The following is a 55,545-nucleotide window of genomic DNA, read 5'->3' as shown; positions in this document are numbered from 1 at the left end:
GAGTGACTGGAACAATGCAAGGGCCAGCGCACCGTAACGGGTGTACTGGGTGATCTTGCGACGGCCGGCTTCGCCCTCTTTCTTCATCTGCTCGAATGTCGGGACGACATAAGTCATCAATTGCATGATGATCGATGCCGAGATGTACGGCATGATCCCCAGTGCAAACACGGTGAAGCGCGAGAGCGCTCCGCCCGAGAACATGTTGAACAGATTGAGAATGCCACCCTGTTGGCTATTGAACAGCTGCTGCAACTGGTTTGGATCGATACCAGGCACCGGAATATGAGCCCCGATGCGGTAGACGATCAGCGCCAGCAACAGAAAAACCAAACGACGACGCAAATCGCCGTACTTACCGGTCTTTGCAATGGTTGCGGTGTTCGTAGCCACTGATGATTTCTTTCAGAAAAGGTTAGGCGATGCTGCCGCCAGCGGCTTCGATCGCAGCCTTGGCACCAGCGGTGGCACCGATGCCATTGAGCTTCACGGCCTTGGTGAGTTCACCAGCCTTGATCACCTTCACGACCTTGGCCAGCTGACCAACCAGGCCAGCTTGCTTCAGCACTGCCAGATCCACTTCTGCGGCGCCCAGGCGCTCCAGAGCAGCCAGCGACACTTCGGCGTTGAACTTCAGCGTGGTCGACTTGAAACCGCGCTTTGGCAAACGACGCTGCAGAGGCATTTGACCGCCTTCGAAGCCTACCTTGTGGTAGCCACCCGAACGCGACTTCTGACCCTTGTGGCCACGGCCGGCGGTCTTACCCAGACCCGAACCGATACCACGGCCCACGCGACGCTTGGCGTGCTTGGCACCTGCTGCAGGCTTGATGCTATTGAGTTCCATCATCAATCCTTTCAGAGAACCTTCACCAGGTAGGCGATCTTGTTAATCATGCCGCGCACTTCGGGGGTGTCCTTCAGTTCGCTGATGCTGTTCAGCTTGCGCAGACCCAGACCACGCACGGTGGCGCGGTGGTCTTGCTTGGTACCAATCGGGCTACGCACCAGTTGGACCTTCACAGTTTGTTGCGTTGTCATAGTGACGACTCCGATCAGGCGAACAGGTCTTCAACCGACTTGCCACGCTTTGCTGCCACTTCCGAAGGGGTCGTGGAATTGTTCAAAGCGTCGAAAGTGGCGCGAACCATGTTGTAGGGATTCGACGAACCGTGGCTCTTGGCCACGATATCGGTGATGCCCAGGACTTCGAAAACGGCGCGCATTGGGCCGCCGGCAATGATACCGGTACCCTTGGGAGCAGGAGCCAACATCACGTTGGCAGCGCCATGGTGACCCATCACGGTGTGATGCAGGGTGCCGTTCTTGAGCGACACCTTGATCATGTTGCGACGAGCTTCTTCCATAGCCTTCTGCACGGCAGCAGGCACTTCCTTGGACTTGCCCTTGCCCATGCCAACGCGGCCGTCACCGTCGCCAACCACGGTCAGTGCAGCGAAGCCGAGAATACGACCACCCTTCACAACCTTGGTGACGCGGTTCACCGCGATCATTTTTTCGCGCAAACCGTCGTCACGACCTTCGTCTTGCACTTTGGGGGAAAATTTAGCCATTTCTATCCACTCCGCTTAGAACTGCAGGCCGGCTTCGCGGGCTGCATCAGCCAGAGCCTTCACGCGGCCGTGGTATGCAAAACCTGCACGGTCGAAAGCAACCTTTTCAACGCCAGCTGCCTTCGCCTTTTCAGCGATGCGCTTGCCGATGAGAGTCGCTGCTGCGGTGTTGCCACCCTTGCCGGAAGCGCCCAGGTTGCTGCGCACTTCGGCTTCGGCCGTCGATGCAGTAGCGATTACCTTGGTGCCGTCGCCGGAAATGATCGTGGCATAGATATGGAGGTTCGTACGGTTCACCGTCAAACGCGCAACGCCTTGGTTGGCAATGCGGATGCGGGTCTGCAGGGAACGACGAAGACGCTGCTCTTTCTTGTTGAACATCATGCAGCTCCTTATTTCTTCTTAGTCTCTTTGATCGTGACCTTCTCATCCGAATAACGGATGCCCTTGCCCTTGTAAGGCTCGGGAGGACGAACGGCACGAATCTCTGCTGCCAGCTGACCAACACGTTGGCGGTCAGCACCCTTGATCACCACTTCCGTAGGGGTAGGGGTGGCAACGGTGATGCCAGCAGGCATTTCAAAGTTGACTGGGTGGGAGAAACCAACGCTCAGGTTCAGCTTGCTGCCAGAGGCTGCAGCCTTGTAACCCACGCCGACGAGAGACAGCTTCTTTTCGAAGCCCTTGCTCACACCAACCACCATGTTGTTCACCAGCTGACGCATGGTGCCGCTCATGGCGTTGGCTTCGCGGGAGTCGTTCACTGGCTCGAAAGCCAGCTTACCTTCGTTATTGGTCACCTTGACCAGGGCGTTAGGGGCCAGAGCCAGCGTACCGCCGGCGCCCTTCACGCTGATTTGGTCTTCCTTGATGGAGACATCCACACCTTGGGGGATGCTCACAGGCATTTTTGCTACGCGGGACATTTCAGTATTTCTCCTTCAATGCCACGGGTTAAGCCACATAGCAAAGCACTTCGCCGCCGACACCGGTAGCGCGCGCCTTGCGATCCGTCATCACGCCCTTGGGAGTGGTAACGATAGCAACGCCCAAGCCGTTTTGGACTTGAGGAATTGCATTGCGGCCCTTGTACACACGCAGGCCAGGACGGCTCACGCGCTCGATACGCTCGATCACTGGGCGACCGGCGTAGTACTTCAAGGTAATTGCGAGTTCAGACTTGCCATCTTCGGTCTTCACTTCGAAGCCGTCGATGTAACCCTCTTCCTTCAGCACCTGGGCGATGGCAACCTTCACTTTGGAAGATGGCACCGACACGGTGGCCTTGGACACCATTTGGGCGTTGCGGATACGGGTCAGCAAGTCAGCGATTGGATCACTCATGCTCATGTTTAATCTCCTGACTGCTTACCAGCTGGCCTTGGTCACGCCGGGGATGGCGCCGACAAATGCCAGTTCACGAATCTTGGCGCGGCCCAGACCGAATTGACGGAAGGTGCCACGGGGACGACCCGTGATTTCGCAACGTGCACGTTGACGATTGGGGTTTGCATTGCGAGGCAGCTTCTGCAGGCCCAGACGGGCTGCTTCACGCTCTTCGTCGGTGCGCTTGCTGTCACCGGCGATTGCCTTCAGTTCTGCATACTTGGCTGCGTACTTTGCAGCCAGCTTTTCACGCTTCAGTTCGCGTTGGATCAGTGCTTGTTTAGCCATGCATCACCTCAGTTCTTGAACGGGAAGCGGAAAGCCTGCAACAAAGCCTTGGCTTCGTCGTCATTCTTCGCAGTCGTCGTAATGCTGATGTTGAGACCACGCAGTGCGTCGACTTTGTCGTACTCAATTTCAGGGAAGATGATCTGTTCTTTGACGCCGATGTTGTAGTTACCACGGCCATCAAAAGCGCGGCCAGAGATACCACGGAAGTCACGCACGCGAGGCAGTGCCACGGTCACGAAACGGTCCAGGAACTCATACATCTGAACGCCACGCAGGGTCACCATGCAGCCGATAGCCTGGCCTTCGCGGATCTTGAAACCAGCGATAGCCTTCTTGGCCTTGGTCACCACAGGCTTCTGACCAGCAATCTTGGTCAGGTCAGCCACAGCGTTGTCCATCACCTTCTTGTCGGAAACGGCTTCGCTCACACCCATGTTCAGGGTGATCTTGGTCAGGCGAGGCACTTCCATTGGGGAGGTGTAGCCGAACTTCTTCATCAGTTCGGGAGCGATTTGCTCACGGTATTGTTTTTGCAGTCGTGCAACGTTTGCCATGTCTTACTCCTTAGGCTGCCTTGATTTCAGCGCCATTGGACTTGAACACGCGAACACGTGCGCCGTCGGCGTTCACCTTGATGCCCACGCGGTCACCCTTGCCGGTCGCCGCATTGAAGATCGCCACGTTCGATTGGTGGATAGGCATGGCCTTTTCCACGATACCGCCGTTGGTGCCCTTCATGGGGTTTGGCTTGACGTGCTTCTTCACCAGGTTGATGCCTTCGATCACCAGGTGGGAGTCATCAGCGCGCAGCGTCACAACGCCGCGCTTGCCCTTGTCGCGCCCAGTCAGCACGACCACTTCGTCGCCCTTGCGAATCTTGTTCATGGTGCTGTCCTTAGAGAACTTCAGGGGCCAGGGACACGATCTTCATGAAGCGCTCGGTACGCAGTTCACGCGTCACGGGGCCAAAGATACGGGTGCCGATAGGCTCCAGCTTTGCATTGAGCAACACTGCAGCGTTGCCATCGAATTTGACGAGCGAACCGTCAGCACGGCGAATACCCTTAGCGGTACGCACCACCACAGCACTGTAGACCTCGCCTTTTTTGACGCGGCCACGTGGAGCAGCTTCTTTCACGCTCACCTTGATAATGTCGCCAACGCTCGCATAGCGACGGTGCGAACCACCCAGCACTTTGATGCACTGGACAGACTTCGCGCCGGTATTGTCGGCAACCTCGAGTCGAGATTCTGTCTGGATCATTTCAATATTCCCAACTTGCACCAGCAGACCGGACAGCCCAATAAGAATTAATCCTCATGGACAGCCAAGCAGCCAGTCAGTCTTGGGCCCGTCGTCCACACCGCAACCATTTACGATGCTTCTCCTGGGCAGAAACCTCACGCGTGAATTCAGTCAAACCAAGAAATGGTCGCCAAATTACGCGCGAAGCTGATTATTCTGACAGAGCGCCTCCCCTCTGTCAATAGCGCAACCACCGTCCGGTTCCGCTTTGGCGGTTTTACGCCCGTTTTTTGCCTGTGTACTGTTGCGCCAATGCCAAAAAAGACTCCAGCGCAGGATCTGCCCCCAATTCCTCACGCAGGATTTCGGCCACCCGAGGGGCCAGCTTGGCAGCCAGACGCGCATCCAGAAACAGCATCCGGTTGCGGCGGGCCAGCACATCTTCCACAGTGCGAGCGTACTCATGGCGCGCGGCAAAGCGCACCATGGCTTCGCTCAGGCCATCAGCCAGCCAGACGGATGCACCCGGCAGGGCTTCGATGACCGCTGCCTCGCTCCCATAAGAGTGCATGCCCTGCCCCATGTGCATGCTGTGCTGCGAGCGGCCCGAGGCGGGCGAGCCCACCAGCGGCAGGTTCACCGTCACCCCGCCAGGCTTGCGCGGCAGCTCCCCCGCATTGAAGCAGGCCTCGAGCACGTCTTCCGCCATGGCGCGGTAGGTGGTCCACTTGCCACCTGTCACGGTCACCATGCCCGATTTGCTGGTGAGCACAGTGTGCTCACGGCTGATGCCCTTGGTGTTTTCGCCGTCGTCATCCTGCGGCTTGGCGAGGGGACGCAGGCCTGCCCACATGCTGCGCACGTCGGCCAGCGTAGGCTGGCGGCTGAGGTATTTGCCCGCTTCACTGAGGATGAAGTTCACTTCTTCGTCAAACGGCACCGGCTCGCGCGCCAGGTCATGGCGCGGGGTGTCAGTGGTACCCAGGATCACCTTGCCCAGCCACGGCACGGCGAAAAGCACCCGACCGTCGGCGGTCTTGGGCACCAAAAGCGCGTGGTCGCTGGGCAGGAATTCACGGTCGACCACCAGGTGCACACCCTGGCTGGGGGCGACCATGGCTTTGACTGGCTTGCCAAGCATCTGCGCGTCTTCCTGGCGCAGTTGATCCACCCAGGGGCCGGTGGCGTTGACCACGCAACGTGCACGCACCGTATATGCCTGGCCGGTCTCCGCGTCCTTGCATTCCAGGCCGACGACACGGCCACCTTCCTGCACCAGCCCGGTCACCGGACAGTAATTGATCAGCAACGCGCCCTTGGCCGCAGCCGTGCGCGCCAGCGCCAGTGCCAGGCGGGCATCGTCGAACTGACCGTCCCAGTATTTGACGCCCCCCTTGAGGCCCTTGCCCTGTACCGTTGGCAGCAGGCCACGGGTAGCGCCAGCCGACAGGAACTGGGTCGAGCCCAGCCCCGCCTTGCCCGCCAGTGCGTCATACATCTTGAGGCCGATGCCGTAGAAAGGCGTGTCCAGCAGCCGGTACGAAGGCATGACGAAGGCAAGCGGCTGTGCAATGTGCGGCGCATTGTGCAGCAAGGTAGTGCGCTCATGCAGCGCCTCACGCACCAGTGCGATATTGCCTTGCGCCAGGTAGCGCACACCGCCGTGCACCAGTTTGGTGGCACGCGAGGATGTGCCCTTGGCAAAGTCCATGGCCTCCAGCAGTACCACCTTGAAACCGCGCGCCGCTGCATCCAGCGCCACGCCCAGGCCGGTTGCGCCTCCGCCTACCACGGCCAGGTCAAAAGAAGGCGTCTGCGCCAGCTGCTGGAGTAGCTCAGCGCGAACCGTTGCTTGGGGAGAGGTCGAGGTATTCATGAACAGGAAAACTGGTGATCAGACGGCGGCATGCCCGCGTTGCGTTTCCTAAATTTTCGCTCTTTTTCGTTTTTGATGCAATCTAGCCGGAAACAATGATTCGTTTTTGATAAATTTTGATCAAACGTAACAAAACCATCCTCAAACAAGCATTCAAGGACAGATGTCGCGGTTGATAAAAAGAAGAGCTGTCTGCGCTTGTTTTTATGGAGTTTTAGATATTTTTATAGCCCAAAATGTGTACTACCTTGCGCTGACAGCTATCGTTTTTGAGTTTCTAACATTGCGCCGTCAGTGCCGCACGGTCACCAGCCAGCGGTAAGGATCGCCTTGCCCCGCCTCGCTGCCGCGCGGCCCAAGCGCCACCAACACCCCCTGCGCCCCGGGACCTGGGCGTTAAGTCTTGCCTCTGCAGCCAGTCTGCAGTTGCCGGTTTGCAGGGTGATGTCAGCAGCAGCTCATGTCAGCGCACCTTGCCTTCCTTCCAGGCGCTCAGCAGCTTGTTGTAGTCAATGGTTTCACCCTTGGGCTTTTCGTTGGCCAGTTTCTTCCAGGGCGCATGCGCATCGCTCAGCCACTTGTTGGGATCTCCCTTGGGGTTGAGCTTGGGCGCGCAATGGGCCATGCCGGCGCGTTGCAGGCGGGCCATCACGTTGTCCATTTCATCCGCCAGGTTGTCCATGGCCTTCTGCGGCGTCTTTTCACCGGTCACAGCCTCGGCCACGTTCTTCCACCACAGCTGCGCGAGCTTGGGGTAATCGGGCACGTTGGTGCCAGTCGGCGTCCACGCCACGCGGGCCGGGCTGCGGTAAAACTCCACCAGGCCACCGAGCTTGGGCGCCATGTCGGTCAGCGCCTTGGACTGGATGTCCGACTCGCGGATCGGCGTGAGGCCGACAATGGTCTTCTTGAGCGATACGGTTTTGGAGGTGACGAACTGCGCGTACAGCCAGGCAGCGGCGGTCTTGTTGGCGTCGTGGCCGTTGAAGAAGGACCACGAGCCCACATCCTGGTAGCCGTTCTGCATGCCCTGCTTCCAATAGGGTCCGTTCGGACCGGGGGCCATGCGCCACTTGGGGGTGCCGTCGGCATTCACCACGGGCAGGCCGGGCTTGGTCATGTCGGCGGTAAAGGCGGTGTACCAGAAGATCTGCTGCGCAATCTGTCCCTGAGCGGGCACGGGACCGGCCTCGCCAAAGGTCATGCCCATGGCTTCCTTGGGCGCGTATTTCTTCATCCAGTCGATGTACTTGGTGAGCGCATAGACGGCCGCAGGCGAGTTGGTGGCGCCGCCGCGCGACACCGATGCGCCAACCGGCGTGCATTTGTCATCGGCCACGCGGATGCCCCATTCGTCCACCGGCATGCCGTTGGGGTTGCCGATATCGGCCGAGCCCGCCATCGACAGCCAGGCATCGGTAAAGCGCCAGCCGAGCGATGGGTCCTTCTTGCCATAGTCCATATGGCCATAGATGGGCTTGCCATCGATCTGCTTGACATCGTTGGTAAAGAACTCGGCAATGTCTTCGTAGGCGCTCCAGTTCAGCGGCACGCCCAGGTCATAGCCGTATTTGGCCTTGAACTTGTCCTTCAGGTCCTTGCGCTCGAACAGGTCGGCGCGGAACCAGTACAGGTTGGCAAACTGCTGGTCGGGCAGCTGGTAGAGCTTGCCGTCGGGCGCGGTGGTGAACTTGGTGCCGATGAAGTCCTTGATGTCCAGGCCCGGATTGGTCCACTCCTTGCCCGCGCCTGCCATGTAGTCGGTCAGGTTCATCATCTTGCCGTAGCGGTAGTGCGTGCCGATCAGGTCGGAATCACTGATCCAGCCGTCGTAGATCGACTTGCCCGACTGCATCGAGGTCTGCAGCTTCTCGACCACATCGCCTTCCTGGATCAGGTCGTGCTTGACCTTGATGCCGGTGATCTCTTCGAAAGCCTTGGCCAGCGTCTTGGATTCGTATTCGTGGGTGGTGATGGTTTCGGACACCACGGCAATCTCCTTCACCCCCTTGCCCTGCAGCTTCTTGGCGGCATCGATGAACCACTTCATCTCGGCCGCCTGCTGGTCCTTGCTCAAGGTCGAGGGCTGAAACTCACCGTCAATCCACTTCTTGGCATCGGCCTCTGCGGCCCACGCGCCGTGCATGGCGAGCATCGCCGCTGCCGCCGCCAATGCTGTGTATCGCATCTTCATGAATGTCTCCTAGGTGGCGCTTCCCCGGGGTGTCCGATCGCGGCTCCGGGGAGGCGGAGAGCCGGATACGTTGAAAAATACCGTTCGATCTCTCTCTGCCTGCGACTAGCCCTTGCGCATGATCAATGCGAGCAGCAGCATCGACAGGACAAAGCTGATCCACACCGAAGGCTCTGCCTCCAGCGACATCCACTCCTGCAGCTTGCCTGCAATGCCAACAAAGATCAGATTGAAGTAGGCGGCTGCCAGAAGCCCGATGAAGAGCCGGTCCCCGCGCGTGGTGGCAATGGGCAGCCAGCCCCGCCGCAGCGTGGTGGGTGACTTCAGCTCCCATACAGTCATGCCGATCAACATCAGCACGATGCAGGTGAAAAATACCGCCACCGGGGTGGTCCAGACCATCCAGTCAAACATGGCGCTTCTCCTCTTTCATTCCGATGCCCATGGCGTCCGCATCGCCCTGCCTCACACCCGACCCATCGCAAAGCCCTTGGCGATGTAGTGGCGCACAAACCAGATCACGATGGCGCCAGGCACGATGGTGAGCACACCCGCAGCCGCCAGCGTGGCCCAGTCCATGCCCGAGGCGCTCACGGTGCGTGTCATGGTTGCCACGATGGGCTTGGCGTTCACGCTGGTCAGCGTGCGCGCCAGCAGCAGCTCCACCCAGCTGAACATGAAACAGAAAAACGCCGCCACGCCCACACCTGCCTTGATGAGCGGCAAGAAAATGGTCAGAAAGAAGCGCGGGAAGGAGTAGCCATCGATATAGGCGGTTTCATCGATCTCGCGCGGAATGCCGCTCATGAAGCCTTCCAGAATCCAGACCGCCAGCGGCACGTTGAACAACAGGTGCGCCAGCGCCACGCCCAGGTGCGTATCCATCAGGCCCACGGTGCTGTAGAGCTGAAAAAACGGCAGCAGAAACACGGCCGGCGGCGTCATGCGATTGGTCAGCAGCCAGAAGAACACATGCTTGTCGCCCAGAAACTGGTAGCGCGAGAAGGCATAGGCCGCAGGCAGAGCCACGGTGAGCGAGATGACCGTGTTGATGGCCACATAGATCAGGCTGTTGATATAGCCCGAATACCACGACTCATCGGTAAAGATGCGCACGTAGTTGGACCAGGTGAACTGCTGCGGGAAAAACGAGAAGCTCGAAAGAATCTCCTCGTTCGTCTTGAAGCTCATGTTCACCATCCAGTAGATGGGCAGCAGTGCGAACACGATGTAGAGCACCAGGAAGATGCTGCGCTTGTGAAACCGCTTGTCGTTCATGTCAGCTCCCGCGCTCATTGCTCCACCTCTGCTTCCTGCGTGCCTACGCGCTGCATCCAGTTGTAGAGCACAAAGCAGAACAAGAGGATGATGAGGAAGTAGATCAGCGAGAACGCCGCCGCAGGCCCCAGGTCGAACTGGCCCACAGCCTTCTGCGTGAGGTACTGGCTCAGAAAGGTGGTGGCATTGCCCGGCCCGCCGCCGGTCAGCACAAAGGGCTCGGTGTAGATCATAAAGCTGTCCATGAAGCGCAGCAGCACGGCAATCATCAGCACGCCCCGCATCTTGGGCAGCTGGATGTAGCGGAACACGGCAAACTTGCTCGCGCCATCGATGCGCGCCGCCTGGTAATAGGCGTCGGGAATGGAGCGCAGCCCGGCGTAGCACAGCAGCGCCACCAGGGGTGTCCAGTGCCACACATCCATCACCAGTACCGTGAGCCACGCATCCGAGGCGCTGCCGGTGTAGTTGTAGTCAATACCCAGCTTCTGCAGAGTGTGGCCAAGCAGGCCGATATCGGCACGGCCATAGATCTGCCAGATGGTGCCCACCACGTTCCAGGGGATCAGCAGCGACAGTGCCACCACCACCAGCACGGCAGACGACTTCCAGCCCTTGGCCGGCATGGCCAGCGCCAGCGCAATACCCAGTGGAATCTCCACCGCCAGTACTGCCAGCGAGAACGTGATCTGCCGCCACAGCGCCGAATGCAGCTCTTCATCGCGCATCACCGCCGCAAACCATTCGGTGCCGACGAACACCCGCCGCTCGGGGTCGATGATGTCCTGCACCGAGTAGTTCACCACCGTCATCAGCGGTAGGATGGCGGAGAAGGCCACGCACAGGATCACCGGCAGGATCAGCCACCAGGCCTTCTGGTTGACCGGCTTGTTGGAGGGGTTCATGCCATCAGCTCCTCATTGCGGTAGTAGCAGGTGTGCGGGTTCACCACCTCCAGCCAGACCGTGGCGCCAGGCGCGGGCAGCGCCGTGTCGGCCATGAACCGGGCCTTCAGGGCCTTGCCGTCCACGGCAGCGGTCAGCAGCATATGGGTGCCCACATCCTGCACGCGCTGGACCTGCGCGGGCACGGCACCGGCGGAGCCTGCGGGCGCGAGGCGCATGTATTCAGGCCGTATACCCAGATGCAGGGCTTGCTGCGCGGCGGCAGCACCCTCCAGCCCTGCAGGCACGGCCATGCGCTGGCCTGCCACCCATATGGCGCCATCCCGGCACTGCAGGGGCAGGAAATTCATGCCCGGCGAGCCAATGAAGTGCCCGACGAAGGTATGGCTCGGGCGCTCGAACAGGGCCTCGGGCGCGCCCACCTGCATCACCCGCCCGCGCGACATCACCACCACCTGCTCGGCAAAGGTCAGCGCCTCCACCTGGTCATGGGTCACATAGATCAGCGTGAGCTTGAACTCCTGGTGAATCTGCTTGAGCTTGCGGCGCAACTGCCACTTCAGGTGCGGATCGATCACCGTCAGCGGCTCATCGAACAGCACCGCCGCAACATCGGGCCGCACCAGCCCCCGGCCCAGCGATATCTTCTGCTTGGCATCGGCCGACAGGCCGGCTGCGCGCTGGTTCAGCTGCCCGCTCATCTCCAGCATCTCGGCGATGGCGCCCACGCGCTTGCGGATCTCGGCCTCCGGCACCTTGCGGTTGCGCAGCGGAAAGGCCAGGTTCTGCTCCACCGTCATGGTGTCGTAGATCACCGGAAACTGGAACACCTGGGCAATATTGCGCTGCTGCGGGCTCTCCTGCGTCACATCGCGCCCGTCAAACAGCACCTTGCCGTGCGATGGCGTCAGCAGGCCCGACATGATGTTGAGCAAGGTCGTCTTGCCACAGCCCGACGGGCCCAGCAGCGCATAGGCGCCGCCGTCGGCAAACTCCATCTGCAGCGGCAGCAGGGCGTAATCGCTGTCCTGCTGCGGGTGGGGACGGTAGGCGTGCGCCAGATCCAGGGAAATACGAGCCATGGCTTACACCTCTTGCGCCGCACCGGGCCACTGTGACGACGATGACCGCTGTGGCTGTTGCTGCTGTTGCGGCAGCTGCAGCAGGGCACCGCCCTGGTTGCCTGCACGCTCCGTCTCAAAAACATAGCAGTCAGCGGTCGCCAGATAAAGGCTGACCTGCTCATTGGCTGCCAATTTGTGCACACCCGTCAGTTGCGCCACCCAACCACCCCAGGGCAGCTGCACATGCACGAAGGTGTCCGAGCCGGAGATTTCCACCAGGTACACCTGGCCATGCAGATGGATGTCGCCCGGGCGCTCCTGCAGGCGCAGCGCACTCGCGCGAACGCCCACCACCACCTCGCCGGTGGTGGCGGTTGCGGGCAATGGCTGCTGCAGCGGCAGCGTGGCGCCTTGCGGTAAGGCAAGCTGCGCGCCGCCAGCCTGCACCTGGGCCGTCACCAGGTTCATGGGCGGATCGCTGAAAGCCCGCGCCACTCGCAGCGAGCGCGGTGCATGGAAAACCTGGGCCGTCGGCCCGTACTGCAGCAGCTCGCCCGCGTCCAGAACAGCGGTGTAGCCACCCAGGAGCAAGGCCTCGCCCGGCTCGGTGGTGGCGTAGACCACGGTGGATCGGCCTGCCTCGAACAACTGGCTCAGTTCATCGCGCAGGCCTTCGCGCAGCTTGTAATCGAGGTTGACGAGTGGTTCGTCAAGCAGCATCAGCGGCGCGTCCTTGGCCAGGGCGCGCGCCAGGGCGACGCGCTGCTGCTGGCCGCCTGAGAGCTCGGCAGGCAGGCGATCCAGAAACATATCGATATGCAGGCGCTCAGCCAGGCTGCGCACCTTGCTATCAATTTCAGAGTCACCACGCAGCCGCAAGGGAGACGCAATGTTCTGCGCCACGGTCATTGAAGGGTAGTTGATGAACTGCTGGTACACCATGGCCACATCGCGCTGGCGCACCGATACGCCGGTCACATCCTGGCCATCGACCAGCACCCGGCCGCCAGCGGGTTTGTCCAAACCCGCCATGATGCGCATCAAGCTGGTTTTGCCCGCCTGCGTTGCGCCCAGCAGCACCGTCACAGCATTGCTCTGCAGCGATAAATCCAGCGGATAGAGCCATGTCTGCCCTCCGACCCGTTGGACCACATTCTCCAACACCAGCTGCATCATCGCCTCTCTGCTCCGAATGAAAGAGCAAGCCTGCAAATCTGTGAAAATGAAAGCCTCGTGCTTTCGAATTCGTTCATTTTTGTTCTTTTGAACGCGCCTCCAATAGAAAGTTACCCTAGTAAGGGTTCGTTTTAATTCGATCTACAGTGTTTGGGAGCAAACTGCCGCAGACGGCTCCTGCTGCACCCACGCCCTCCTCACTGCCCCTATCAACACCTCCTGCGCTGTGAACACCAATCCACGACAACTCCAATTGATAGACGAGGTGCGCCGCCGCCAATCTGCCACGGTCGAGCAGTTGGCAGAGATCCTGGGCGTCACCTTGCAAACCGTGCGGCGCGACATCCAGAAGCTCGCAGACACGGGGCTGCTGGTGCGCTTTCACGGTGGCGTGCGCGTGCCCAGTTCCACCACCGAGAACCTGGCCCACACCCAGCGCGAATCACTCAATGCCGACGGCAAATCGCGCATCGCCAAGGCGGTGGCTGCCCAGGTGCCCAACAACTGCTCGCTGATCCTGAACATCGGCACCACCACCGAGGCCATTGCCCGCGCTCTGATGCAGCACCGCGGCCTGCGCGTCATCACCAACAACCTCAACGTGGCCGCCACGCTCAGCAGCAATGCCGATTGCGAAGTGATCGTCGCCGGCGGCGTGGTGCGCGGGCGTGATCGCGGCATCATCGGCGAGGCGGCGGTGGATTTCATCCGCCAGTTCCGCGTCGATATTGCGCTGATCGGCATCTCGGGCATCGAATCAGACGGCAGTCTGCGCGACTTTGATTTCAGAGAAGTGAAAGTGGCCCAGACCATCATGGAGCAGGCCCGCGAAGTGTGGATGGCCGCCGACCAGAGCAAATTCGGCCGCCCGGCCATGGTGGAGGTGGGGCCGCTCTCGCGCATTGACCGCCTCTTCACCGATGCGCCGCCGCCCGAGCCCTTTCCGCGCCTGCTGCAGGACGCCAATGTGCGCTGCACCGTGGCCTGAAATATGAACACCCGCCTGAGCCGCTGCGGGACGGCCCTTGCCTGGCTGCGCTGGCCGGGCCGCTCCAGCGCCATCGACGTGCGTAGCACGCAATGAATCACGGAAAACCTATGACCTACTTGCTTGCCCTCGACCAGGGCACCTCCAGCTCCCGCTCCATCGTGTTTGACGTGCGCGGCAACATCGTCGCCCTGGCCCAGCAGGAGCTGCCACAGATCTACCCCAGCCCCGGCCATGTGGAACACGACCCACTGCAGATCTGGGGCACGCAGCTCGCCACCGCGCGCGAGGCCCTCAAGAAAAGCGGCATCAGTGCCAGCCAGATCACGGCGCTTGGCATCACCAACCAACGCGAAACCACCGTGGTGTGGAACCGCAAGACCGGCCAGCCCATCCACAATGCCCTGGTCTGGCAGGACCGGCGGGCAGAGCCCGTATGCGCCCAGCTGCGCGAAGACGGTCATGCTGGTCTGATCCAGCAGAAGACCGGCTTGCTCGTCGACGCCTATTTTTCCGCCACCAAGCTGCAGTGGCTGCTGGACCACGTACCCGGCGCGCGTGCCGCCGCCGAGCGCGGCGAGCTCGCCTTTGGCACCGTGGATACCTGGCTCGTCTGGCAGCTGACTGGCGGCCAACGCCATGTAACCGACGTGAGCAACGCCAGCCGCACCATGCTCTTCAATGTGCACAGCAACCAGTGGGACGACGAACTGCTGGCACTCCTGCGCATTCCGCGCTCGCTGATGCCGGAGGTCCAACCCTCGACCAGCCACTTTGGCGATACCACGGACGATTTTCTGGGCGCGCCCATCCACATCGGCGGCATGGCGGGCGACCAGCAAAGCGCCCTCTTCGGCCAGGCCTGCTTCTCTGCAGGCATGGCCAAGAACACCTATGGCACCGGCTGCTTCATGCTGATGCACACCGGAGGCACCTTCCAGACCTCGCGCAATGGCCTGCTGACCACCAGCGCCGCGCAGGTATCCTCAGCACCCCAGTTCGCACTGGAAGGCAGCGTCTTCGTCGGTGGCGCCGTGGTGCAATGGCTGCGCGACGGCCTGCGCGCCATCGAGCACAGCGGCCAGGTGCAGCAGCTGGCCGAAAGCGTGCCTGACAGCGGCGGCGTCATGATGGTGCCCGCCTTCACCGGCCTGGGCGCGCCGTACTGGAATGCCGATGCACGCGGCACCATCACCGGCCTCACCCGTGGCACCACCTTGGCCCACATCGCCCGCGCCGCGCTCGAATCCATCGCCTACCAGAGCGCCGCCCTGCTGCAGGCCATGAGCCGCGACGCCGTGGCCAACGGCGGCCAGCCCGTGACCGAGTTGCGCGTGGACGGCGGCGCCTGCGTCAACAACCTGCTGATGCAGTTCCAGGCCGACCTGCTGGGCATTCCCGTGGTGCGCCCCGCCTGCGTGGAAACCACCGCACTGGGCGCCGCCTACCTCGCGGGCCTGTCCACCGGCGTCTATCAGAGCACCGACGAGCTGTCGGCGCTGTGGAAGGCTGAACGCCGCTTCGTCCCCACCCAGGACAAGGCCCGCGCCGACGCCCTGATGGCCCGCTGGGAACAGGCCGTGCGCCAAACCACGGCGCAATAAACCTCATTACTATCAATTTGATAGCTATTTGCGCTTTATAGGTAAGCGCCAGCGAGCAAAATAACCCATAAAAAAAGGGATGCATCAGCATCCCTTTTGCATTGAGCCTGACCCGTCCTGAATTGGGTTGACACCTTTCTGAAGAACAGAAAGGAAAGTCAAATGGAACAGTGGGTTAAGAGAACGCAACGGGACTACACGCTGGCTTTTAAACTCGCAGTAGTCGATCAAGTAGAAAGAGGTGAGCTGACCTACCGGCAGGCCCATGAGCGGTACGGAATCCAGGGCGCCTCAACTGTACTGGTGTGGCTTCGCAAGCACGGACGGCAGGACTGGAAAGCTGCATCATCAAGGGGCAAAGGATTACAGAAGATGCCTGAATCGCCCAAGCTGCTGACTCCAGAGCAGCGCATCAAGGAGCTGGAAGTGCAGCTGAAAGAAGCCCGCGAGAAAGCGGCCTTCTTTGAAGCGGTAGTGAACGTGCTCAAGCGCGACTACGGAGTCCAAGTCAAAAAAAAAGCCTGCGGGCAAGTCCTCACGCAAAAGCTCGTCAAAGGGTTAAGCGTCACGAGGGCTTGCCGCTACATGGGAATCAGCCGCCAAGCGCACTACAAGCGCCTGGTCTGCCAGCGTGCACGCAGCGAGCGGGACAAGGCGGTGGTGGAGTTGGCCAGTGAAGAGAGGCGCCATCAGCCACGCATTGGCACGCGCAAACTGCTGCACTTGCTCAAGCCGCCGCTTGAACAGGCGGGAATCCAGATCGGGCGCGATGCACTGTTCGTTGTCCTGCGCCAAGCACGCATGCTGGTGCTGCCACGGCATGCGTACCACAAGACCACCAATAGCCATCATCACTACCGCAGGCACCCCAATCTACTCAAGGAGGGCCCGACCAAAACAGTGGCAAGTGGTTGTGAGCAGCTATGGGTCGCTGACATCACGTATCTACCCACCAAGGAGAAGACTGCCTATCTGAGCCTGGTGACCGATGCCTACTCGCGCAAGATCGTGGGCTGGCACGTGCACGATAGTCTGGAGACCAAGCAGGTCAGCCAAGCGTTGAAGATGGCACTGCGTCAGCGGCGAACAGATCAGCCGCTCGTACACCACTCTGATAGAGGTGTTCAGTACTGCTCGGCTCAATACCAGCGCATCCATGCACGCCACCGCATCACCTGCTCCATGACCGATGGCTACGATTGCTACCAAAACGCTCTGGCTGAGCGGGTCAATGGAATCCTCAAGATGGAATACTTGTTGCAACGACCTGCCGATCTCTCGCAGGCCCGCACCATGGTGGGCGAATCGGTACGGCTGTACAACGAGCGCCGGCCGCACCTGTCCCTAAAATACAAAACGCCCGATGCAGTACATCGGGCGTCTCTCGCCAACCAGCTTGGGCTGGAGATTAGTCGCGAATAGGTGTCAACCTATGACAGGACGAGTCAGCCGTTTGCCTGCTCAGTCTTCCTGACCTGCCAGCAGTGCCTTGTGGATCAGCGCGCCGATGACAGCGCCCACGATCGGTGCCAGCCAGAAGAGCCACAGCTGCTCCAGCGCGATCGATGGGCCGAACAATGCAGGGCCGGTGCTGCGTGCGGGGTTGACCGAGGTGTTGGTCACGGGGATCGAGATCAGGTGGATCAAGGTCAGGCACAGGCCGATGCTCATGCCTGCAAAGCCCGCTGCAGCCTTCTTCGCGGTGGAGCCCAGAATCACCAGCAGGAAGACTGCTGTCAGTACCACTTCGGTCACCAGTGCAGCCGCCATCGAGAACTTACCGGGCGAATGCTCGCCAAAGCCATTGGTTGCCAGGTCGGTGACCGTGGCGCCAGCCTTGCCGGAAGCAATCAGGTACAGCACAGCGGCGGCGGCAATCGCGCCCAGCACCTGGGCAATGATGTAGCCTGGCAGCTCAGACGCCTTGAAGCGGCCAGCCACTGTCAGTCCCACCGACACCGCTGGGTTGAAGTGCCCGCCCGAGACCGGGCCGAAGGCATAGGCGCCGGTCAGCACCGTGAGGCCAAAGGCCAGCGACACGCCCAGGAGGCCAATACCAACCTGTGGAAACGCGGCGGCCAATACAGCGCTGCCGCAGCCTCCGAAAGTCAACCAGAAGGTTCCTAAAAATTCCGCCGACCACTTTTGTGCTTGGGTTGCCATTACATCACTCCTCTTATTTACGGGCGCAGCCACCTCATGGCTGTCACCTCCAGCCGCGATGATAGGAACCCCTGTACCCTCGCAACACCGAGAAAATGTGAACAATTGCCGGGTAGTACCGTGGCGTCCCCGAGAATTTATACGCCAGCAACAGATGCAGCACAACCCTCATATTTTTACTACAAGCCGTCGCCGGTTTGCCATTGCCATGGTGGCAAGCGCCCTGGCCGGTTGCGGCCATGCGCCGTTTCACGCGCCGGATACCGGCCAGAAGACCCAGGCCGATGCCTCGCCACCCGCATTGCCATGCACCGATCCAGCCTCCTTCCGCCTGCTGGGTGAAACGCGCTGGGGCCTGGATGTGCAGTTTGCCGGGGTACCGGTGGGCGGCCTCTCGTCCATCGACTACAACACCGCCGACGACCGCTACTACCTGGTTAGCGATGACCGCTCGGCGCATGACAGCGCGCGCTTCTACACCGCCCGTATCCACTACGATGCAGGCGGCCTGCACAGCGTGCAGTTGGACGAAGCCCGCTACCTGGGCGCGCCCGATGGCCAGCCTTACGCCTCCAGGCGCACTGCACGCGCAGGCATTGCCGTGCCCGACCCCGAAGCGCTGCGCGTGCTGCCCGGTAGCCAGCGCCTCGCCTGGAGCAGCGAAGGCGATTTTGCGCGAGGCTTTGGGCCGGAGGTGAACGAAGCCACGCTCGATGGCCGCTGGCAGCAGGCCTGGCCGCTGCCGCCACAACTGCAGTTGCCCGCCAACAAGGGCTCCAGCACCGGCCCGCGCAACAACATGACGCTGGAAGGCATGGCCATCGGTGACGACCAGAAAACGCTGTGGCTGGCCATGGAAGGCGCCCTGAAGCAGGATGGCCCGCTGCCCGCACGCGGCCTGCCGGGCGGCCCCTTGCGCATCACGCAGTACGACTTGGCAACGCGCCAGCCGCAGCGCCAGATCGCCTATGTGCCCGACGCCCTGCCTCTGGACAACCTGACACTGCCCCTGGTGGCGGTCAATGGTGTGAGCGAAATCCTGGCCGATGGGCCGAAACACCTGCTGGTGCTGGAGCGCTCCTACGTGCTGGGCACGGGCTTTTCGGTGCGGCTCTACCGCATTTCTACCGAAACCACCGACACCCTGGCCATGGATGCACTGGTGCCCGGCCAGTTCGAGCCAGCCGCCAAGACACTGCTGCTGGACTTTGCCCAGGCAGGCCTGCAGACCGTGGACAACATCGAGGGCATGACCTGGGGCCCGCGCCTTGCCAGCGGCGAACGCGTATTGCTACTGGTGAGCGACAACAACTTCAACCCTGCCGAAGTGACCCAGTTCGTCGCCCTGGCCGAAACCCCATCCTGCTCGCGCTGAATGGCTCCTTGCTATCAGTCAAGCAGCCATGGCGCGCGATGGGTCGCCATGAGGCCCCAGGCCGATCACCCGCTTCTCTGCCGTCAGCATGCTCATCTCGACAAACTTCGAGCCCATGTGGCTGCGCGGCGTGAAGGTGACATCAAAGCCGCCAAAGGACTGGCGATCCAGCGTCTCCAGGCCAGCTATCAAACCCTCGCGCGTTGGCGACTTGGCGCGCTTCAAGCCCTCCACCAGCACCTTGGCAGCCAGAAACCCTTCCATGCTGGCATAGGTGCCTGCCGCGCCCCCGCCACCTTTGCGCATGGCCTCCTGGTACTCGCGCGCCAGGGCCGACGAACCGCTTGAGGGAGAAGGCACGACCTGCGACACCACGACGCCCGAGCCCTCCTTGCCCAGCTCATTGGCCAGGGCCTCTGCCCCGACAAAGGACACGTTGTAGAAGGTGCCGCTGAAACCGGCCTTGCGCGCTGCACGGATGAAGGCAGCGCAGGATTTGTAGGTGCTGATCAGCACCACGGCATGGGGCTGCGCAGCCACGATGGTGCGCACGGCAGCGCCGACATCGACCGAATTGCGCTCCACAACACCAGTGGCAACAGGCCGCAGCTTGAGCTGCGCCAGCGCCAGCGTCACGCCATCCAATCCCGCATGGCCATAGGCATCGTTCTGATGGAACACCGCAATCTGGTTGTTGCCAATGGTGGTCAGGTGGCGCACGATCTGTGCCGTCTCGTCGTTGTACGAGGCGCGCACATGGAACACATTGCGCCGGAATGGGTTGCGCAATGACATGGCTCCGCTGAACGGGGCAAAGAAAGGAATGTTATCGCCGGCCGTCAGAGGCAGTGCGGCCAGGCTCGTGGGCGTGCCTATGTAGCCGAACAGCGCAAACACCTGCTCCTGAATCAGCTGGCGCGTGTTGGCAGCCGTACGCTCGGGGTCATAGCCATCATCCAGATGGCGAATCGTCACCGGACGCTGGCCGCTTTGCGCGTTGTACTGCTCCAGAAACAGGTTCGCACCCTGGTTGAACTGGATACCCAGTTGCGCAGCTGGCCCGGTAAATGGCGCCGACTGGCCCAGCACCAGCGGCGCATCTGTCGCATGCGCGCGAAGCGAGCCCAGGCCCGCCAAAGCGGCAGATCCGGCCAGCAGCGAAAAATGCCTGCGATTCAAACTCGTCATCTCTTCTCCTCCAAGTGGGGCGTGGCAGCTTGGGCGCCATCGGATTGCAATAATTTACTAAAAAGGTGTTTACGATCTCTGCTTAATTGTTATTTCAATCGCTACCGAGCGCTATCCCAGGTGTGGCGAGCTTGCTGCATGTCAAACAAACACGCACTGAACTCACCCGTGGCGAAGGAAGACAGGCAAATCAGCTTCCAGCGCACGACAGGTGAGCGCAAAACAGTCAAATTGCATAGCAAAAACCCGCCCGCCGACTTGGGGGTTGCACGAAGCGCTTGGGCCGTGCCGCTGCCGCCGCTATAGTCAACGACAGAAGCGCTGGCCCATGCCAGCCCCACCCTCTTTTCGGCCCATCGGCCTTCATTCATGAGCACCACAGACTTTTCCCAATTCCCTCCCATTGCCTTCATCGGCGGCGGCAATATGGCCAGTGCCATCATCGGCGGCCTGATCCGCCAGGGCGTGCCCGCAGAACGCATCATGGTGGTGGAGCCCTATGAGCCCCAGCGCGCCGTGCTGCTGCAGCAGTTTGGCATTACTGCGCTGCCGGCGGCGGGCGGCGCGCTGGCCAGTGCACAGGTCGTGGTCTGGGCTGTCAAACCACAAACCTTCAAGGATGCGGCCGCTTCAGTCGCATCCTTCACCAGCCACGCCCTCCACCTGAGCGTGGCTGCCGGCATCCGCAGCAGCTCCATCGCCCAGTGGGCCGCCAACGAACACATCGTGCGCGCCATGCCCAACACTCCCGCCCTGGTGGGCCAGGGCATGACAGCACTGTTTGCACGGCAGGGCGTGACGCCCGCGCAGCAGGCGCTGGTCGAGCAGATCATCGGCACCACCGGGCAATTCATCTGGGTGCAGCAGGAGTCGCAGCTCGATGCGGTAACGGCGCTCTCGGGCTCCGGCCCCGCCTATGTGTTCTATTTTCTGGAAGCCATGCAGCAAGCCGGCGTCGAAATGGGCCTGCCTGCCGAACAGGCGCTGCAACTGGCGATCGGAACTTTCACCGGCGCATCGCAACTGGCCGCGCAATCGAGCGAGCCGCCTGCCGTGCTGCGCGAGCGGGTCACCAGCAAGGGCGGTACCACCTTTGCCGCGCTGGAGAGCATGCGCGCCAGCCACATGGGTGCCCATTTCATCGCCGCCATGAAGGCTGCCGAAAAGCGCGCCGTGGAGCTGGGCGACGAATTCGGCGCCTGAGCCCCCTCTCGCGTGGGCCGTCCAACACGAAAGGCTGCTCGCGCCACCTCGGATCAAGGTTTTGCAGGCATTGGCAACGCCATGAAACGCAAAGCGTATATTTTCACCAAAACACAAACGCAAAGCGTATAATTCTGCCCGTTCGCCATTTACCGGAGCCCACACATGGACAGCCAGCAGGATTTCCTCCGCGACGCAATGCGCCGTTTGAACTTGACGCGCGATGCATTTGCCGAGCGCCTGGGCGTGCGCCGCCGCACGCTGGACACATGGCTGCTGCCTGAGGCTTCGGGCGAAGCCCGCGCCATGCCTGACATGGCGCAGAAGTTTGTCTCCGAAATCCTCTCGCGCGAAGCCGCAGGCACCGACACGCAAAAGCACAACCGCCCGCTGGCCGAGCGCATGTCGGCAGATGGCCGTCCGCAGCTGCTGTCCGTTGCGCAACTCGAGCGCGAAAGCCTCGAAGAGCTGTTTCGCATTACCGATGTGATGCAGCCGATTGCACGCCGCCACAAGGTGTGCCGCGTGCTGGAAGGCGCTGTCATGGGCAGCCTTTTCTTCGAGGCCAGCACCCGCACCCGCGTGAGCTTTGGCGCCGCCTTCAGCCGCCTGGGTGGCTCGGTCTGCGATACGACGGGTTTCACCTTCTCGTCGATGGCCAAGGGCGAATCGATCTATGACACCAGCCGCGTGATGGCCGGCTACGTGGACGCCCTGGTCATTCGCCACCCCGAACAAGGCTCGGTTGCCGAATTCGCCCGCGCCACCAACATCCCGGTCATCAATGCCGGCGACGGCCCGGGCGAGCACCCCAGCCAGGCGATTCTCGACATGTACACCATCCAGCGCGAGTTCTCGCGCCTGGGCAAACTGATGGACGGCGCGCACATCGCCATGGTGGGCGACCTGAAGTACGGCCGCACCGTGCACTCGCTGATCCGCCTGCTGTCGCTGTACAAGGGCATGAAATTCACCCTGATCTCGCCCGCCTCGCTGGAAATGCCCGCCTACCTGGTGGAGCTGGCCTCCACCAACGGCCATGTGGTGGAAATCTCCACCTCGTTGCAGGACCTCAAGGGCGCCGACGTGGTGTACGCCACCCGCATCCAGAAAGAGCGTTTTGCCGGCGAAAACATCGAAGGTTACACACCCGAGTTCCAGGTGCAGAAGTCGCTGGTCGATGCAGTCTGCAAGCCCGACACCATCATCATGCACCCGCTGCCGCGTGATGCGCGCCCCGGCGCCAACGATCTGTCGACCGATCTGAACCTCGATCCGCGCCTGGCCATCTTCCGCCAGACTGATAATGGCATACCAGTTCGTATGGCTTTATTCGCGGTTCTGATGGGCGTGGAGAACCAGATTACACGTAATTTGCGTGATGTCACCTGGCGTTCTCCGGCTTTTGTTGGCCCTGACGATGCAGTGTTTGATACTTTGGATTAAACTCTGCCTTACACAACACCATGATTTGAGACATTTTTTCTAAACATGTCCTCAAGCAACTACCACATCTAACGGTTTTTTCCTGCGACTCCAGTGTTAGCGGCCATCAATTGATGGCCGCTTTTTTCTGTGCTTTGCCTATGAATTTACAGGGAAAAATCGCAAAAATGCACAACTCCCGCCATTGGTATTTGCCGCAATAGCGGCCTGCCGGGCAATCAGCGAATGGCGTACGCCAGCACCACCCCGGCAAACAGCGCCACACCGATCCAGTGGCTTTTGCTGAAGGCCGTAAAGCAGCCTTCGCGCGTACGCGTGCGGATCAGGCGGTAGTGCCACGCCATCTGACCCCCAGCCACGGCCACGCCTGCCCACCAGGGCCAGCCCAGGTGCTGAGGGGCGATGGCCACAATGGTGAGCACCAGGCACAGCCCAAAGAAACCCATGATGGCGGCCACATCGAAACGGCCCAGGGTGATGGCCGAGGTCTTCATGCCGATCTTGAGGTCGTCGTCGCGGTCCACCATGGCGTATTCGGTGTCGTAGGCCAGCACCATGCACATGTTGGCCAGCCACAGCAGCCACGCCGTGAGCGGCACCGCGCCCTGAACGGCAGCAAACGCAATCAGCACGCCAAAGTTGAAGGCAATGCCCAAGAATGCCTGCGGCATGGAAAAAAAGCGCTTGGTGAAGGGGTAAAGGATGGTGAACAGCACCGCAGGCACCGACCAGGCAACCGCTTCCCCGCGCGTGGTGAGCACGAGCCCCAGCGAGACCAGCGCCAGCACCACGCCCACCATGGCCGCCTCGAACACCGAGATCTTGCCCGTGGTGATGGGCCGGTTCGCCGTGCGTTTGACGTGCCTGTCAAACTTGCGGTCGGCAATATCGTTGATACAGCAGCCTGCGCTGCGCATCAGGAAGGTGCCCAGCACAAACACGATGAGCAGATGCCAGCCCGGAAAGCCGCCCGACGCCACCCACAACGCTACCAGGGTGGGCCACACCAGCACCAGCCAGCCCGCAGGGCGGTTGAAGCGGATCAGATCGAGGTAGAGCGAAAACCGCTCGGACAGGGAAACGGAGGGGCGGGGTGCGGCTGACATAGGCGCCCAGCATAGCGCGCAAGCGGTATCCCAGGCAGGCTCTCGATTCTTCAGGACTGCGCCCGGGCCCGCTCCAGCGCGCCTGTCGCCAGGCCCAGGATGGCCAGGCCCAGCAAGCCCCCTGCCACCACATCACTGGCAAAGTGCGCCTCCAGCCAGATGCGGCTGGCGGCAATCAGCGCCACCAGCACCGCCAGCCCGGCGCCCAGCACCGTGCGGAAGCGGCGTGGCACGCGCCCCCGCAGCAGCCACCACAGCAGGCCATACACCACGACGGAGCCCGCCGTGTGGCCGCTCGGAAAGCTGGCGCCCGAGGTCACCAGTTCGTGCAGCGCCTCGGGCCGCGCCCGGTCAAAGGCATTTTTCAACACCCGGGTGGACAGGCCATTCAAGCCGATGGCAAATACCCAGACCTGCAAGAGCAGCCAGCGCCGCCGCAACGCCAGAAGCGCCGCCACCAACACCGACAGCGTCCCCAGCCACAGCACATCGCCCACATCCGTCACATGCCGCAGATAGGCGCGCACCGACACACTGACATGCTGCTGCGACCACCGTTGCGCCGCTTCGTCCCAACCCACCAGGAGCGCATGCAGCGCGTGGGCCGGGTTGGCCAGCGCCTGCCCCAGCAACAGCACCGCCGCCACGCACAGCGCAGCACCCGCCAGGGGCCATGGCGACAGCGGCGGCGCCACGGGCGCACCGGCCCCCAGTTGCGCGCGCAGCCGCCGCTGCGCACGCAGAGGCCGTGTGGCCCGCATCCAACAATACGCACCCAGCAGCAGCCACAGCGACAGCAAGGCCGGTATCCAGGGATCGATGCGCGCCAGCCCCGCGGCCACCTGCTGCGCAGCCTGCGCCGGCACCATGGCCTGCACCGAGCCCGCATGCAGCAGCGACAGGCACAGCCACCAGGGTGCCGCACGGGCAGGGGTGCGCCCCATAGCCCGCAAGAGCAATGGAGAGAAGGCATGCGGGAAGGTGAGGTGGTAGCGCATGCCCGCCATCATAGGCAAGGATGCAATTCCTCCAGTAAAAATCGCCTTTGGCGCTTGACTGGAAAGCACCAAACGCTATGGTATTGAGAGTAGACAGGCAAAAACAAACCCCATGCAGGCGGGCCTGGCATGGGGTGGTGTGGAAGCCGGGTAGGAACCGAAGCCGAAGCGCAGAGGCTCAGGACTGCAGCATCTCCACGCCGGGCAGATTGCAGGCGAAGATGGCGTTGCGCAATGCGGCAATCGCTTCGTAGCGGGTGAAGCTGCGGCGCCACACCAGCACCACGCGACGCTTGGGCGCTTCGCCCTGGGAGTCATCGGTCAGCGGAATGTAGCGGATGTGGGTTTCGTCCGATTTACGGCGGCGAACGCCCTTTTCCAGCGCATCCTTGGGCACCGACAGGCGCGGCACCAGGGTCACGCCCATGCCGGCAGCCACCATGTGCTTGATGGTTTCCAGCGAAGAGCCTTCGAACGTGCGGCGAATGCCTTCGGTATTGCTGGAGTAACGGGCAAACTCGGGGCAGACTTCCAGCACATGGTCGCGGAAGCAGTGGCCCGCGCCCAGCAGCAGCATGGTTTCGTTCTTGAGTTCGTTCGACGAAATGCTGTCGCGCGTGGCCAGCGGGTGTACGCTGGGCACGGCGGCGAAGAAGGGCTCGTCGTACAGGGGTGCCATGGCCAGACCGGTATCCGGGAACGGCTCGGCCACGATGGCGCAGTCGATTTCACCGGTACGCAGCATCTCCAGCAGCTTGGCCGTCATGTTCTCATTGATCATGAGCGGCATCTGCGGAGTGCGTTCGATCGACTGGCGCACCAGCTCGGGCAGCAGGTAGGGGCCGATGGTGTAGATCACGCCCAGCGTCAGGACGCCGGCGAGCGGGTCCTTGCCACGCTTGGCAATTTCCTTGATCGCCGCAGCCTGGTCCAGCACGATCTGCGCCTGACGCACGATCTGGTCGCCCAAGGTGGTAACGGAGACTTCCGAGGCGCTGCGTTCAAACAGCTTGACCTCAAGTTCCTCTTCCAGCTTTTTGATCGCAACCGACAAAGTGGGTTGGGACACGTAACACGCGTCAGCAGCACGGCCAAAATGCCTCTCACGTGCCACGGCAACAATATATTTGAGCTCTGTAAGTGTCATGTCGGTTTTTTATAAGAATCGCTGAATAGTACATGCGTTCGGTTCCGGAGAACAGAGCGCTGCGCTGAGATTCTGAAAGACGCAAGCGTACAGTTGTACCCTATTCTGGCCGAAACCGGTTTGGGAATGTCCTACGGACAAAATAGGAATTCTCTATTGTAAATGTTTACGAGCGTTTGCTTATAAGAAAAACAAATAGCTATGACAAAAAGCAACGGCATCACAGGGGGCTGAAATCAGGCCTTGAGGTACTCCGCCTTGCCCCCCAGCCAGCGTGACACATGGGTGACTGCCAGTTCGGGCCAACGGTCCAGCATGTCGGGCGCCAACTCGCGCGCCCATTCCAGCAGGTGCTTGTCCGCCTCCAGGTCTGCAAAACGCAGCAGGGGAGCGCCGGACTGGCGGGCGCCCAGAAACTCGCCCGGGCCACGGATCTCCAGGTCACGCCGGGCGATCTCGAACCCGTCGCTGGTCTCGGCCATGGCCTTGAGGCGTTCCTTGGCGGTTTCCCCCAGCTTGCCGCTGTCGCCCACGGCATACAGCAGCACGCAGGCCGATGCCGCAGCGCCCCGCCCCACGCGCCCGCGCAGCTGGTGCAGTTGCGAAAGGCCAAAGCGCTCGGCATGCTCGATCACCATCAGGCTGGCGTTGGGCACATCCACGCCCACCTCGATCACCGTGGTCGATACCAGCACGCCCATGACGCCGGCGGTGAACAGCTCCATCACCGCCTTTTTCTCTGCGGTGGGCATGCGCGAATGCAGCAGCCCTACCATGACACCGGGCAAAGCCTCGCTCAGATCGGTGTGGGTGGCCGTGGCGTTGCTCAAATCCAGCGCCTCGCTCTCCTCAATGAGCGGGCACACCCAATAGACCTGTCGCCCCTGGGCGATCTGGTCGGCAATGCGCGCCACCACCTCGTCGCGCCGGCTGTCACTGATCAGTTTGGTGACGACCGGCGTGCGGCCGGGCGGCAGTTCGTCGATGGTCGAGACATCGAGGTCGGCGTAGTAGCTCATCGCCAGAGTGCGCGGAATGGGTGTGGCGCTCATCATCAGCATATGCGGCTCCATCCCCGTTGAAAGCAGCTTCTGCCGCAGCGCCAGCCGCTGCGCCACACCAAAGCGGTGCTGCTCGTCGATCACCGCGAGACCCAGTTTTTTGAACTGCACCTGCTCCTGGATGACGGCATGCGTGCCCACCACCAGCGCGGCCTCGCCACTCTCCACCAGTGCCAGCATGGCGGCGCGTTCCTTTTTTTTCTGCGCACCGGCCAGCCACGCCACCTTCAGGCCGCGCGGCGCCAGGAGTGGCTCCAGCCAGCCCACCAGTTTGGCAAAGTGCTGCTCGGCCAGAATCTCGGTCGGCGCCATCAGCGCGCATTGCCAGCCCGCATCGATGGCAATGACGGCCGACAGCGCTGCCACGATCGTCTTGCCTGAGCCCACATCGCCCTGCAGCAGGCGGTGCATGGGTACATGGCGCGCCAGATCGCGGGCAATTTCTTCGCACACACGGCGCTGGGCACCTGTCAGCGAAAAGGGCAGAGCCGCCAGAAACTGCTCATGCAGATTGAGGCCGCCGTCCTCCATGCGCCGGGCCTGCAGGGCCGGGGCGCGCAGGCGGTCACGCTCGCGCTTGGCCGTCAGCTGCGACAGCTGCTGCGCCAGCAACTCCTCTGCCTTGAGGCGCTGCCAGGCCGGGTGGCTGTGGTCTTCGAGCGCGGCAATCGATACATCAGGCGTCGGGTGGTGCAAAAACTGTAGCGCTTCACGCAGACTGTATGCACGCGATCTGCCGTTTTCACTCAAATAGCGGGCATAGGGCAAATCTGCGCCCGGCGGCAGGGTTTCGCTCAGATCGGCGCGCTGCAAGCCACCAATCACCGCACGGCGCAAATAGGGCTGCGGCAGGCCAGCCGTGGTGGGATACACCGGGGTGAGCGACTGCGGCAACTCGCCACCCGCCTGGCGGAAAGCCGGGTGCACCATCTGGCGCCCCCAGAAACCGCCCTTGATCTCGCCACGGATGCGCAAGGAGGCGCCTACGGACAGCGTCTTCTGGTGCGATGGGTAGAAGCTGAAGAAACGCAGCTCGCACTGGTCGCCATTGGCGTCTTCCACCTGCACCACCAATTGGCGGCGCGGGCGCATCTGTATTTCGCTGGAGATGACCGTCGCCTCGATCTGCGCCACCTCGCCGTCGCGCGCATTGCGCAACGCAATGATGCGTGTCTCGTCTTCGTAGCGCAGCGGCAGGTGCAGGGCCAGATCGATATCGCGGGTGAGCCCGAGTTTGACGAGCGCCTGCTGCGCCGGGTTTTTTGCCACTGCCTTGGCAGGCGGCGCTGCGCCGCCATCGGCCGCAGCCGCTTTGCGCGGGCGGCCGGGTTTGCGTGCCTTGGGTGCGGCACTGTCAGCAGCAGGAGATGCGGGCGTTGCAGGCATGGGCAGGTTCAATCACCGCACATTCTGGCATGGTTTGCACAGTCACTGGTTATAAATCCAGTAAAAGCACTCCCATATTGGTAGCTGACTGCGCCAGTCCATCAAGCGCCTGCAGCCTTTTTTGCACTGGCTTTTGTATGCCACGGGTGCCGTGCAAGCCTCAGGGAGATGCAATCTGTTACTGCGTTCCCCTCCGATTGGAGGGTGCGCATTGCAGCCATGCCTTGTAGAGTGGCGCGCGCCCCTGCAATGCCTCCCTTCCAACAAGGTCTGTCTGCCATGCTGCCTGAACTGCTCGTCAAAGATGCCAATGCGCAACTGCTGCATTCGCTGATCGTCAAGGACGGCCTGTTCAGCGTCGGCCGCGAGCCGGGCTGCGCCATCGTGCTGTCCTCACCCGATATCAGCCGCCGCCATGCGGCCTTCACGCACAGCAGCCATTTTGGCGTGCTCGCGGTGGAAGACCACGGCAGCAAAAACGGCATCTTCGTCAACGGCCTGCAGATGCGCCGCAGCGTGCTGTATACGGGCGACGTGGTGCGCGTGGGCAACTACCTGATCCATGTACGCACCGGCTCCTCCGGTCCACCGGGCATGGACAGTGTGGCGGCGCGCCGGGAAGGACGTGCCGGAGATGTCACCCTCTAGGGACTCTCTGCAAAACTCCCTGCCGCGGGCTGAACGTGGCCTCGGGCGATCCGCGTCCATCCCATCTGACGAGGATTTTGCAGAGGCTCTCTAACGCCGCAAGCGCTTGCGGCGCAGATAGCGCTCCCACAGCTCGAAAAACAGTTCGCTGAGCAGTGCCAGTGCCGCCGCAGGCAGGGCACCGGCCAGCATCAGTGCGCTGTCGTTCAGCGCCAGGCCCGTCACGATCCGCTCGCCCAGTCCACCCGCGCCAATGAAGGCGGCAATGGTGGCGGTGCCGATGGCAATCGCGCAGGCAGTGCGGATGCCCGCGATGACGGTGGGCATGGCAATCGGCAGCTCCACCCAGCGCATGCGCTGCGGGTGCGTCATGCCCAGGGCCGATCCCGCGTGGCGCAGGCCGGGCGACACCTCGGCCAGGCCCGCGCAGGTGTTGCTCAAGATAGGCAGGATGGAGTACGCCGTCAGCGCCACCAGCGCAGGAATACGCCCGATCATCCCCAACGCGGCAATCAGCACGGCCAACAGCGCCAGCGACGGAATGGTCTGCATGACACCCGCCGCTCCCAACGCCAGCGCACGCAGGCGCGTGTGCGGAAACAACGCAATCCCCGCAGGCACTGCGATCAGTGCCGCAGCCCCTACCGAGAGCAGCACCAGCAGCAGGTGCTGGCCGGTCAGCCGCCACAGGTCATCGGCCACGAGGCGCTGCCACAGCTGTGCCGCAAAGCCGGCGCGGCCACTGGCTGTATCCGTAGCGGGCGCAGCGCCCGTGGCGCCACCTGCCAGAAACTGCTGCGCAATGGCCGCAAAACCCTGGCCTTGCAGCTCTGCCTGCGCGTTCATGTGGATCATGCCTGCCTCGCTGATGCGGCCTGCGAGCGGCTGCAGCGCAGCCCACGCAGCCGGGTGCTTCTGCGGCAGATCCAGCCGGTACAGCAGCACGGCGTCGTAGCGCGGAAAATACTGGCGGTCATCCGCCAGCACCGACAGCCCCAGGTGGTCGATCTTGGCGTCGGTCGTGTAGATGTCCATCACATCGATATGCTGCTGCGCAATGGCCTCGTAGGCGAGGCCATGGTCCAGCCCCTGCGGCTGCGCCTGCAGGCCGTAGCGCTGCGCAAGGCCCTTCCAGCCATCGGCACGGCCCACGAACTCGTTCGACAGCCCATAGCGCAGCGTAGGATGGCGCGCCAGATCGCTCAGGCTGCGAATGCCCAGCTTGTCTGCCAGATCGCGCCGCATCGCCAATGCATAGCCATCATTGAAGCCCAGCGGCACCCCCACCGCCAGCCCCAGCGGCGCCAGTGCGCGGTTCAGATCGGGGAGCGAGGTATGGGCCGCGTCCTTGACGATCTCCTGCGCAATGGTGCCGGTGTATTCGGCATACACGTCGATCTGCCCGCTCTTGAGCGCCTCGTACACGATGGCGGTGTTGCCCAGGCCCTGGCGCACCTCGGTGGTGGTGCCCGCCGCCCGCGCGGTCTGCGCAACGATTTCGGCAAGGATGTACGACTCGGTAAAGCGCTTGGAGCCCACCCGCAAGGGCTCGGCCTGGGCCCAGGCAGACAGCAGCAGACACCAGGCCGACAGGGCGGCCACGAGCAGTGGGTAGGCACGCTTCATCGGGCCACTATAGCAAGTCGTGGGGAGTGCACCTGTAGGTGGTGAGGCTGGGGTGGTAGTTGGTTGCACAGCGCGGTGCGGCGCAGGTGCATGGTTTTCTATTGGGTATTGCTGGCCGGGTCTCGCCCCGGCGGGCGACCCACCTTTCTGTCGCACAGAAAGGTGGGCCAAAGATGCGCCCCTGCTGCCCGCGTCCCTTCGCTTCGCTACAGGCAACCTGCGGTGCGCGGGTGCGGGCTGTACCGCATAACTCACTACGTGCCTACAGCGCTCCGTCCAAACAGATGCGGTAAGTCAGTTCACGATGCAGTTGCACTCTGCGGTGCAACTGCCCAGCCCACACCCTGTGCTCCTCGGCGCAGGCAAAAGGGGGTTGAGAACCAACCCGGGCCATCGCTACGCTCGGCCCGTATGGATGTCTGGCTGTCGGCTTGCTTATCCCTTTTGCATGCGCCTGTGACGTGGTGTTTGCGGGGTGGCACTGGCACCGCAGAGCGCCAGTGCTTCGTTATCTGGCTTGCCGCATCTGTTTGAAGGGAGCGCGTAGCGCGCAGTGAGTTATGCGACACCCCCGCAGATACCACGGCGCAGGCTGCCCGGAGCGAAGCGCAGGGACGCAGGCAGCAGGGCGCATTTCTTTGGGTACTTTCTTGTTGCGAGACAAGAAAGTACCTCGCCCGCCAGGGCGAACTCCCGGCATCTGTGCGCCAGCGCAGAAAAAGAACATCCGCGCCTAACTGGAATCCATAAAACAATAGCTGCCGACGCAAACTACATCTACATCGGCAGCTATTTTTGCTTCAAAGGAATTCAACAACTCAGCGTGGCAGCGCTTCCACTTCCTTGGTCCAGCGGTCAATCAGACGCTTGCGCTCAGCAGATTTGCCGTACTTCTCGAAGTCGTACTTGATCAGCTTGACATCGTCCATGGTCGGAATGCGCGGGTCCATCTTGAACGTCTTATTGGCAGGCACCTGGTAGCTGCCCACCTTCGCGCCCACGGCCTGGCCCTCGGGGCCCATCAGCCAGTCGTAGTACTTCTTGGCGTTGTCCATGTTGCGCGCGCCCTTCACCAGCGCAATGCCGCCCACCTCGTAGCTCGTGCCTTCGCAGGGCGCATGGGTCTTCACGGGGTACTTGTCGGCCTTCCACTTCTCGAAATTGAACATGAAGGTGATGCCCACGCCCACCTCACCCTTGGCCACATTGGGGGCCTGGGCCTGACCGCTGCGGGTGTAGGTCGTGGTGTTCTTGTGGAGTTTCTTGAGGTAGTCAAACGCCTGGTCTTCGCCCATCAGCTGCACCAGCCCGGCGATCACCGTATAGGCCGTGCCGCTGGAGGCGGGGTGCGAAATCTCCACCTCGCCCTTGAACTCGGGCTTGATCACATCGGCCCAGCACAGTGGCTCGGGCAGCTTCTTTTTCTTCAGGATGTCGGTGTTGTAGCCAAAGCCGATGGCCGAGCTGTAGAAACCGCCCACCTGGTTGCCCGACATGGCGTACTGGCGCACGCTCCAGTCGCGCAGGTCGTTGATGTAGGCCGGACGATATTCAGCCAGCAGGCCTTGCTCGGCCGCCTGCAGGAAAGGATCGCCCGTGCCGCCCCACCAGATATCGGTCTTGGGGTTGTTGGCCTCGGCACGCAGCTGGGCAGCGATCTCGCCGGTGCCCTTGTGCGCCTGGTTCACCTTGATGCCGGTCTTCTTGGTGAACTCCTTGGCCGCAGCCTCGCACCAGGGCGCATCGGTGCTGCACAGCGCATTGACCACGCCTTGCGCCTGGGCGCTCGCGGCAAGTGCTGTCAGCACGGCGGCTGCGGAAAGACTGCGGATGTTGAAGGGTGCCATGGGCTTGCTCCTGGTTGTGTTGTCTCAATACGTTGGTAGAACGTTTTTGCGGTCTCGAAATCGGGTGGATGGCAGCATCCCGCCCCAGATGCCAATTGTGACAAATTTATGACAACTTTCGGTGTTTCCCGCGCTGCCTGCTGTGTCACTTGTGCGGTGGCACAATCGCCCCCTTGTTTGATCCCTGTGAGCTGCGGGTGTGTACCGCCTGCAAGAGCCGAAGATGACTGCCTTTTCCGGTGCCCGCCGCACCTTTCACCTGAGTGATTTCGATTTCGAGCTCCCCGCCGAGCTGATTGCCCAACACCCCGCTGCGGAACGCAGCGCCTCGCGCCTTCTGGATGCACGCGAGCCCGAACTGGCAGACCGCCACTTCTACGAACTCCCCGATCTGCTGCAAGCGGGCGACCTGCTGATCTTCAACGACACCCAGGTGATCAAGGCGCGCGTGTTCGGCGAAAAATCCAGCGGCGGCAAGATCGAATTGCTGATCGAACGCGTGCTGGACGGCAATGAAGTCGTTGCCCACATGAAGGTGAGCAAGAAACCGGCCGTGGGCGGCGTTCTGCACATGATGGGCGGCAAGAAGGCCGGCGGTTTTGACGCCGTGCTGATGGGCCGCTGGCCCAACGAGATGGGTGCCCTGTTCCGCCTGCGCCTCGATGGCCCCCATGGCGAAACCCCGTGGGAGCTGATGCAGCAGCACGGCCACATTCCGCTGCCGCCCTACATCGAGCGCGAACAGCAATCGGGCCAGGACCCGAACCAGGCCGAAGACGAAGTGCGCTACCAGACGGTGTTTGCGAAGAACCCCGGCGCAGTGGCAGCCCCCACCGCTGCGCTGCACTTCGACGACAAGGTGCTGGCCGCGCTGGAAGCCAAAGGCGTGGAGCGTGCCAGCGTCACCCTGCACGTTGGCGCAGGCACCTTCCAGCCCGTCAAGACAGAGAACCTCAAAGACCACCAGATGCACAGCGAGTGGTACGACATTCCGCTGCCCACCCTGGCCGCGCTGGAGCGCTGCCGCCAGCGCGGCGGCCGCGTGGTTGCCGTGGGCACCACCACCGTGCGCACGCTCGAATCATGGGCGCGCACCGGCCAGCTCTCGGGCGACACCAACATCTTCATCACGCCCGGCTTTCCCTACCGCGTGGTTGACATGCTGGTCACCAACTTCCACTTGCCCAAAAGCAGTCTGATGATGCTGGTGAGCGCCTTTGCGGGCTACGAACACATCATGGATCTGTACAAGCACGCGGTCGCACACCAGTACCGCTTCTTCAGCTACGGCGACTCGATGCTGCTGCAGCGCAAGAAGCACATGGCAACGGGCGAAGAGCCCCAACCTGGCAGCGAAGAGCCAGCAGCGGCCAACACCGGCACTGCGGCCTGAGGCACTGGCCCATCGCCCACTAAGAGCTGCTGCCTTCAGCAGCTTTTTGTCATTGGGCACTTGTAGCAGCGCTTCCCGAAGCGCCAAAAACATGCAGTTGAACAGGGGAAGATGGGTAGCGCTCAGCCCTGCTGGGCGCTACCCTCATCCGCCGAGGCACCGCCCGCCTGGGTTGACCCGTGCCGCACGTAGACCTGGAAGTCTCCCACCTGCACCACATCGCCAGCAAACAGTATCTTGCGCTTGACCCGCACGCCATTGACCAGGGTACCGTTGGTGCTGTCATGGTCCTCCACCGTCAGAATGCCGAAGCGCTCGCGCAGAAAAAAGGCGCCATGGTGGCGGCTGACGCTGGCATGGTCCATCACGATGGCGCTGCTGGCTTCACGGCCAAAGGTGGAAAAGCCGTCCTCCAGGAACAGCGAGCGCAACGCAAGCCTGTTGTGCTCCTTGATCAGCAATTCGGTGGTCATGGGAAGATCGTTGAAGGTGTTCTGTATCAAATTGCTATTAATTATACTAAGTAGTAAAAATTCCACGGCGCGAAATTCTTGCTACTTAATTGTTAATTAAACAATTTCACAATAAATCACCAAACGCACTCGCTGTCAATATCTGCTGCTTATAGGCAGATAAGTACCTATTTTTCGCCATCCAACCTTGAAGAATCGCGATGGGGAACGGTCAGAAATAGTCGCAGAACCGGCGCCCCGCCACCTCGTGCACCCGCACCGGGATGGCGTACAGGTCGCTCAGTACCTCATTGCAGACCACCGTCTGCGGCGGGCCCTCACGGTACAGGTGGCCGTCCTTCATGGCAATGATGTGGTCTGCGTAGGTGGCCGCAAAATTGATGTCGTGCAACACCACCACCACGGTCTTGCCCGTGTCCTGTACGGCCTGGCGCAGCAGCTTCATCATGCCCACGGCATGGGCCATGTCCAGGTTGTTGAGCGGCTCGTCGAGCAGGATGTAGCGCGTATCCTGGCATAGCACCATGGCAATATAGGCCCGCTGGCGCTGGCCACCCGAGAGTTCGTCGAGAAAGCGCGTCTCCAGCGATTCCAGGTTCAGATAGGCCAGGGCCCGGTCCACATGGGTCTTGTCCTCCGCACTCAGTCGGCCCTTGGAATGCGGAAACCGGCCAAAGGCCACCAGATCGCGCACCGTCAGGCGCAACGCGCTCTGGTTGTCCTGTCGCAGAATGGCCAGAATGCGTGCCAGCGCATCACTGGCCGTGGTGGCAATGTCCTGCCCTTCGATGCGCACCTGGCCCGAGGTCATTGGCACCAGGCGGCTGATCAGGCCCAGGGCGGTCGACTTGCCCGCGCCGTTGGGGCCGATGATGGCGGTGAGCTTGCCTTGCGGAATGCGCAGGTCCACCCCATGCAGCACCGTGGTGGTGCCGTGCGTCTTGCACAGTTTTTCTGTTTCGATCATGACTTTCTGACTCTCCGGCTCTCAATGCCTGGTTTTTCGTACCAGCAGGTAGATGAAGGTGAGCCCGCCCAGAAACTCCACCACGATCGACAGCGAGGTGTTGAAACCAAACATGCGCTCCAGCACCATCTGCCCGCCTACCAGAAGCAAGGCCCCAAGCAGCACGGTGGCCACCAGCGTGTAGCGGTGCTGGTGCGTGTGCATCAGCTGGTAGGCCATGTTGCTCACCAGCAGGCCAAAGAAGGTGACCGGCCCCACCAGCGCGGTCGAGACCGACACCAGAATGGCGATCACAACCAGGATGTCCATCACCGCGCGCTGGTAGTCCACACCCAGGTTGATGGCTACCTCGCGGCCCAGCGCCAGCACATCCAGCACATGGCGCTGGCGCCATACCCACAGGCCCATGGCCGCAATCACCACGAGCGACAGCGCGAGCAGCGGGCGCGAGACGGTGTTGAAGTTGGCAAACAGACGGTCCTGCAGCACCACAAAGTCATTCGGGTCCATCACGCGCCAGACGAAATTGTTCAGGCTGCGAAAGAAGATGCCCGCCACAATGCCCACGAGCAGCAGCAGATGCAGATTGCTGGCCTGCCCGCGAAACAGCCAGACGAACAGCGTGGTGGACAGCACCACCATCAGCCCCACGTTCATGCCAAAGCGCGCCAGCTCGGGTATCTGCATGGCCGCCACCCCCACGGTGAACGCCAGCACCGACTGGATCAGCTGGAACAGCGCGTCAAAGCCCATCACCGCAGGCGTCAGGATGCGGTTGCCCGTCACCGTCTGGAACAGCACCGTCGATATGCCAATTGCAAACGCCACCGTCCATAAGGTGGCCAGCTTGGTACCCCGCAGCGGCAGCACAAAGCTCCATTCAGCCTGCACGTCAATGGTCATGAACAGGCCACTGGCAAACAGCGCAAGCGCCAGCAGCAGCCAGAGGCGACGTACGGGGGTTCCCAACAGCGACAAATTTGCTGCTTTTTTCATAGCTGATGGCGCTTCACCTGCAAGCACTGCAGGCATTTTTTGCATGGATGCCTTGCTCACATCAGCCTCCCATGCGCTTGCGCCGCGCCAGCAGCAGGGCGAGGAACATGGCGCTGCCGATCACACCCATCACCGTGCCGATCGGCACCTCGTAGGGCGCAATCACCAGGCGGCCGATCAGGTCGCAGACAAGCGCCATCAAGGCCCCGGCCCAGGCTACCCACAACACCGATTTGCGCACGTTGTCGCCCACCACCAGCCGCACCAGGTTAGGCACGATCAGGCCGACAAACGGGATGATGCCCACGGTGACGATGACCGATGCCGTGACCACCGACACCACGGCCACGCCCTGCGCCACCAGGCGCTTGTAGTTGAGCCCCAGATTGGTGGCAAAGTCCTGCCCCATGCCGGCCACGGTAAAGCGGTCGGCTGCCACCATGGCCACGACGGTGACCACGAGCGACAGCCACAGCAGCTCGTAGCGGCCTTGCACGATGGCGGAAAAATCCGCCGTCATCCACGAGCGCGCCGTCTGCATCAGATCAAAGCGGTAGGCGATGAAGGTCGTGGCCGACTCGATCACCCCTGACAGCACCAGCCCCACCAGCGGCACGATCAGCGCAGCACGCAGGCGGATGCGCGAGAGCACCGCCAGAAACAGCGCCGTGCCCGCAAGCGCAAACACCGCAGCAAGCCCCATCTTGGCAAAGACCGGCATGTCCGGCCACAGCAGCACGCCCACGAGCATGCCCATGCCTGCGGATTCGGCAGTGCCCATGGTTGACGGCTCCACGTAGTGGTTGCGCGCCAGCATCTGCATCAACAGGCCCGCCACGGCCATGGCGCTGCCCGCCAGCAGCAGCGCCAGCGTGCGCGGCACGCGGCTGGCAACCAGCACCTGCGTGGCCAGGTCGTCTTCGTTGTGCGAGAAAAGGCGCACGATGGTGGCGACCGACACATCGCTCACCCCCACCAGCAGGCTGATGAAGGCCAGAACGGCCAGGGCTGCCACGGCGGGCAGCGCGAAAGCCAGCGGGCGCAGCACCGGGCTGCGCTCGCTGCGTGGCGCTTTCAAAACCATGTCTGTCATGCTGTGGCTCGCGGCAAGGCTGGCTGCAGCCCAGCCATCAGGCTTGGGAGAATGCGTTGATCAGCTGCGTCACATCGTCGTGCAGCGAGCCGGGGCTGGCGTTGCCCAGCAGGTACCAGTTGGCCGAGTTCAGATAGACGATCTGCTTTTTCCTGGCCGCCTTGGTGGCGTTGACCAGCGGGTTGTCCAGCAGCTTGGACGCCGATGCGCCTTCGCGGCCAATGGCGGCATCGCGGTCCAGCACGAACAGCCAGTCGGGATTGGTCTTGAGGATGAATTCAAACGAGATCGCCTGGCCGTGGCCCGCCACCTGGATGTCCTTGTTGGCAGGCGCAATGCCGTACACATCGTGCAGCATGCCAAAGCGCGAGCCAGGGCCGTAGGCGCTGAGCTTGCCGCCATTGGTCATCACCATCAGGCCCGTGCCCTTGCCCGCCGTCAAGCCCTTGAGCTTGTCGATATCGGCCTGCATGGCGGCGATGAGTTCATCCGCCTTGGCCTCGGCGCCCACCATCTGGCCCAGAATCTTCAGGTGCTTGAAAGCGCTTTCCACCGGCTTGGCGTTGTTCACCGTCAGATCAAGCGTTGGGGCAATCTTTGACAGCTCGGGCACCTTCGCTGCCGAACGGCCACCGGCCACGATCACATCGGGATTGAGGCCCTTGACCACTTCGTAGTTGGGCTCGAACAGGCTGCCGATACGGGTGTAGTCCTTGCTGGCGTACTGCTCCAGCACCTGGGGAAACTTGACCACCTCGGGCACGCCCTTGACCTGCGCGCCCAGCGCCCGCAGGCAGTCGAGCGCCGCCATGTCGAACACCAGAATGGTTTTCGGCTTGACGGGAATCTGCACCGCACCATTGGATTGCTGCACCGTGAAGCTTTGCTGTGCCAGGGCCGAGCCCGCCGCCCAGGGCAGGGTCACCAACGCACCCAGCTGCAGGAGCGACTGGCGGCGGTTGACGGAAAACGTCGAAGTCCCCGAAGAAGACAAGGCAAAGCGCGACATGGAACATCCTTTGGTCGGTGAGCTGGCAGCCCATGCATGCATCCGACCCAAGCCCGTATCGCTACGTGATGCTATTGATTGCTCTCCAATTCATAGCTTCTTGCGCCCGCCACATATGCTCCAGCGGTTGATTTACTGGAATGACCGCAAACCCCGCGAAAAAGGGCACCGCTGCACGAGCTTTACGCAAATTAACACGTATGCGAATCATTCTCATTTAATGGTAACACGCTGTTGCCACCTCAACCAAACGCAAGGCCTTTATTCCTGCATGGCGCGTGCGGCTTTGCAGGTGTCGCAGGCCGGACAACAGCGCCACGAAATCGCCTGCCGGGAGCCACGGCAGGCTCGCCAACGGCGGCAGGCTTTTTACAATGGACAAGTCATTGCGCCAGCCCTTCGACTCCGCAGGAGACCGGCTGCCGCGCCTTGCACCAGCCCGCGTGACCTCCCCGACCGCCTCCCCCGCGCCTGTGGCCCTGCGCCCAGGCGATTTGACCGTGACCCCACCCTCCGCGTCAGCGCTGCCTACAGCCCCGGCCGCCGCAGCACCCGCGACCTTGCCATCGCCAGGCGCTCCCCGTCCGGGCAAGGGATCGGCCCTCACCGGCATTGCCATGACGGTTACGGCCTGCGCCTTTTTCTGCCTGCTGGACACCGGCTCCAAGTACGTGGGCGCCATTTTGCCCCTGCTCATGGCGCTATGGCTGCGCTACGTGCTGCAATCGATCTTCACAGTGAGCTGGGGGCTGGCACAGAGCGGTATGGATATCTTCCGCACCACGCACCCGCGCTTTCAGGTGATGCGCGCCGCACTGTTTTGCAGCAGCAATGCCTGCGCCATGATGAGCCTGCGCTACCTGCCGCTGGCCGAGTTCACCGCCGTGGTGGCGATGACGCCGCTCGCCATGACCCTGGTGGCCGCACTGTGGCTGCGCCAGCCGGTGAGTCCTCTGCGCTGGGTGCTGGTGGCCATGGGGTTTATCGGCACGGTGGTCATCATCCGCCCCGGCGGCGCCAATTTCAGCGGCGGCGCCCTCGTCTGGCCCCTGCTGCAACTGGCCGCCAATACGGCCTACCAGATCGTCAGCAGCCAGATGGCCGGCAAGGAACGGCCGCTGACCACGCAGATCTACACCAGCCTGCTCGCCCTGGTGCTGACCACCGCGAGCCTGCCCTGGTTCTGGCAGATGCCCGATACTGCGGCCCTGTGGCTGGGCTCACTCGCCATGGGCGTGGGCAGCACCATTGGCCACTTGATGCTGCTCAAGGCTTACGAACACGCCAAGCCGGCAACCATATCGCCCTTCCTCTACAGCCAGATCCCGTTCGCCGTGTTCTCCGGCTGGCTGCTGTACGGCCACATGCCAGACCATTGGGCGGTGCTGGGGATGGTGGCCATTGCCGTGGGCGGCGCGCTGAGCGCGTGGCTGTCGGTACGGGAATCGCGATAGCTATTTATTTGATAGCATCTTGCGCTTTACAGATAAGCGCCAGAGACGCTTTTATTCATTGTTTTGCTGGCCCCTGATTGCGGCCAGCAAAAAGCCCCGCCAAGGCGGGGCCAGAAACGTTCACAGCGCAGTGCGCATCAAGACGCCAGCTTGCGCACCTTGAAGGCTGCAAAAATCTGCAAGAGGCCGTACACCAGCGCCCCCACGCCAATCCAGATCACGCCGACGATCAAACCGGCCAGCGGCGCGGCCAGCATCAGGCCGCCCAGGATGACGCCCAGCACACCGCCCAGAATCAGCATCCACTCGTTGTCGATCTCCTCGCGCACGCGGATGGCAAATACGATGCGCATCACGCCCGAGACGATGAACCACACCGCCATCACCATGACAATGCTGGCCGCCATCGAGACCGGGTTGGCGATCGCCATCACGCCAAAGGCGAGCGAAATCAGCGCGTAGAGAATCATCCAGCCGCGCGAAACCCCGGCGTTCTTGCCAAATGCGCCAATCAGACCCACTACGCCTTCTGCCACCGCCAGAATGCCGATGGCCCAGGTCATGCTCGCGCCCATCGACAGTGGGTTGACCAGCGCCATCACCCCAAACAGCGCAGAGACGATGCCGAACAGCAAGATCACCCACCAGCTGCGGCCGACGGTGTGCCGCAATGAATCAGACAGTGGAAGATTGGTAGCCATGGTTCACTCCTTGTGGATAAAACCATCCGATTATCCAAAGGCCTGCGCGGGCGGCGCGTCGTCCAATGCCGCGACCTGCCCTGCCAGGGGTTGTGCCGTGGCCTGCCCGCTACATATGGCTGCTGCCGGGGCAAAAAAACGCCGCAGGCAATGGCACTGCGGCGCTGGCTGGGCGTGTTCTCCTGGTCAGTAGGCAACCGCCTGCCCGTCCTTGCGCGGGTCGGAGCCCGCGATGTAGTGGCCGCCCTCTCGCAGAATCAGCTGCGCGCCGCCAAAGGCAAACACGCCATTGCCTTCTTCGACCGTGATCTCATGGCCGCGCGCACGCAGCGCCTCCACCACCTGCGGATCAAACCCGGGCTCGACCGAGACCTTGTTGCCCCCGGTCACGCGCCAGCGCGGAGCGTCGGCAGCAGCCTGCGGGTTCTGGCCGTAGCGCAGCACGCGCACCGCCATCTGTACATGGCCTTGCGATTGCATCGGCCCGCCCATCACGCCAAAGGCCATCTGCGGCGTGCCGTCGGCATTCATCGCAAACGCAGGAATGATGGTGTGCGAAGGCCGTTTGCCCGGCGCCACCTGGTTGGCGTGCCCTGCCTCGGTGGTAAAGCCCGCGCCACGGTTCTGCAGGCTGATGCCAGTGCCCGGCACCACCACGCCCGAGCCAAAACCCATGTAGTTGGACTGGATGAAGGACACCATCATGCCGCTCTCGTCACACGCGCACAGGTACACCGTGCCGCCGGGACGGGGTGCGCCATAGCTGGCCACACGGGCCTTGCTGCGGTCGATCAGCTGCGCACGTTCGGCCAGATAGGCGGGGTTCAGCAGCTCCTGCTGCGGCTTGACGCGCATGTGGTCGATGTCGGCGTTGTATTGCGCCAGATCGGCCAGCGCCAACTTCATCGCCTCGATCTGCAGGTGCACGGTTTCCGCGCTGTCCAGCGGGTCGCTGCCGATGTCCAGGCTATCGAGCATGCCCAGCGCCATCAGCGCGGCGATGCCCTGGCCGTTGGGAGGAATTTCGTGGATCACCGAATCGCCAAACGACTGGGAGACCGTGCCCACCCAGTCGCAGCGGTGCGCGGCCAGGTCTTCGACGGTCATCACGCCGCCGTTGGCCTGGCTGTGCGCGGCCATCTTCTTGGCAAGCGCGCCCCGGTAGAAGGATTCGCCCATGGTGGCGGCAATCTCTTCCAGGGTCTGTGCATGGGCTTCGCTCTTGAACACCTCGCCCGCCTTGGGCGCGCTGCCGCCTGGAGCAAAGCATTCCTGGAAGCCGGGCTGATCGCCCAGCTTGGCCAGCCCCAGCTCCCACAGCCTGGCGATGGTGGGCGAGACGGCAAACCCATGGCGCGCGTAATCGATGGCCGGTTGCGCCACCTGCGCAAAGGGCAGCTTGCCGAAGCGGCGGGACAGCTCGACCCAGGCCGACACCGCGCCCGGCACGGTCACGGCGTTCCAGCCCTTCTCGGGAATGCCGCCCAGCTTGTCGAAGTACCCGGGCGTCCAGCCTGCGGGCGCGCGGCCCGAGGCGTTCAGGCCATGCAGCTCCTTGCCGTCCCATACGATGGCAAAGCCATCGCTGCCAATGCCGCAGCCGGTAGGCTCCACCACCGTCAGGGCCATGGCGGCTGCCAGCGCGGCATCCACCGCATTGCCACCGGCCAGCAGCATGCGCAGGCCGGCTTGCGCCGCCAGCGGCTGCGAGGTGCTGACCACATTGCGGCCCAGCACCGACGAGCGGTGCGATGCATAGGGCAGCGCCCAATCACGGATGGTTGTCATGTCTTTGCCTTCTTATTCCAAAGTAATGTGGTTGTCCTTGATGACCTTGGCCCAGCGCGCGCTGTCAGCCTTCACCATATCGGCAAACTGCGCAGGCGTGCCAGGCTTGGCCACATCGGCGCCCAGCTTGGCCAGATTGGCGGCCACCTCCGGCGTCTGGATCGCCTTGTTGAATGCGGCATTCACCTTGGCCACCAGCTCGGGCTTCATGCCTGCGGGGCCATACACGCCAAACCAGGTGACGGACGAATAGCCCGGCAGGCCGGATTCCGCAATCGTGGGCAGGTCAGGCGCCAGCTTGGTGCGCTGCTCGCTCGTCACCGCCAGCGCACGCAGGCGACCGCTGGCCACGTGCGGCATGCCCGTGGGGATGGAGTCAAACAGCATATGCACCTGGCCGGTGGCCAGATCGCTGATGGACTGCGCCGTGCCCTTGTAAGGCACATGCGTCAGTTGCACGCCCGCCTGCGCCGCAAAGGCAGCGGTGTTCAGGTGCACGATCGTGCCGTTGCCGCTGGTGGCGTAGTTGAGCTTGCCAGGGTTGGCCTTGGCGTAGGCAATCAGCTCCTGCACATTCTTGACGGGCAGCGACGGCGTGACCAGCAACACGCTGGCGGCATCAGCCACATGGGCGATGGGGGTGAAATCCTTGTCTGCCTTGTAGGCCAGCTTGGGCATCAGGTGCGGAGAGATCGCATGCGTGCTGCTGGTGGTAAAGAGCAGCGTATAGCCATCGTTGGGCGCCTTGGCCGCTTCTGCAGTGCCAATGGTGCCGCCTGCGCCCGGGCGGTTGTCGATCACCAGCGACTGGCCCAGCTCGTGCGCTACCTTCTGGGCCACGACGCGCGCCACCAGATCGGTGGCGCCGCTCGCCGGGAAGGGCACGATCACGCGGATGGCATGGTCGGGCCAGCCACCCCCTTGCGCCAGCGCAGCTTGCGGCAGCGCCGCGAAGGCGGCCAGACCCATGAGACTAAGCAAAGCGGCAACTGCGCCCCGGCGCGATGGAGAGCGCTGCATGTGCGGCTGAGGGCTATGGAAGGAGCAGAGAGATGGAGTGGTAGTGCGTGGCATGAGAAGGCTGAAAAAGCAGAAAAGCGGGAAAAGCGTGGCTGACGACGAGGCACTGCGGGGCGCTGAAGGCGTACCGCGCAAGTACCGGATACCAAAAAGCCCTGCCCCGCCATTGGCCCTGCGTGCTTAACGCCAGCCATCGCGCCTACCTGGGTGTTTGTGTGCGCTGCGGTGTGGTGCTTCTGAATCAATTCAAGGCATTGATAGTAAAAGCAGCGGCTGCAAGGCGCCATCACTGATTTGGCAAGGGGTGTTTGCCGATTCGGCAATGCAATAATTGCAATCAGCATATTTTCAGCAACACCGCCATGCCCACGCGCCATCCTTCGCACCTGCAAGACACCGCCCTGCGCTATTTTTTTGAGGTGGTGCAGTGCGGCACGGTCAGTGCAGCTTCAGCCAACCTGCATGTCGCCAGCTCGGCCATCAGCCGCCAGATCAGCGGGCTGGAGGCGCAGCTGGGTACGCCCCTGTTCGAGCGCCATGCGCGTGGCATGGTACCCACGGAGGCCGGGCTCATCGTGGCGCAACTGGCGCGCCGCATCAGCCTCGACGCAGAGCAGGCCATTGATGCCATCAACGCGCTCGACAGCCTGCGCGCGGGCACGGTGCGCATAGCCACCTCCGACGCCTTTGCCAACGAGCTGGTGCCGCAGGCCTGTGCCGCCTTCCAACGCCAGCATCCCGGCGTGCGATTTGAGGTGACCATGGTGCCGACCTTGCAGGTCTCGGCCCGGGTGCTGGCGGGCGATGCCGACATCGGCCTGCGTTTCAGCATGTCGCCGGTGCAGAACATTGCCGTGGTCTACCGCCAGAGCGCCCCCGTGCTGGCTGTGCTGCGGCCCGACCATGCACTGGCCCGGGAAGCCACGCTCACACTGGCCGATCTGGCCCGCCATCCACTGGCGCTGCCTCCAGCCGAAACCACCATCCGCCAGATGATCGACCTCGCCTGCAGCCGCCAGGGCCTGCAGCTCGATGCCGTGCTCACCACCAACCACGCCAAGACCTTGCTGAACTTTGTGCTGCACAGCGGCGGCGTCACCGTATCGAGCGAGGTGGGCGCGCGGCACATGCTGGAAGCGGGCCTGTTGGTCGCCAGACCGCTTTCCGATGCGGGCATGGATTTGCGCGACATCGAAGTGCAGACGCTGGCCGGACGCCAGCTGCCGGTGGCGGCCAAGGCGTTTCTGGAGTTGCTGGTGGCGCAACTGGCGCCTTGACGCCAGACGCTCCTTTTTTATTAGCTACTGGCACCTATCCAACATACGCAATCAGCCAATTTCTTCGGAATTTTGCAAAACTAACCGGCCTGCTGCGCCTCGCGAAACGCCTTGGCCTTGCCAAAGTGGCCGTTGCCGATAAATGGCACCGGCGGCCGCAGCGCGGACAGCGGAGACGGGTGGTTGCTGGTCAGTACCAGATGGCCCCGGTCTTGCGGAATGAAGGCGCGTTTGCTCTGCGCATGGCTGCCCCACAGCATGAAGACCACTGGCCTGTCGCCCTCTGCCACCTGCTGGATGACGGCATCGGTCAGTTGCTCCCAGCCTTTGCCACTGTGGCTGGCAGCCTGACCTTCTTCCACCGTGAGACAGGTGTTGAGCAGCAGCACCCCATGCGTCGCCCACTTGACCAGGCTGCCGCCGGGCTCGGGAAATGGCGGAAACGGCACGCCCAGGTCGCGCTGCATTTCCTTGAAGATGTTCTGCAGCGACGGCGGCATGCGCACGCCGGGCGCCACCGAAAAGGCCAGCCCCTCGGCCTGCCCCCGGCCATGGTACGGATCCTGCCCCAGAATGACCACGCGCACCTCCTCGGGCGGCGTCAGTTCAAGCGCTCGCAACGGTTGCGGCGGGAAAATCACCGCGCCCGCATCCAGGCGCTGCTGCACAAACTGCGTGAGCTGCTGGCCCTTGGGGCTTGCAAAGAAGGCGTCCACCACGGGCTGCCAGCCCGGGGCGACCTGGTGGTTGTGAAAGGCTTCGGTTGTCAATTGCATGGGCCGCATTGTGCACTTTGTGCGCACTTGCCAGTCTGATACAAGGTACAGGGCGGTCGGGATAAACGCAATGCTCAGTGTGCGCCTGCAGACGCACATGCCCCCTGCGCCCGGCTCCAGCTGGCAGGCTGCAACAGCGCCACCAGTCCGCAGGCAAGCGAGCCCTGCCAGTGCACATAGTCGTGACCCGTGCTGTGCTCTACCTGCGTCACGCGGTAGCCTTTGGCGCGCAGCACATCGCCCAGGGTGCGGCTGGTCTCCAGAATGCCCGCCTGGCCGCCGCGTGCGCTTTCATACCGGCCCGCGTCAAAGTAGAACGCCACCGGCAGGCGGGGCGCGGCCTCCCACCAACGGGCCAGTGCATTGGGCGCTTCGCCCTGGGGGGCCCACCAGTACGAGCCCGACAGGCTCAACACCTTGCCAAAGCGCCCGGGGTATTGCAGCGCCACATAGCCGGAGGCCAGGCCGCCATAGCTGGACCCGGCCAGCACCGTGCGCGCCGCAGGCACCTCGATGCCTTGCGCAACAAGCCAGGGCATCAGCTCCTCGCCCATCATGCGGGCAAAGTCAGGGTTGGGCGGCAGTTCCTTGCCGCGCAGCGCGCTGCTGGCATTGGCTACCAGTACCACGGCGGTGCTGGGGACCAGTTGGTCGGCAACCAGGTTGTCCACGATCTGCGGCGTGGGCACGTCGTACAGGTAGGCGTGCGCGTCAAACAGCACCAGCACGCTGCGCTGCGCCGCTGGCGCCTGCGACCAGCCCTTCGGGCGGTAGATCCATACATCGCGCCCGTTGCCCAGGGCTTGCGAGGTAAACCAGTGGCGCTGCAGATCGCCGCGCGGCACGCCTGCGCGCTTCTGGCCCCACGGCTGGGCCGGCGCATCGGCCAGTTGCAGCACGGAGCGGCCCTGGTAGCGATCCACTGGCGGCGCGCCGTCTGCTCCTGCGCCCCAGGTGCGGGCATTGAAGGGGTCGCGCTGCAAGGTGGCGAGAATGCTGCGCCGCTGCTCCAGCGCCGGGGCATCGATATTGGGTACATCGGGCGCAAAGCCGTAGCTCAGCCGCACATCGCTGGGCATCACAAAGCTGGCCCACCACACGTCGGACGCGCCCATGCGCTGGAGTGACTCATGGTTGCCGCTGGGCGACCCGAACAGCCGCACACTGTGCTGCGCGCCGCGCCACACAAAGGTGACAAGGCGCTCGCGCTCGCCCCATGGCTCGACCAACGGCGCGCCCTGTTGCGCCACTTCGCGCCAGAAGGCATCGGTATTGCCTCCAGACTGTAACTGCTGGGCCAGCGCCTGCAGACGTGGGCTTCGCAACGGGCTCTCAGGCAGTTTCACCTGCTGGTCTGCGGCAGGCTGCCAGGCCTGCTCCAGCAGCAGGCGGTATTGGCCGATTCTTGGCGTTTCACCCACAGGCAGAGCGTCATCAGCTATCTTTTTCGAAGCAACATACTCCACATGCGCGGCATCGCTGGCATGCAGCACCAATTGCTCGCCCGCCTGTACCTGCCAGGTAAAGCCCTCGCCCCTGGCATCCTTGCCCAGCAGGCGCCGCACGTGGCGGCCCTGCGCATCCTGCACATCCAGCTGCAGACCGGTGGCATCGATCTCGCCGCGCACCACGCTGCCTGCGGGCAGCGCGCGGGTGTCGAGCTGCCAGCGCTGCTGCGTGCCCGGTGCAAGCCTTCCTTGCACGGCCGTGCCGACTGCCAATACGGAAAAGGACGCAGAGGCCTGGGTGGTCGATGGTGCGGTTTCAGTATTCATGCGGTGGCTCGGAGTGCAAGCCGCCAGCAGGTTGGCAGCAGCCAGTACGGCGGCGATGCGGCACGCGGATTTGCGCCATGACTTCGGATAAGACAAGGTGTCGGCGCACATCAGTAAAGCGCTCGTAGCTATCATTCTTAAAAATCCACAGAGGCGCTGACACGGTAGGTGCGCGGTGCGCCCACGGTCAGGAAGTTGTCGGCAAAGGCGCCCGCCCAGTACTTGCGGTCAAAGGCGTTGTCCACATTGGCGCGGAACACGGTTTTCTTGCCTGCAACCGTGGTGGCATAGCGCGCGCCCAGGTCCACCCGCGTCCAGCTTGGGGCGCGCAAGGTGTTGGCGGCGTTGACCCACTGCTTGCCGGTGTGCACCACGCGGCCGCTCAGCGCGGCGCCGGGCAGGCCCGGAATGTCCCAGTCGCCACCCAGGTTGGCCGTCCAGCGCGCCGCGCCAAAGGCATCGTTGCCGTCGTTCTTGCCACCTTGCGTGCCCGTCAGCCGAGGCTGCAGGTAGGCGATGCCGCCCAGCACACGCAAGCCACGCAGCGCCTCGCCCGAGGTGTTCCATTCCACGCCCCGGTTGCGCTGCTCGCCGCCCAGCTGCAGCGTGTTGGTTGCGCTGTCGATCACGGTCGATGGTTTTTCGATCTGGAACAGCGCCAGCGTATTGGTGAACGCACCAGCACGCCACTTCACGCCCATCTCCATCTGCTTGGTCTTGTAGGGCGGAAATACCTCGCCCGCGTTGGCGTAGGTGGAGCCCACTTCCACGCCTGGGCTCAGGCCCTGGATGTAGTTGGCGTACAGCGATACGTCGTCTCCCCACGGCTTGACGACGAGGCCCACAGCGGGTGTCACGGCTGATTCGTCGTAGCCCTTCATCTTCTGGTGCACGCGCTGGTGGCGCAGGCCCAGCGTCAGCAGCACCTTGTCCTGCGCGAACGAAAGCGTATCGGCCAGCGCCAGGCTGCTGATGTCGTTGTCGTTCTCGCGCCGCATGCCCTGGCGCGCCGGTGCCAGGATGGGGTCGACCGGATCGTAGATGTTGGTGGTGTAGTTGGGGCTGACAGTGATCGGCAGTGCACGGCCGCTTTTCTGGTTCATGAAGTTGTAGGCCACCACCACCTGGTGCTTGACCGCCCCGGTCTCGAAGCTGCCTCGCACGCCGGTCTCCCAGGCAGTGGTGTTGGTGAAGCCTTCGAGGTTGTAGGTCTGGCCGATGGCCGAGCCATCGCCCACCGCATTGAGCACCACGCGCGTGCCCGTGGGCTGGCCTTCGTAGTGGTGCAGCGCGCGGCCCGCGCTGCCGTACAACTGCCAGCGGTCATTCAGGTCAACGCTGCCACGCAGCACCACGCCTTCGTTCTCGACCACCGAATTGACGCCCCGGAACAGGTTGTTGCGGCCATCGGGTGCGGCGATCAGGTGGTCCATCTTGGCAAAGCTCACCATCACCGGGCTGCCATTGTTCATGTGTGCGCGGTAGCGGTAGGCGTCCAGCCCCAGGCTGAAGCGGTCGCCCTGGTAATCGAGCGCCAGCGCGCCCAGGTTGCGGCGGCGTTTCTGGTCGTCCACCGAGGTCTCGCCATTGCCCAGCAGGCCGTTGAAGCGGATGCCCAGGCGGTTTTCGGGCCCGAAGCGGCGCGACACATCGGCATGCGCCTGCCATTGCGAGCCCGAAGTGAAGGAGGTTGTCACCCGTGTGAGCGGCTGGGCAGTGGGCCGCTTGGTGACGATGTTGACCACGCCGCCCACGCCGCCTGCCGGAGACATGCCACTCAGCAATGCGCCCGGCCCCTTGAGCAGCTCGACGCGTTCAATGAACTCCGTAGGGATGTTGCTGTCCGGCGCAATGCCATAGAGGCCATTCATGGCCACCTCGCTGGCATTGATGTCAAAGCCGCGGATCAGGTAGTTCTCGTTGATGTGACCGGTGTTGGTGGTAAAGCGCACCGACGGGTCGTTCTCCAGCACGGCGGCCACGGTGGATACATTTTGGTCCTGCATCAGTTCGCTGCTGTAGGCGGTGATGTTGAAGGGCGCATCGATGGTGTCGACATTGCCCAGCAGGCCCAGGCCTGCAGCCTTGCCCACCTGGCCACCGGGCGCAAGGCGCGGCAGCTGACTCTTGTCTTGCGCGGCCTGCACCTTGACTTCGCTCAAGGTGGACTCCGGCACATTTTGCGCAGAAGAGGAGGCCAGGGGTGCGGATTGCGCCCATGCGGCAGGAGAGATGGCAAGCATGGCGGCAGCCACGCCATGCAGACGACGCGCCTTGCGCGCGCTCAGGAGTTTGGTTTTCAAGATAGACCTCGGCGATGGTGTCATTCCATCTATCCACCCACCCGGCGCGCGAAGACGACACAGCCCTACCCGGTACGGCTGGCAGGTCGTCAGAGCAATCGCTGGGTGGGGAGATGGATCAGGCCTGCTGGCTGGGCACGGCAGAAGTCTGCTTGGCTGAGGCGAGCGTGCGAGTCGCCATCAAGGGCCCCCTGCAGAGCAGCAGAATGGCATGCTGTGGCGATTCGCACCAATGAATGCGAATAATTCTCAATAAAATGTTAACACAGGTTTACAGCGTAAAGGAGCAGTTCACGGCAATATCTGCGCATGCCATCTTCCATTCTCACCTTCGCCAAGGCTGCATTGGCCGCCGCCTGCCTGTCAGCTGCCTCGGTGCATGCCACAACGCAAGCCGCCACGGCCATCGAAATTGACGGCCTGTTTTCGGCCCTGCTCACATCCGGCTGTGAGTTCAACCGCAACGGCAGCTGGTACAACGCCAAACAGGCCAGCCAGCATCTGCAGGGCAAGTACGACTACCTGCTCAAGAAAAAGCTGGTGCCCACGAGCGAAGCCTTCATCGACCACGCCGCCAGCCAAAGCAGCATGTCTAGCAAACCCTACCGGGTGCGCTGCCCCGGCCAGCCCGAGATCGACAGCAAGCAGTGGTTTACCGAGCAACTGGAGCAGATCCGCGCCCGAAAATAGCACCGGTCTTTCCACAAAAAAGAGCTGCTGGCGCACCAGGGTAGCGCGCCAGCAGCTCTTTTTTTGATAGTAAATTAAGCGCGTTCGACCGGATGGGCAAACAAGGCAGCCAGCGCTTCGCCCGGCTCATCCGCACGCATGAACGCCTCCCCCACCAGGAAGGCGTTGATACCGGCATCGCGCATGGTCTTCACATCGTCGCGGGTCATGATGCCCGATTCCGTCACCAGCAGGCGGTCGGCAGGCACGCGCTTTTGCAGATCGAGCGTCGTCTGGATATCCACCTCGAACGTGCGCAGGTTGCGGTTGTTGATGCCCACCAGCGGCGTCTTGAGCTTGAGGGCACGCTCCAGCTCAGCCCCGTCGTGCACTTCCACCAGCACGGCCATGTCCAGGCTGCGTGCGATCTGCTCCATCTCGGCCATCTGCGCATCATCCAGGCAGGCAGCGATCAGCAGCACGCAGTCGGCGCCCATCGCCCGCGATTCATATATCTGATAGGGATCGACCATGAAATCCTTGCGCAGCACCGGCAGCAAAGTGCTGGCACGCGCCTGCTTCAGAAAGTCGGGCTCTCCCTGGAAGAACTGGCGGTCCGTCAGCACCGACAGGCAAGCCGCCGTCGCGTTACCGTGAATTTTGGCCTTGTTGTTGCTATTGCCCACCATGTAGCTTTGTGCAATGTCGGCAGGGTCAAAGTCTGCACGAATCACTCCCTTGCTCGGACTCGCCTTTTTGATCTCGGCAATCACCCCCGCCTCACCGGCTGCAATTTTGGCGCGCAAGGCCCCTACAAAATCGCGCGTCACAACGCGGCTTTCCGCATCGCGGCGCATGCCTTCAAACGACAAGCGCTTTTTCGCTTCAGCGACTTCTTCGACTTTGACGTCGCAGATTTTTTTCAGGATATCGGACATAGGTATTACTTTCTTCAGGCGTTGGCGTACTGCTGAGTGAATGCCACCAGCGCTTTGAGCTTGGCCAGTGCAGCGCCGGTGTCGATTGCCTCGCGCGCGCGCCGCAGGCCGTCTTCGATGGATTCCGCCACATTGGCCGCATAGAGCGCCGCGCCTGCGTTCAGGCAGACGATGTCGCGCGCCGGGCCTTTTTCGCCCTGCAGAATGCCCAGCAGCATGGCTTTGGACTCCTCAGGGTTGTCCACGCGGAAAGCACGGGTGCCAACCATCTGGATACCGAAGTCTTCGGGGTGGATTTCGTACTCGCGCACCACACCGTCCTTCAGCTCGCCCACCAGGGTGCCAGCGCCCAGGCTGATCTCGTCGAGCCCGTCGCGGCCGTACACCACCAGTGCGTGCTCGGCGCCCAGGCGCTGCAGCGCGCGCACCTGGATGCCGACCAGGTCTTCGTGGAACACACCCATCAGGATGTTGGGCGCGCCCGCCGGATTGGTGAGGGGGCCCAGGATGTTGAAGATGGTGCGCACGCCCAGCTCCTTGCGCACGGGCGCCACGTTCTTCATCGCCGGGTGGTGGTTGGGCGCGAACATGAAGCCGATGCCCACCTGCGCAATGCTCTGCGCAATCTGTTCGGGAGCGAGGTTGATGTTGACGCCCAGCGCCTCCATCGCATCGGCACTGCCGGATTTGCTCGATACGCTGCGCCCGCCATGCTTGCTGACCTTGCCGCCAGCAGCCGCGATCACGAAGATGGAGCAGGTGGAGATGTTGAAGGTGTTGGCGCCGTCGCCCCCCGTGCCGACGATGTCGACCAGGTTGCTGCGGTCGTTCACATGCACCTTGTTGGAAAACTCGCGCATCACCTCGGCAGCCGCGCTGATCTCGCCAATGGTTTCCTTCTTGACGCGCAGGCCGGTGAGGATGGATGCCGTCATCACCGGCGAGAGCTCGCCCTTCATGATCATGCGCATCAGATGCAGCATTTCATCGTGGAAGATTTCGCGGTGCTCGATGGTGCGCTGCAGCGCTTCCTGGGGGGTAATCGACATGGAGATTCCTAGAACATTCAAGTGGAGTGAGGCAAATGGAAGCTAGGCCTGCCATCGGCGCTCCGGCTCCAGCCGGTGCAAGAAGGTGGTGAGTGAATCACGTGGCAAGGCCACGCCATGAGGCGCCAGAACACGTCCGGCCGCCCCTCGGTGGTAGGTGCCATGCACGATCAGGTGGTGCAGCATTTCGCTACGCGTCATGCTGCCGGTATCCCCATCGGTAAAGCGGAACCGGATCAGCTCGCCCAGTTGCGCATCCTGCAGGTCTTGTACGTACTGTTCCAGCTGTGCGTCGGAACGGGCCAGACGTGCCTGCAGATCGGCCAGCGTTGGCGTGTCCTCGGTATTGGTCGAGCCGAATTGGTGCACGGCACCCTGCATGTGCGCAGCAAAAATCTGATCGACCACCCAGGTGTGGTTGAGGATGCGGGTGAAGAGGCGCAGTTCATCGGCGGAGAGCAGATGCTGCGACGCCAACCCCAGTTGCACCAATTCCTCGTTGGCCCAGCGCTTGTACGCAAATTGCGAAGCCAGGACGGCGGCGCCAGTCATCAGCGCTGCTCCAGAAAGTTCTTCAGCATGGCGTGGCCGTGCTCGGTCAGAATGCTCTCGGGGTGGAACTGCACGCCCTGGATCGGCAGTGTTTTGTGGCGCACACCCTGGATTTCGCCGTCTTCACTGGTCGCCGTCACTTCCAGACAATCGGGACAGGTGCTGCGCTCGATCACCAGCGAGTGGTAGCGGTTGACGGTAAATTCCTCTGGCAGATCGGCAAACACGCCTTGCTCCGTGGTGTGGATGACACTGGTCTTGCCGTGCATCTGCTGGACCGCGCGGATGATATTGCCGCCAAAGGCTGCGCCAATGGCCTGGTGACCAAGACACACGCCAAGAATGGGCAGTTTGCCAGCAAAGTGCTGGATGGCTTGCACCGAAATTCCCGCCTCCGCCGGGCTGCAGGGCCCGGGGGATATCACCAGCCAGTCCGGTTGGTGGGCGGCAATCTCGTCGAGCGAGGTTTCGTCATTGCGCACCACGACCACATCGACACCCAATTCGCCAAAGTACTGGACGATGTTGTAGGTGAAGCTGTCGTAGTTATCGACCATCAACAGTTTTTTCATCGTCACTCCCTCGGTGTGCCGCCTGCCTGCAGGCGCGCCAGTTCACGGTGTTCATAGGCGATGTAGGCTTCCATCATCGCGCGGTAGATGGCCTCGATCACGTCGGGCTGGCCCCCTTCCAGTGCGGCGCGCTCACGCACGCGGGCAACGATGGTTTCGATACGCTCTTCGTCGCGCACCAGATCGGGGTTGTTCTTGACCTTGGCAGCCTGGGTCATGTAGCCGCCGCGCTCCACCAAGAGCGGCACCAGGATGTCGTCGAGCGCATTCACATGGCAGCGCACGTCGGTCATGGTGTTGCAGTCTTGCACTTTGTCGATAGCGCGGGTCATTCCAATCCTTCCTCTACGAGTTCGGCCGCGCGCAGCAATGCGCGCGCCTTGTGTTCAGTCTCTTTCCATTCCAGCTCGGGCACCGAATCGGCCACCACACCGGCTGCGGCCTGCACATACAGCATGCCGTCCTTGATCACGCCGGTGCGGATGGCAATGGCCAGGTCCATGTCACCGGCATAGCTCAGGTAGCCGCAGGCGCCGCCATAGATGCCACGCTTGACGGGTTCGAGCTGGTCGATCACCTCCATCGCATGCACCTTGGGGGCGCCCGACAGCGTGCCCGCCGGGAAGGTGGCCTTGAGCACATCCATGCTCGTCATGCCGACTTTCAGAATGCCTTCGACATTGCTCACGATGTGCATCACATGGCTGTAGCGCTCCACCGCAAAGGCCTCGGTCACCTTGACGCTGCCAGTCTTGGCGATGCGGCCGATGTCGTTGCGCGCCAGATCGATCAGCATCACATGCTCGGCACGCTCCTTGGGATCGTTCACCAGCTCGTGCTCGGTTGCCTTGTCCTTTTCTGGCGTGGATGCGCGCGGGCGCGTGCCAGCCAGCGGGCGAATGGTGATCTTCTTGGCCACGCCACCTTCGTGCTCGACCTGCTCCTGCCGCACCAGGATCTCGGGGCTGGCCCCCACCACCTGGAAGTCACCAAAGTGGTAGTAATACATGTAAGGGCTGGGATTGAGCGAGCGCAGCGCCCGGTACAGCGAAAGCGGGCTTTCGGTGTAGCGCTTGTGGATGCGCTGGCCCACCTGCACCTGCATGAAGTCGCCTGCAGCAATCATCTCCTTGGCCTCTTCAACGGCACGCAGATAATCCGCCTTGGCAAAGCTACGCTCGGCCGGGTAGCTTTCGCCCGCACGGATGCGTGGCACGCTGACCGAATAGCGCAGTTGCTCCTTGAGCTGGCGCACGCGCTTCTTGGCCTTGCTGTAGGCCTCTGCCTCGCCGGGGTTGGCGTAGACGATCAGGTAGAGCTTGCCCGAGAGGTTGTCGATGACAGCGACCTCTTCGCACTGCAGCAGCATGATGTCAGGCGTGCCCAGGGTATCGGGCGGGCAGCTGTTTTCGAGCTTTTTCTCGATGTAGCGCACGGCGTCGTAGCCAAAGTAACCCGCCAGGCCGCCGCAAAAGCGCGGCAGGCCCGCGCCCAGCGCCACCTTGAAGCGCTGCTGGTACGCAGCGATGAAGTCAAGCGGGTTGCCCTGGTGCGTCTCCACCACCTGGCCGTCGGTCACTACTTCGGTCTTGGCAGCAGCACCAAAACCGGTGGCACGCAGCAGAGTGCGCGCGGGCAGGCCGATAAAGCTGTAGCGGCCAAAGCGCTCACCGCCCACGACGGATTCCAGCAGAAAGCTGTTTTTGCCATCGTCATGCGCGTGGCAGAGCTTCAAATACAGCGATAGAGGTGTTTCGAGATCCGCAAACGCATCAGCGACGAGAGGAATGCGGTTGTAGCCTTGGTTGGCCAGACTTTTGAATTCGAGTTCGGTGATCACGAAGAATCGTCCCCAGCTTTGGCAGCGCACGCTGGATGTGTGCGTATCGTGCGCTGCAGTTCATCTTGGCGGCCATACCGGTCGGCATGGCCTCGGGCGCACGCTGGGGCGTGTCACCCAGCGG

The 55,545-nt window shown here is 62.5% G+C and carries 54 protein-coding genes (1 of these 54 cut by a window edge); 11 read left to right on the top strand and 43 right to left on the bottom strand.

The genetic code is table 11. The annotated features are described in order from the left end of the window. The 18 genes from secY to LAD35_RS21255 all read right to left on the bottom strand — a co-directional run. Positions 1–393 carry the 5' portion of a preprotein translocase subunit SecY gene (secY, locus tag LAD35_RS21340; protein ID WP_184705469.1) on the bottom strand. The gene continues 927 nt to the left of window position 1, outside the view, so the window shows 393 of its 1,320 coding nt (coding positions 1–393); it begins with the start codon at positions 391–393; its stop codon lies beyond the left edge, outside the window. Between the two features lie 22 nt (positions 394–415). After that, positions 416–847 carry a 50S ribosomal protein L15 gene (gene rplO, locus LAD35_RS21335; RefSeq protein ID WP_184705467.1) on the bottom strand — a complete coding sequence of 144 codons (432 nt, stop codon included), beginning with the start codon at positions 845–847 and terminating at the stop codon, positions 416–418. Positions 848–858: 11 nt separating this feature from the next. Continuing rightward, positions 859–1,041, bottom strand: coding sequence for a 50S ribosomal protein L30 (gene rpmD / locus LAD35_RS21330; protein ID WP_066475638.1), 183 nt, complete (start codon positions 1,039–1,041; stop codon positions 859–861). A 14-nt stretch (positions 1,042–1,055) separates the two neighbouring features. Then, positions 1,056–1,574, bottom strand: a complete 519-nt coding sequence (rpsE, locus tag LAD35_RS21325) for a 30S ribosomal protein S5 (protein WP_224152946.1) — start codon at positions 1,572–1,574, stop codon at positions 1,056–1,058. Positions 1,575–1,589: 15 nt separating this feature from the next. After that, entirely contained in the window at positions 1,590–1,955 is a 366-nt protein-coding gene (gene rplR / locus LAD35_RS21320; protein WP_184705463.1) for a 50S ribosomal protein L18, read from the bottom strand. 11 nt (positions 1,956–1,966) lie between these two features. Further along, a complete protein-coding gene (rplF, locus tag LAD35_RS21315; protein WP_224152945.1) occupies positions 1,967–2,500 on the bottom strand; it encodes a 50S ribosomal protein L6 in 534 nt (177 codons plus the stop codon). 28 nt (positions 2,501–2,528) lie between these two features. Further along, entirely contained in the window at positions 2,529–2,924 is a 396-nt protein-coding gene (rpsH, locus tag LAD35_RS21310; RefSeq protein WP_224152943.1) for a 30S ribosomal protein S8, read from the bottom strand. An 18-nt stretch (positions 2,925–2,942) separates the two neighbouring features. Beyond that, positions 2,943–3,248: a 30S ribosomal protein S14 gene (gene rpsN / locus LAD35_RS21305; RefSeq protein WP_184705457.1), complete on the bottom strand. Its 306-nt coding sequence runs from the start codon at positions 3,246–3,248 to the stop codon at positions 2,943–2,945. Between the two features lie 8 nt (positions 3,249–3,256). Then, positions 3,257–3,805, bottom strand: coding sequence for a 50S ribosomal protein L5 (rplE, locus tag LAD35_RS21300; RefSeq protein WP_184705455.1), 549 nt, complete (start codon positions 3,803–3,805; stop codon positions 3,257–3,259). 10 nt (positions 3,806–3,815) lie between these two features. Beyond that, positions 3,816–4,136, bottom strand: coding sequence for a 50S ribosomal protein L24 (gene rplX, locus LAD35_RS21295; RefSeq protein ID WP_184705453.1), 321 nt, complete (start codon positions 4,134–4,136; stop codon positions 3,816–3,818). Between the two features lie 10 nt (positions 4,137–4,146). Beyond that, positions 4,147–4,515 carry a 50S ribosomal protein L14 gene (rplN, locus tag LAD35_RS21290; protein ID WP_184705451.1) on the bottom strand — a complete coding sequence of 123 codons (369 nt, stop codon included), beginning with the start codon at positions 4,513–4,515 and terminating at the stop codon, positions 4,147–4,149. Between the two features lie 259 nt (positions 4,516–4,774). After that, positions 4,775–6,373 (bottom strand): glycerol-3-phosphate dehydrogenase/oxidase, encoded by a 1,599-nt coding sequence (locus tag LAD35_RS21285; protein WP_224152941.1) that lies wholly within the window; start codon positions 6,371–6,373, stop codon positions 4,775–4,777. Positions 6,374–6,836: 463 nt separating this feature from the next. Beyond that, positions 6,837–8,567 carry an ABC transporter substrate-binding protein gene (locus LAD35_RS21280; protein ID WP_224152939.1) on the bottom strand — a complete coding sequence of 577 codons (1,731 nt, stop codon included), beginning with the start codon at positions 8,565–8,567 and terminating at the stop codon, positions 6,837–6,839. Between the two features lie 105 nt (positions 8,568–8,672). Next, positions 8,673–8,981, bottom strand: coding sequence for a DUF2160 domain-containing protein (locus LAD35_RS21275; protein ID WP_224152937.1), 309 nt, complete (start codon positions 8,979–8,981; stop codon positions 8,673–8,675). 51 nt (positions 8,982–9,032) lie between these two features. After that, positions 9,033–9,845: a carbohydrate ABC transporter permease gene (locus tag LAD35_RS21270; protein ID WP_184705720.1), complete on the bottom strand. Its 813-nt coding sequence runs from the start codon at positions 9,843–9,845 to the stop codon at positions 9,033–9,035. A gap of 14 nt (positions 9,846–9,859) precedes the next feature. Continuing rightward, on the bottom strand, positions 9,860–10,750 hold the full coding sequence (locus LAD35_RS21265; RefSeq protein WP_224152936.1) for a carbohydrate ABC transporter permease: 891 nt from the start codon (positions 10,748–10,750) through the stop codon (positions 9,860–9,862). After that, a complete protein-coding gene (locus LAD35_RS21260) occupies positions 10,747–11,832 on the bottom strand; it encodes an ABC transporter ATP-binding protein (RefSeq protein WP_224152934.1) in 1,086 nt (361 codons plus the stop codon). Before LAD35_RS21260 ends, LAD35_RS21265 begins: the two co-directional genes overlap by 4 nt. Before the next feature lie 3 nt (positions 11,833–11,835). Then, entirely contained in the window at positions 11,836–12,987 is a 1,152-nt protein-coding gene (locus LAD35_RS21255; protein ID WP_224153214.1) for an ABC transporter ATP-binding protein, read from the bottom strand. Positions 12,988–13,216: 229 nt separating this feature from the next. Between LAD35_RS21255 and LAD35_RS21250 the strand changes: the two genes are divergently transcribed. The 3 genes from LAD35_RS21250 to LAD35_RS21240 all read left to right on the top strand — a co-directional run bounded on the left by LAD35_RS21250 (position 13,217) and on the right by LAD35_RS21240 (position 17,004). Next, on the top strand, positions 13,217–13,978 hold the full coding sequence (locus tag LAD35_RS21250) for a DeoR/GlpR family DNA-binding transcription regulator (RefSeq protein WP_224152932.1): 762 nt from the start codon (positions 13,217–13,219) through the stop codon (positions 13,976–13,978). A gap of 110 nt (positions 13,979–14,088) precedes the next feature. Further along, positions 14,089–15,582, top strand: a complete 1,494-nt coding sequence (glpK, locus tag LAD35_RS21245) for a glycerol kinase GlpK (RefSeq protein ID WP_224152931.1) — start codon at positions 14,089–14,091, stop codon at positions 15,580–15,582. 162 nt (positions 15,583–15,744) lie between these two features. Continuing rightward, entirely contained in the window at positions 15,745–17,004 is a 1,260-nt protein-coding gene (locus LAD35_RS21240) for an IS3 family transposase (protein WP_224149582.1), read from the top strand. Positions 17,005–17,043: 39 nt separating this feature from the next. On the opposite strand, the gene aqpZ is transcribed toward LAD35_RS21240, so the two are convergent. Further along, on the bottom strand, positions 17,044–17,745 hold the full coding sequence (aqpZ, locus tag LAD35_RS21235) for an aquaporin Z (RefSeq protein WP_224152929.1): 702 nt from the start codon (positions 17,743–17,745) through the stop codon (positions 17,044–17,046). Positions 17,746–17,899: 154 nt separating this feature from the next. Between aqpZ and LAD35_RS21230 the strand changes: the two genes are divergently transcribed. Beyond that, a complete protein-coding gene (locus tag LAD35_RS21230; protein WP_224152927.1) occupies positions 17,900–19,120 on the top strand; it encodes an esterase-like activity of phytase family protein in 1,221 nt (406 codons plus the stop codon). A gap of 18 nt (positions 19,121–19,138) precedes the next feature. On the opposite strand, the gene LAD35_RS21225 is transcribed toward LAD35_RS21230, so the two are convergent. Beyond that, positions 19,139–20,308: an ABC transporter substrate-binding protein gene (locus LAD35_RS21225; RefSeq protein ID WP_224152925.1), complete on the bottom strand. Its 1,170-nt coding sequence runs from the start codon at positions 20,306–20,308 to the stop codon at positions 19,139–19,141. Positions 20,309–20,677: 369 nt separating this feature from the next. Here LAD35_RS21225 and proC point away from each other — a divergent pair, with 369 nt between their 5' ends. After that, complete coding sequence (gene proC, locus LAD35_RS21220; RefSeq protein WP_224152923.1) at positions 20,678–21,511, top strand: pyrroline-5-carboxylate reductase; 834 nt, start codon at positions 20,678–20,680, stop codon at positions 21,509–21,511. A gap of 165 nt (positions 21,512–21,676) precedes the next feature. Then, complete coding sequence (locus tag LAD35_RS21215) at positions 21,677–22,957, top strand: aspartate carbamoyltransferase (RefSeq protein ID WP_224152921.1); 1,281 nt, start codon at positions 21,677–21,679, stop codon at positions 22,955–22,957. A 218-nt stretch (positions 22,958–23,175) separates the two neighbouring features. Here the strand turns inward: LAD35_RS21215 and ubiA are convergent, their stop codons facing one another. The 4 genes from ubiA to recG all read right to left on the bottom strand — a co-directional run bounded on the left by ubiA (position 23,176) and on the right by recG (position 28,655). Beyond that, positions 23,176–24,063, bottom strand: a complete 888-nt coding sequence (ubiA, locus tag LAD35_RS21210; RefSeq protein ID WP_224152920.1) for a 4-hydroxybenzoate octaprenyltransferase — start codon at positions 24,061–24,063, stop codon at positions 23,176–23,178. A gap of 50 nt (positions 24,064–24,113) precedes the next feature. Beyond that, entirely contained in the window at positions 24,114–25,073 is a 960-nt protein-coding gene (locus LAD35_RS21205; protein ID WP_224153213.1) for a phosphatase PAP2 family protein, read from the bottom strand. Positions 25,074–25,239: 166 nt separating this feature from the next. Beyond that, on the bottom strand, positions 25,240–26,208 hold the full coding sequence (locus tag LAD35_RS21200) for a LysR substrate-binding domain-containing protein (protein ID WP_224152918.1): 969 nt from the start codon (positions 26,206–26,208) through the stop codon (positions 25,240–25,242). Between the two features lie 236 nt (positions 26,209–26,444). Further along, positions 26,445–28,655, bottom strand: a complete 2,211-nt coding sequence (gene recG, locus LAD35_RS21195; RefSeq protein WP_224152916.1) for an ATP-dependent DNA helicase RecG — start codon at positions 28,653–28,655, stop codon at positions 26,445–26,447. A 279-nt stretch (positions 28,656–28,934) separates the two neighbouring features. Here recG and LAD35_RS21190 point away from each other — a divergent pair, with 279 nt between their 5' ends. Beyond that, complete coding sequence (locus tag LAD35_RS21190; RefSeq protein WP_224152914.1) at positions 28,935–29,303, top strand: FHA domain-containing protein; 369 nt, start codon at positions 28,935–28,937, stop codon at positions 29,301–29,303. A 90-nt stretch (positions 29,304–29,393) separates the two neighbouring features. Here the strand turns inward: LAD35_RS21190 and LAD35_RS21185 are convergent, their stop codons facing one another. Further along, positions 29,394–30,929, bottom strand: a complete 1,536-nt coding sequence (locus LAD35_RS21185; RefSeq protein ID WP_224152912.1) for an ABC transporter permease/substrate-binding protein — start codon at positions 30,927–30,929, stop codon at positions 29,394–29,396. An 818-nt stretch (positions 30,930–31,747) separates the two neighbouring features. Then, positions 31,748–32,776, bottom strand: coding sequence for an ABC transporter substrate-binding protein (locus LAD35_RS21180; RefSeq protein ID WP_224152910.1), 1,029 nt, complete (start codon positions 32,774–32,776; stop codon positions 31,748–31,750). A 223-nt stretch (positions 32,777–32,999) separates the two neighbouring features. Between LAD35_RS21180 and queA the strand changes: the two genes are divergently transcribed. After that, on the top strand, positions 33,000–34,169 hold the full coding sequence (queA, locus tag LAD35_RS21175; RefSeq protein ID WP_224152909.1) for a tRNA preQ1(34) S-adenosylmethionine ribosyltransferase-isomerase QueA: 1,170 nt from the start codon (positions 33,000–33,002) through the stop codon (positions 34,167–34,169). Between the two features lie 122 nt (positions 34,170–34,291). Here the strand turns inward: queA and LAD35_RS21170 are convergent, their stop codons facing one another. From LAD35_RS21170 to LAD35_RS21150, 5 genes are all read right to left on the bottom strand, one after another. Beyond that, a complete protein-coding gene (locus tag LAD35_RS21170) occupies positions 34,292–34,642 on the bottom strand; it encodes an FHA domain-containing protein (protein WP_224152907.1) in 351 nt (116 codons plus the stop codon). Positions 34,643–34,853: 211 nt separating this feature from the next. After that, positions 34,854–35,609, bottom strand: a complete 756-nt coding sequence (locus LAD35_RS21165) for an iron ABC transporter ATP-binding protein (protein WP_224152905.1) — start codon at positions 35,607–35,609, stop codon at positions 34,854–34,856. A 21-nt stretch (positions 35,610–35,630) separates the two neighbouring features. Further along, entirely contained in the window at positions 35,631–36,605 is a 975-nt protein-coding gene (locus tag LAD35_RS21160) for an iron chelate uptake ABC transporter family permease subunit (RefSeq protein ID WP_224152903.1), read from the bottom strand. A gap of 61 nt (positions 36,606–36,666) precedes the next feature. Next, positions 36,667–37,650, bottom strand: a complete 984-nt coding sequence (locus tag LAD35_RS21155) for an ABC transporter permease (protein WP_224153212.1) — start codon at positions 37,648–37,650, stop codon at positions 36,667–36,669. 85 nt (positions 37,651–37,735) lie between these two features. Continuing rightward, entirely contained in the window at positions 37,736–38,707 is a 972-nt protein-coding gene (locus LAD35_RS21150; protein WP_224152901.1) for a siderophore ABC transporter substrate-binding protein, read from the bottom strand. A gap of 617 nt (positions 38,708–39,324) precedes the next feature. Between LAD35_RS21150 and LAD35_RS21145 the strand changes: the two genes are divergently transcribed. Further along, positions 39,325–40,161 carry a DMT family transporter gene (locus tag LAD35_RS21145; protein ID WP_224153211.1) on the top strand — a complete coding sequence of 279 codons (837 nt, stop codon included), beginning with the start codon at positions 39,325–39,327 and terminating at the stop codon, positions 40,159–40,161. A gap of 137 nt (positions 40,162–40,298) precedes the next feature. Here the strand turns inward: LAD35_RS21145 and LAD35_RS21140 are convergent, their stop codons facing one another. The 3 genes from LAD35_RS21140 to LAD35_RS21130 form a co-directional block, all read right to left on the bottom strand. Then, positions 40,299–40,862 (bottom strand): HdeD family acid-resistance protein, encoded by a 564-nt coding sequence (locus LAD35_RS21140; protein ID WP_224152900.1) that lies wholly within the window; start codon positions 40,860–40,862, stop codon positions 40,299–40,301. A 186-nt stretch (positions 40,863–41,048) separates the two neighbouring features. After that, a complete protein-coding gene (locus LAD35_RS21135; protein ID WP_224152898.1) occupies positions 41,049–42,650 on the bottom strand; it encodes a gamma-glutamyltransferase family protein in 1,602 nt (533 codons plus the stop codon). 12 nt (positions 42,651–42,662) lie between these two features. Continuing rightward, on the bottom strand, positions 42,663–43,619 hold the full coding sequence (locus tag LAD35_RS21130) for a Bug family tripartite tricarboxylate transporter substrate binding protein (RefSeq protein WP_224152896.1): 957 nt from the start codon (positions 43,617–43,619) through the stop codon (positions 42,663–42,665). Between the two features lie 413 nt (positions 43,620–44,032). Here LAD35_RS21130 and LAD35_RS21125 point away from each other — a divergent pair, with 413 nt between their 5' ends. After that, positions 44,033–44,947, top strand: a complete 915-nt coding sequence (locus LAD35_RS21125) for a LysR family transcriptional regulator (RefSeq protein ID WP_224153194.1) — start codon at positions 44,033–44,035, stop codon at positions 44,945–44,947. Between the two features lie 80 nt (positions 44,948–45,027). Here LAD35_RS21125 and LAD35_RS21120 read toward each other — a convergent pair whose 3' ends face one another. From LAD35_RS21120 to LAD35_RS21110, 3 genes are all read right to left on the bottom strand, one after another. Beyond that, positions 45,028–45,732: a uracil-DNA glycosylase gene (locus LAD35_RS21120; RefSeq protein ID WP_377780475.1), complete on the bottom strand. Its 705-nt coding sequence runs from the start codon at positions 45,730–45,732 to the stop codon at positions 45,028–45,030. A 65-nt stretch (positions 45,733–45,797) separates the two neighbouring features. Continuing rightward, on the bottom strand, positions 45,798–47,498 hold the full coding sequence (locus LAD35_RS21115) for an enterochelin esterase domain-containing protein (RefSeq protein ID WP_224153192.1): 1,701 nt from the start codon (positions 47,496–47,498) through the stop codon (positions 45,798–45,800). A 137-nt stretch (positions 47,499–47,635) separates the two neighbouring features. Further along, entirely contained in the window at positions 47,636–49,741 is a 2,106-nt protein-coding gene (locus tag LAD35_RS21110) for a TonB-dependent receptor (RefSeq protein WP_224153210.1), read from the bottom strand. A gap of 369 nt (positions 49,742–50,110) precedes the next feature. Here LAD35_RS21110 and LAD35_RS21105 point away from each other — a divergent pair, with 369 nt between their 5' ends. Next, positions 50,111–50,491 (top strand): YfeK family protein, encoded by a 381-nt coding sequence (locus LAD35_RS21105; RefSeq protein WP_224153191.1) that lies wholly within the window; start codon positions 50,111–50,113, stop codon positions 50,489–50,491. A gap of 74 nt (positions 50,492–50,565) precedes the next feature. Here LAD35_RS21105 and trpC read toward each other — a convergent pair whose 3' ends face one another. From trpC to trpE, 6 genes are read right to left on the bottom strand one after another with little or no spacing between them, the layout of a single operon-like run. Next, on the bottom strand, positions 50,566–51,408 hold the full coding sequence (gene trpC, locus LAD35_RS21100; protein WP_224153190.1) for an indole-3-glycerol phosphate synthase TrpC: 843 nt from the start codon (positions 51,406–51,408) through the stop codon (positions 50,566–50,568). 14 nt (positions 51,409–51,422) lie between these two features. Then, complete coding sequence (trpD, locus tag LAD35_RS21095; RefSeq protein WP_224153189.1) at positions 51,423–52,457, bottom strand: anthranilate phosphoribosyltransferase; 1,035 nt, start codon at positions 52,455–52,457, stop codon at positions 51,423–51,425. A 42-nt stretch (positions 52,458–52,499) separates the two neighbouring features. Continuing rightward, positions 52,500–53,009, bottom strand: a complete 510-nt coding sequence (locus LAD35_RS21090) for a DinB family protein (protein WP_224153188.1) — start codon at positions 53,007–53,009, stop codon at positions 52,500–52,502. Beyond that, the gene (locus LAD35_RS21085; RefSeq protein ID WP_224153187.1) at positions 53,009–53,581 is read right to left on the bottom strand and encodes an anthranilate synthase component II; all 573 of its coding nucleotides are present in this window, start codon (positions 53,579–53,581) and stop codon (positions 53,009–53,011) included. Before LAD35_RS21085 ends, LAD35_RS21090 begins: the two co-directional genes overlap by 1 nt. A gap of 2 nt (positions 53,582–53,583) precedes the next feature. Beyond that, positions 53,584–53,913 (bottom strand): chorismate mutase, encoded by a 330-nt coding sequence (locus LAD35_RS21080; protein ID WP_224153186.1) that lies wholly within the window; start codon positions 53,911–53,913, stop codon positions 53,584–53,586. Then, positions 53,910–55,421: an anthranilate synthase component I gene (trpE, locus tag LAD35_RS21075; RefSeq protein WP_224153185.1), complete on the bottom strand. Its 1,512-nt coding sequence runs from the start codon at positions 55,419–55,421 to the stop codon at positions 53,910–53,912. The genes LAD35_RS21080 and trpE overlap by 4 nt, the downstream gene beginning before the upstream one ends. Positions 55,422–55,545 lie beyond the last annotated feature (124 nt).

Origin of the sequence: Comamonas odontotermitis, from assembly GCF_020080045.1 — a bacterium.
GTDB classification, from domain to species: domain Bacteria; phylum Pseudomonadota; class Gammaproteobacteria; order Burkholderiales; family Burkholderiaceae_C; genus Comamonas; species Comamonas odontotermitis.
The sequence above is the reverse complement of the archived record's forward strand: the minus strand, read 5'-3'. Positions and strand labels throughout refer to the sequence as shown.

What these genes read in the sequence shown, in the direction of transcription:
- LAD35_RS21260 (WP_224152934.1), bottom strand. Translation starts at nt 11,832, where the DNA reads ATGGCTCGTATTTCCCTGGATCTGGCGCACGCCTACCGTCCCCACCCG.
- LAD35_RS21085 (WP_224153187.1), bottom strand. Translation starts at nt 53,581, where the DNA reads ATGAAAAAACTGTTGATGGTCGATAACTACGACAGCTTCACCTACAAC.
- LAD35_RS21115 (WP_224153192.1), bottom strand. Translation starts at nt 47,498, where the DNA reads ATGAATACTGAAACCGCACCATCGACCACCCAGGCCTCTGCGTCCTTT.
- LAD35_RS21090 (WP_224153188.1), bottom strand. Translation starts at nt 53,009, where the DNA reads ATGACTGGCGCCGCCGTCCTGGCTTCGCAATTTGCGTACAAGCGCTGG.
- rpmD (WP_066475638.1), bottom strand. Translation starts at nt 1,041, where the DNA reads ATGACAACGCAACAAACTGTGAAGGTCCAACTGGTGCGTAGCCCGATT.
- LAD35_RS21255 (WP_224153214.1), bottom strand. Translation starts at nt 12,987, where the DNA reads ATGCAGCTGGTGTTGGAGAATGTGGTCCAACGGGTCGGAGGGCAGACA.
- LAD35_RS21135 (WP_224152898.1), bottom strand. Translation starts at nt 42,650, where the DNA reads ATGACAACCATCCGTGATTGGGCGCTGCCCTATGCATCGCACCGCTCG.
- LAD35_RS21225 (WP_224152925.1), bottom strand. Translation starts at nt 20,308, where the DNA reads ATGACGAGTTTGAATCGCAGGCATTTTTCGCTGCTGGCCGGATCTGCC.
- LAD35_RS21150 (WP_224152901.1), bottom strand. Translation starts at nt 38,707, where the DNA reads ATGTCGCGCTTTGCCTTGTCTTCTTCGGGGACTTCGACGTTTTCCGTC.
- LAD35_RS21230 (WP_224152927.1), top strand. Translation starts at nt 17,900, where the DNA reads ATGCAGCACAACCCTCATATTTTTACTACAAGCCGTCGCCGGTTTGCC.
- LAD35_RS21145 (WP_224153211.1), top strand. Translation starts at nt 39,325, where the DNA reads ATGACGGTTACGGCCTGCGCCTTTTTCTGCCTGCTGGACACCGGCTCC.
- rpsE (WP_224152946.1), bottom strand. Translation starts at nt 1,574, where the DNA reads ATGGCTAAATTTTCCCCCAAAGTGCAAGACGAAGGTCGTGACGACGGT.
- aqpZ (WP_224152929.1), bottom strand. Translation starts at nt 17,745, where the DNA reads ATGGCAACCCAAGCACAAAAGTGGTCGGCGGAATTTTTAGGAACCTTC.
- LAD35_RS21205 (WP_224153213.1), bottom strand. Translation starts at nt 25,073, where the DNA reads ATGATGGCGGGCATGCGCTACCACCTCACCTTCCCGCATGCCTTCTCT.
- ubiA (WP_224152920.1), bottom strand. Translation starts at nt 24,063, where the DNA reads ATGTCAGCCGCACCCCGCCCCTCCGTTTCCCTGTCCGAGCGGTTTTCG.
- rplO (WP_184705467.1), bottom strand. Translation starts at nt 847, where the DNA reads ATGGAACTCAATAGCATCAAGCCTGCAGCAGGTGCCAAGCACGCCAAG.
- LAD35_RS21265 (WP_224152936.1), bottom strand. Translation starts at nt 10,750, where the DNA reads ATGAACCCCTCCAACAAGCCGGTCAACCAGAAGGCCTGGTGGCTGATC.
- LAD35_RS21165 (WP_224152905.1), bottom strand. Translation starts at nt 35,609, where the DNA reads ATGATCGAAACAGAAAAACTGTGCAAGACGCACGGCACCACCACGGTG.
- recG (WP_224152916.1), bottom strand. Translation starts at nt 28,655, where the DNA reads ATGCCTGCAACGCCCGCATCTCCTGCTGCTGACAGTGCCGCACCCAAG.
- LAD35_RS21275 (WP_224152937.1), bottom strand. Translation starts at nt 8,981, where the DNA reads ATGTTTGACTGGATGGTCTGGACCACCCCGGTGGCGGTATTTTTCACC.
- LAD35_RS21240 (WP_224149582.1), top strand. Translation starts at nt 15,745, where the DNA reads ATGGAACAGTGGGTTAAGAGAACGCAACGGGACTACACGCTGGCTTTT.
- LAD35_RS21180 (WP_224152910.1), bottom strand. Translation starts at nt 32,776, where the DNA reads ATGGCACCCTTCAACATCCGCAGTCTTTCCGCAGCCGCCGTGCTGACA.
- LAD35_RS21110 (WP_224153210.1), bottom strand. Translation starts at nt 49,741, where the DNA reads ATGCTTGCCATCTCTCCTGCCGCATGGGCGCAATCCGCACCCCTGGCC.
- LAD35_RS21200 (WP_224152918.1), bottom strand. Translation starts at nt 26,208, where the DNA reads ATGACACTTACAGAGCTCAAATATATTGTTGCCGTGGCACGTGAGAGG.
- trpC (WP_224153190.1), bottom strand. Translation starts at nt 51,408, where the DNA reads ATGTCCGATATCCTGAAAAAAATCTGCGACGTCAAAGTCGAAGAAGTC.
- queA (WP_224152909.1), top strand. Translation starts at nt 33,000, where the DNA reads ATGACTGCCTTTTCCGGTGCCCGCCGCACCTTTCACCTGAGTGATTTC.
- rplX (WP_184705453.1), bottom strand. Translation starts at nt 4,136, where the DNA reads ATGAACAAGATTCGCAAGGGCGACGAAGTGGTCGTGCTGACTGGGCGC.
- LAD35_RS21140 (WP_224152900.1), bottom strand. Translation starts at nt 40,862, where the DNA reads ATGGCTACCAATCTTCCACTGTCTGATTCATTGCGGCACACCGTCGGC.
- rpsH (WP_224152943.1), bottom strand. Translation starts at nt 2,924, where the DNA reads ATGAGCATGAGTGATCCAATCGCTGACTTGCTGACCCGTATCCGCAAC.
- rpsN (WP_184705457.1), bottom strand. Translation starts at nt 3,248, where the DNA reads ATGGCTAAACAAGCACTGATCCAACGCGAACTGAAGCGTGAAAAGCTG.
- LAD35_RS21130 (WP_224152896.1), bottom strand. Translation starts at nt 43,619, where the DNA reads ATGGGTCTGGCCGCCTTCGCGGCGCTGCCGCAAGCTGCGCTGGCGCAA.
- glpK (WP_224152931.1), top strand. Translation starts at nt 14,089, where the DNA reads ATGACCTACTTGCTTGCCCTCGACCAGGGCACCTCCAGCTCCCGCTCC.
- rplF (WP_224152945.1), bottom strand. Translation starts at nt 2,500, where the DNA reads ATGTCCCGCGTAGCAAAAATGCCTGTGAGCATCCCCCAAGGTGTGGAT.
- LAD35_RS21190 (WP_224152914.1), top strand. Translation starts at nt 28,935, where the DNA reads ATGCTGCCTGAACTGCTCGTCAAAGATGCCAATGCGCAACTGCTGCAT.
- LAD35_RS21170 (WP_224152907.1), bottom strand. Translation starts at nt 34,642, where the DNA reads ATGACCACCGAATTGCTGATCAAGGAGCACAACAGGCTTGCGTTGCGC.
- LAD35_RS21120 (WP_377780475.1), bottom strand. Translation starts at nt 45,732, where the DNA reads ATGCGGCCCATGCAATTGACAACCGAAGCCTTTCACAACCACCAGGTC.
- trpD (WP_224153189.1), bottom strand. Translation starts at nt 52,457, where the DNA reads ATGTCGATTACCCCCCAGGAAGCGCTGCAGCGCACCATCGAGCACCGC.
- rplN (WP_184705451.1), bottom strand. Translation starts at nt 4,515, where the DNA reads ATGATCCAGACAGAATCTCGACTCGAGGTTGCCGACAATACCGGCGCG.
- LAD35_RS21080 (WP_224153186.1), bottom strand. Translation starts at nt 53,913, where the DNA reads ATGACCCGCGCTATCGACAAAGTGCAAGACTGCAACACCATGACCGAC.
- LAD35_RS21105 (WP_224153191.1), top strand. Translation starts at nt 50,111, where the DNA reads ATGCCATCTTCCATTCTCACCTTCGCCAAGGCTGCATTGGCCGCCGCC.
- LAD35_RS21285 (WP_224152941.1), bottom strand. Translation starts at nt 6,373, where the DNA reads ATGAATACCTCGACCTCTCCCCAAGCAACGGTTCGCGCTGAGCTACTC.
- rplR (WP_184705463.1), bottom strand. Translation starts at nt 1,955, where the DNA reads ATGTTCAACAAGAAAGAGCAGCGTCTTCGTCGTTCCCTGCAGACCCGC.
- rplE (WP_184705455.1), bottom strand. Translation starts at nt 3,805, where the DNA reads ATGGCAAACGTTGCACGACTGCAAAAACAATACCGTGAGCAAATCGCT.
- LAD35_RS21125 (WP_224153194.1), top strand. Translation starts at nt 44,033, where the DNA reads ATGCCCACGCGCCATCCTTCGCACCTGCAAGACACCGCCCTGCGCTAT.
- LAD35_RS21270 (WP_184705720.1), bottom strand. Translation starts at nt 9,845, where the DNA reads ATGAACGACAAGCGGTTTCACAAGCGCAGCATCTTCCTGGTGCTCTAC.
- LAD35_RS21215 (WP_224152921.1), top strand. Translation starts at nt 21,677, where the DNA reads ATGGACAGCCAGCAGGATTTCCTCCGCGACGCAATGCGCCGTTTGAAC.
- LAD35_RS21185 (WP_224152912.1), bottom strand. Translation starts at nt 30,929, where the DNA reads ATGAAGCGTGCCTACCCACTGCTCGTGGCCGCCCTGTCGGCCTGGTGT.
- proC (WP_224152923.1), top strand. Translation starts at nt 20,678, where the DNA reads ATGAGCACCACAGACTTTTCCCAATTCCCTCCCATTGCCTTCATCGGC.
- LAD35_RS21160 (WP_224152903.1), bottom strand. Translation starts at nt 36,605, where the DNA reads ATGAAAAAAGCAGCAAATTTGTCGCTGTTGGGAACCCCCGTACGTCGC.
- LAD35_RS21280 (WP_224152939.1), bottom strand. Translation starts at nt 8,567, where the DNA reads ATGAAGATGCGATACACAGCATTGGCGGCGGCAGCGGCGATGCTCGCC.